The 56,070-nt window shown below is 68.1% G+C and carries 50 protein-coding genes, 1 tRNA gene and 1 pseudogene (2 of these 52 running past the window's edge); 31 read left to right on the forward strand and 21 right to left on the reverse strand.

What is annotated here, in order from left to right:
* The 7 genes from BMX96_RS11030 to BMX96_RS11060 form a co-directional block, all read left to right on the forward strand.
* Window positions 1–35, forward strand: the end of a protein-coding gene (locus BMX96_RS11030) for an HNH endonuclease (protein ID WP_091845536.1). It extends 898 nt beyond the left edge of the window; only the last 35 of its 933 coding nucleotides appear in the window; the start codon falls outside the window, past its left edge; the stop codon is at window positions 33–35.
* 58 nt (window positions 36–93) lie between these two features.
* On the forward strand, window positions 94–1,557 hold the full coding sequence (gene pdxR / locus BMX96_RS11035; protein WP_091845537.1) for a MocR-like pyridoxine biosynthesis transcription factor PdxR: 1,464 nt from the start codon (window positions 94–96) through the stop codon (window positions 1,555–1,557).
* 183 nt (window positions 1,558–1,740) lie between these two features.
* Window positions 1,741–3,504, forward strand: a complete 1,764-nt coding sequence (gene xsc / locus BMX96_RS11040; RefSeq protein WP_091845538.1) for a sulfoacetaldehyde acetyltransferase — start codon at window positions 1,741–1,743, stop codon at window positions 3,502–3,504.
* Window positions 3,505–3,578: 74 nt separating this feature from the next.
* Window positions 3,579–4,631, forward strand: a complete 1,053-nt coding sequence (locus tag BMX96_RS11045) for an acetate/propionate family kinase (protein ID WP_091845539.1) — start codon at window positions 3,579–3,581, stop codon at window positions 4,629–4,631.
* Between the two features lie 9 nt (window positions 4,632–4,640).
* Window positions 4,641–7,478 (forward strand): molybdopterin oxidoreductase family protein, encoded by a 2,838-nt coding sequence (locus BMX96_RS11050; RefSeq protein WP_091845540.1) that lies wholly within the window; start codon window positions 4,641–4,643, stop codon window positions 7,476–7,478.
* Window positions 7,475–8,212, forward strand: coding sequence for a 4Fe-4S dicluster domain-containing protein (locus BMX96_RS11055; RefSeq protein ID WP_091845541.1), 738 nt, complete (start codon window positions 7,475–7,477; stop codon window positions 8,210–8,212). Before BMX96_RS11050 ends, BMX96_RS11055 begins: the two co-directional genes overlap by 4 nt.
* A gap of 1 nt (window position 8,213) precedes the next feature.
* On the forward strand, window positions 8,214–9,089 hold the full coding sequence (locus BMX96_RS11060; RefSeq protein ID WP_091845542.1) for a dimethyl sulfoxide reductase anchor subunit family protein: 876 nt from the start codon (window positions 8,214–8,216) through the stop codon (window positions 9,087–9,089).
* Between the two features lie 72 nt (window positions 9,090–9,161).
* Here BMX96_RS11060 and BMX96_RS11065 read toward each other — a convergent pair whose 3' ends face one another.
* Both BMX96_RS11065 and BMX96_RS11070 read right to left on the reverse strand, forming a co-directional pair.
* On the reverse strand, window positions 9,162–10,217 hold the full coding sequence (locus BMX96_RS11065; protein WP_073129609.1) for an ABC transporter ATP-binding protein: 1,056 nt from the start codon (window positions 10,215–10,217) through the stop codon (window positions 9,162–9,164).
* A gap of 22 nt (window positions 10,218–10,239) precedes the next feature.
* The gene (locus tag BMX96_RS11070) at window positions 10,240–11,043 is read right to left on the reverse strand and encodes an IclR family transcriptional regulator (protein ID WP_214606842.1); all 804 of its coding nucleotides are present in this window, start codon (window positions 11,041–11,043) and stop codon (window positions 10,240–10,242) included.
* Between the two features lie 134 nt (window positions 11,044–11,177).
* Between BMX96_RS11070 and BMX96_RS11075 the strand changes: the two genes are divergently transcribed.
* The 11 genes from BMX96_RS11075 (at window position 11,178) to BMX96_RS11125 (ending at window position 23,532) form a co-directional block, all read left to right on the forward strand.
* Window positions 11,178–12,440 (forward strand): ABC transporter substrate-binding protein, encoded by a 1,263-nt coding sequence (locus tag BMX96_RS11075; RefSeq protein ID WP_175481717.1) that lies wholly within the window; start codon window positions 11,178–11,180, stop codon window positions 12,438–12,440.
* Window positions 12,441–12,574: 134 nt separating this feature from the next.
* Window positions 12,575–13,492, forward strand: coding sequence for a carbohydrate ABC transporter permease (locus BMX96_RS11080; protein ID WP_091845544.1), 918 nt, complete (start codon window positions 12,575–12,577; stop codon window positions 13,490–13,492).
* A complete protein-coding gene (locus BMX96_RS11085) occupies window positions 13,492–13,860 on the forward strand; it encodes an MmcQ/YjbR family DNA-binding protein (RefSeq protein ID WP_091845545.1) in 369 nt (122 codons plus the stop codon). Before BMX96_RS11080 ends, BMX96_RS11085 begins: the two co-directional genes overlap by 1 nt.
* A complete protein-coding gene (locus BMX96_RS11090) occupies window positions 13,860–14,708 on the forward strand; it encodes a carbohydrate ABC transporter permease (RefSeq protein ID WP_073129605.1) in 849 nt (282 codons plus the stop codon). Before BMX96_RS11085 ends, BMX96_RS11090 begins: the two co-directional genes overlap by 1 nt.
* A complete protein-coding gene (locus BMX96_RS11095; RefSeq protein ID WP_175481718.1) occupies window positions 14,708–16,786 on the forward strand; it encodes an alpha-galactosidase in 2,079 nt (692 codons plus the stop codon). Before BMX96_RS11090 ends, BMX96_RS11095 begins: the two co-directional genes overlap by 1 nt.
* Window positions 16,783–17,685 (forward strand): 2-dehydro-3-deoxygalactonokinase, encoded by a 903-nt coding sequence (locus BMX96_RS11100; protein WP_091845546.1) that lies wholly within the window; start codon window positions 16,783–16,785, stop codon window positions 17,683–17,685. The genes BMX96_RS11095 and BMX96_RS11100 overlap by 4 nt, the downstream gene beginning before the upstream one ends.
* On the forward strand, window positions 17,682–18,287 hold the full coding sequence (locus BMX96_RS11105; RefSeq protein ID WP_091845547.1) for a 2-dehydro-3-deoxy-6-phosphogalactonate aldolase: 606 nt from the start codon (window positions 17,682–17,684) through the stop codon (window positions 18,285–18,287). Before BMX96_RS11100 ends, BMX96_RS11105 begins: the two co-directional genes overlap by 4 nt.
* A 4-nt stretch (window positions 18,288–18,291) precedes the next feature.
* Entirely contained in the window at window positions 18,292–19,164 is an 873-nt protein-coding gene (locus BMX96_RS11110) for an SMP-30/gluconolactonase/LRE family protein (RefSeq protein WP_073129602.1), read from the forward strand.
* Window positions 19,165–19,218: 54 nt separating this feature from the next.
* Window positions 19,219–21,114, forward strand: a complete 1,896-nt coding sequence (locus BMX96_RS11115; RefSeq protein ID WP_091845548.1) for a beta-galactosidase — start codon at window positions 19,219–19,221, stop codon at window positions 21,112–21,114.
* A complete protein-coding gene (locus tag BMX96_RS11120) occupies window positions 21,111–22,109 on the forward strand; it encodes an aldose epimerase family protein (protein ID WP_091845549.1) in 999 nt (332 codons plus the stop codon). Before BMX96_RS11115 ends, BMX96_RS11120 begins: the two co-directional genes overlap by 4 nt.
* 10 nt (window positions 22,110–22,119) lie before the next feature.
* Window positions 22,120–23,532 (forward strand): alpha/beta fold hydrolase, encoded by a 1,413-nt coding sequence (locus BMX96_RS11125; protein ID WP_091845550.1) that lies wholly within the window; start codon window positions 22,120–22,122, stop codon window positions 23,530–23,532.
* Here BMX96_RS11125 and BMX96_RS11130 read toward each other — a convergent pair.
* From BMX96_RS11130 to BMX96_RS11160, 7 genes are all read right to left on the reverse strand, one after another.
* Complete coding sequence (locus tag BMX96_RS11130) at window positions 23,529–24,674, reverse strand: iron-containing alcohol dehydrogenase (RefSeq protein WP_091845551.1); 1,146 nt, start codon at window positions 24,672–24,674, stop codon at window positions 23,529–23,531. The genes BMX96_RS11125 and BMX96_RS11130 overlap by 4 nt on opposite strands.
* A gap of 5 nt (window positions 24,675–24,679) precedes the next feature.
* Window positions 24,680–26,056, reverse strand: a complete 1,377-nt coding sequence (locus tag BMX96_RS11135) for an aldehyde dehydrogenase family protein (protein WP_091845552.1) — start codon at window positions 26,054–26,056, stop codon at window positions 24,680–24,682.
* 10 nt (window positions 26,057–26,066) lie between these two features.
* Window positions 26,067–27,431: a glutamine synthetase family protein gene (locus BMX96_RS11140; protein WP_091845553.1), complete on the reverse strand. Its 1,365-nt coding sequence runs from the start codon at window positions 27,429–27,431 to the stop codon at window positions 26,067–26,069.
* Between the two features lie 68 nt (window positions 27,432–27,499).
* On the reverse strand, window positions 27,500–28,537 hold the full coding sequence (locus BMX96_RS11145; RefSeq protein WP_091845622.1) for a TRAP transporter substrate-binding protein: 1,038 nt from the start codon (window positions 28,535–28,537) through the stop codon (window positions 27,500–27,502).
* A 70-nt stretch (window positions 28,538–28,607) separates the two neighbouring features.
* Entirely contained in the window at window positions 28,608–29,936 is a 1,329-nt protein-coding gene (locus BMX96_RS11150) for a TRAP transporter large permease (RefSeq protein WP_091845554.1), read from the reverse strand.
* Window positions 29,926–30,474, reverse strand: a complete 549-nt coding sequence (locus BMX96_RS11155; protein ID WP_073129594.1) for a TRAP transporter small permease subunit — start codon at window positions 30,472–30,474, stop codon at window positions 29,926–29,928. Before BMX96_RS11155 ends, BMX96_RS11150 begins: the two co-directional genes overlap by 11 nt.
* Entirely contained in the window at window positions 30,471–31,238 is a 768-nt protein-coding gene (locus BMX96_RS11160; protein ID WP_091845555.1) for an N-formylglutamate amidohydrolase, read from the reverse strand. The genes BMX96_RS11155 and BMX96_RS11160 overlap by 4 nt, the downstream gene beginning before the upstream one ends.
* A 115-nt stretch (window positions 31,239–31,353) precedes the next feature.
* Between BMX96_RS11160 and BMX96_RS11165 the strand changes: the two genes are divergently transcribed.
* Window positions 31,354–32,235, forward strand: a complete 882-nt coding sequence (locus tag BMX96_RS11165; protein ID WP_073129592.1) for a MurR/RpiR family transcriptional regulator — start codon at window positions 31,354–31,356, stop codon at window positions 32,233–32,235.
* Here the strand turns inward: BMX96_RS11165 and BMX96_RS11170 are convergent.
* Window positions 32,232–34,766 (reverse strand): ATP-binding protein, encoded by a 2,535-nt coding sequence (locus tag BMX96_RS11170; protein WP_175481719.1) that lies wholly within the window; start codon window positions 34,764–34,766, stop codon window positions 32,232–32,234. The two genes, BMX96_RS11165 and BMX96_RS11170, sit on opposite strands and share 4 nt — an antisense overlap.
* A 64-nt stretch (window positions 34,767–34,830) precedes the next feature.
* Complete coding sequence (locus tag BMX96_RS11175) at window positions 34,831–35,343, reverse strand: putative pterin-binding protein (RefSeq protein WP_091845557.1); 513 nt, start codon at window positions 35,341–35,343, stop codon at window positions 34,831–34,833.
* 237 nt (window positions 35,344–35,580) lie between these two features.
* On the opposite strand from BMX96_RS11175, the gene BMX96_RS11180 reads away from it, so the two are divergent.
* The gene (locus BMX96_RS11180) at window positions 35,581–36,195 is read left to right on the forward strand and encodes a response regulator transcription factor (protein ID WP_091845558.1); all 615 of its coding nucleotides are present in this window, start codon (window positions 35,581–35,583) and stop codon (window positions 36,193–36,195) included.
* On the opposite strand, the gene xylB is transcribed toward BMX96_RS11180, so the two are convergent.
* The 7 genes and pseudogenes from xylB to BMX96_RS11210 form a co-directional block, all read right to left on the reverse strand.
* Window positions 36,189–37,631, reverse strand: a complete 1,443-nt coding sequence (gene xylB, locus BMX96_RS11185; RefSeq protein WP_091845559.1) for a xylulokinase — start codon at window positions 37,629–37,631, stop codon at window positions 36,189–36,191. The two genes, BMX96_RS11180 and xylB, sit on opposite strands and share 7 nt — an antisense overlap.
* 67 nt (window positions 37,632–37,698) lie before the next feature.
* On the reverse strand, window positions 37,699–38,385 hold the full coding sequence (locus BMX96_RS11190) for an ABC transporter ATP-binding protein (protein ID WP_091845560.1): 687 nt from the start codon (window positions 38,383–38,385) through the stop codon (window positions 37,699–37,701).
* A complete protein-coding gene (locus tag BMX96_RS20190; protein WP_407944666.1) occupies window positions 38,382–38,615 on the reverse strand; it encodes an ABC transporter ATP-binding protein C-terminal domain-containing protein in 234 nt (77 codons plus the stop codon). The genes BMX96_RS11190 and BMX96_RS20190 overlap by 4 nt, the downstream gene beginning before the upstream one ends.
* A pseudogene (locus BMX96_RS20195) lies at window positions 38,610–39,074 on the reverse strand (ATP-binding cassette domain-containing protein); the annotation flags it as partial. The pseudogene BMX96_RS20195 and the gene BMX96_RS20190, both read right to left, overlap by 6 nt.
* Window positions 39,075–39,120: 46 nt before the next feature.
* Window positions 39,121–40,104, reverse strand: a complete 984-nt coding sequence (locus tag BMX96_RS11200) for a branched-chain amino acid ABC transporter permease (protein WP_091845562.1) — start codon at window positions 40,102–40,104, stop codon at window positions 39,121–39,123.
* Window positions 40,101–41,027: a branched-chain amino acid ABC transporter permease gene (locus BMX96_RS11205; protein WP_091845563.1), complete on the reverse strand. Its 927-nt coding sequence runs from the start codon at window positions 41,025–41,027 to the stop codon at window positions 40,101–40,103. The genes BMX96_RS11200 and BMX96_RS11205 overlap by 4 nt, the downstream gene beginning before the upstream one ends.
* Before the next feature lie 48 nt (window positions 41,028–41,075).
* Window positions 41,076–42,206 carry an ABC transporter substrate-binding protein gene (locus BMX96_RS11210; RefSeq protein WP_073129583.1) on the reverse strand — a complete coding sequence of 377 codons (1,131 nt, stop codon included), beginning with the start codon at window positions 42,204–42,206 and terminating at the stop codon, window positions 41,076–41,078.
* 232 nt (window positions 42,207–42,438) lie between these two features.
* Here BMX96_RS11210 and BMX96_RS11215 point away from each other — a divergent pair, with 232 nt between their 5' ends.
* From BMX96_RS11215 to BMX96_RS11240, 6 genes are all read left to right on the forward strand, one after another.
* On the forward strand, window positions 42,439–44,022 hold the full coding sequence (locus tag BMX96_RS11215; RefSeq protein WP_073129582.1) for an ABC transporter substrate-binding protein: 1,584 nt from the start codon (window positions 42,439–42,441) through the stop codon (window positions 44,020–44,022).
* A 185-nt stretch (window positions 44,023–44,207) separates the two neighbouring features.
* Window positions 44,208–45,764, forward strand: coding sequence for an ABC transporter substrate-binding protein (locus tag BMX96_RS11220; protein ID WP_091845564.1), 1,557 nt, complete (start codon window positions 44,208–44,210; stop codon window positions 45,762–45,764).
* Window positions 45,765–45,866: 102 nt separating this feature from the next.
* Window positions 45,867–46,847, forward strand: coding sequence for an ABC transporter permease (locus BMX96_RS11225; protein WP_073129580.1), 981 nt, complete (start codon window positions 45,867–45,869; stop codon window positions 46,845–46,847).
* A gap of 1 nt (window position 46,848) precedes the next feature.
* A complete protein-coding gene (locus BMX96_RS11230) occupies window positions 46,849–47,826 on the forward strand; it encodes an ABC transporter permease (RefSeq protein ID WP_091845565.1) in 978 nt (325 codons plus the stop codon).
* Window positions 47,823–48,812: an ABC transporter ATP-binding protein gene (locus tag BMX96_RS11235; RefSeq protein ID WP_091845566.1), complete on the forward strand. Its 990-nt coding sequence runs from the start codon at window positions 47,823–47,825 to the stop codon at window positions 48,810–48,812. The genes BMX96_RS11230 and BMX96_RS11235 overlap by 4 nt, the downstream gene beginning before the upstream one ends.
* On the forward strand, window positions 48,809–49,804 hold the full coding sequence (locus BMX96_RS11240) for an ABC transporter ATP-binding protein (RefSeq protein WP_091845567.1): 996 nt from the start codon (window positions 48,809–48,811) through the stop codon (window positions 49,802–49,804). Before BMX96_RS11235 ends, BMX96_RS11240 begins: the two co-directional genes overlap by 4 nt.
* A gap of 72 nt (window positions 49,805–49,876) precedes the next feature.
* Here BMX96_RS11240 and BMX96_RS11245 read toward each other — a convergent pair whose 3' ends face one another.
* The 3 genes from BMX96_RS11245 to BMX96_RS11255 all read right to left on the reverse strand — a co-directional run bounded on the left by BMX96_RS11245 (window position 49,877) and on the right by BMX96_RS11255 (window position 52,561).
* Complete coding sequence (locus BMX96_RS11245; protein ID WP_091845568.1) at window positions 49,877–50,992, reverse strand: Hint domain-containing protein; 1,116 nt, start codon at window positions 50,990–50,992, stop codon at window positions 49,877–49,879.
* Window positions 50,993–51,108: 116 nt separating this feature from the next.
* Window positions 51,109–52,338 carry a calcium-binding protein gene (locus tag BMX96_RS11250; protein ID WP_091845569.1) on the reverse strand — a complete coding sequence of 410 codons (1,230 nt, stop codon included), beginning with the start codon at window positions 52,336–52,338 and terminating at the stop codon, window positions 51,109–51,111.
* 148 nt (window positions 52,339–52,486) lie between these two features.
* Window positions 52,487–52,561, reverse strand: a tRNA-Thr gene (locus tag BMX96_RS11255).
* Between the two features lie 136 nt (window positions 52,562–52,697).
* Between BMX96_RS11255 and BMX96_RS19630 the strand changes: the two genes are divergently transcribed.
* The 5 genes from BMX96_RS19630 to BMX96_RS11275 all read left to right on the forward strand — a co-directional run.
* Window positions 52,698–52,856 carry a hypothetical protein gene (locus BMX96_RS19630; protein WP_175481720.1) on the forward strand — a complete coding sequence of 53 codons (159 nt, stop codon included), beginning with the start codon at window positions 52,698–52,700 and terminating at the stop codon, window positions 52,854–52,856.
* A gap of 9 nt (window positions 52,857–52,865) precedes the next feature.
* On the forward strand, window positions 52,866–54,137 hold the full coding sequence (gene murA / locus BMX96_RS11260) for a UDP-N-acetylglucosamine 1-carboxyvinyltransferase (protein WP_091845570.1): 1,272 nt from the start codon (window positions 52,866–52,868) through the stop codon (window positions 54,135–54,137).
* Entirely contained in the window at window positions 54,134–54,598 is a 465-nt protein-coding gene (locus BMX96_RS11265; RefSeq protein ID WP_091845571.1) for a DUF2948 family protein, read from the forward strand. Before murA ends, BMX96_RS11265 begins: the two co-directional genes overlap by 4 nt.
* Window positions 54,599–54,702: 104 nt before the next feature.
* A complete protein-coding gene (gene hisD / locus BMX96_RS11270) occupies window positions 54,703–56,004 on the forward strand; it encodes a histidinol dehydrogenase (RefSeq protein ID WP_091845572.1) in 1,302 nt (433 codons plus the stop codon).
* Window positions 56,001–56,070, forward strand: partial view of a UPF0262 family protein gene (locus tag BMX96_RS11275; protein WP_091845573.1) — the beginning only. Its footprint extends 395 nt past the window's final position; only the first 70 of its 465 coding nucleotides appear in the window; the start codon lies at window positions 56,001–56,003; its stop codon lies beyond the right edge, outside the window. Before hisD ends, BMX96_RS11275 begins: the two co-directional genes overlap by 4 nt.

Below are 56,070 nucleotides of genomic sequence, written 5' to 3' on the forward strand. Positions count from 1 at the left end.
CCGGCGATCCGGCGCCTTGGGAGACGCCCGGCTAGCTCCGTTCGGGGCATCTCGGCTATTGGTCCAGTGGACGGGGCGCGATATGTCCAGATCATGGGCCTGGCCACCGAAACCTTCTTCCTCGACCCCGATGCCGCGGGAACGCTTCAGGCGCGGATCCAGGCGATGGTCGCGCAGGGGATCCTGTCGGGGCGCTTCCGCCCGGGCGAGCGGATGCCGTCCTCGCGCGCGCTGGCCCGTCACCTGGGCGTCAGCCGCATGACGGTGACGCTGGCCTATACCGACCTGGTGGCCGACGATTACCTGATCGCGCGCGGTCGGTCGGGGTATTTCGTCTCCGACACGGCGCCGCAGCCATCGGGTCACGTCCCGGCCCCGCGCGAGGACCGCGTGGACTGGCAGCGCGCCCTGCAGCCGGTCCCGGCGCCCGCCCCGCGGGTCGAGCGTCCGGCTGACTGGCGCCGCTACCGGTTCCCGTTCATCTACGGCCAGACGGACCCGACCCTGTTCGATCACGCCAACTGGCGGCTCTGCGCGCTGCGGGCGCTGGGGCAGCGTGATTTCGACGCGATGACGGCGGATCACTACGAACGGGACGACCCGAGGCTGGTGGATTTCATCGCGCGCCATTCGCTGCCCCGGCGCGGTATTCTGGCGGGTCCGGACGAGATCCTGGTGACCATGGGCGCGCAGAACGCCCTGTGGTTGACCGCGCAGGTGCTGCTGGGGCCGGACCGCCACGCGCTGATCGAAGACCCGGCCTACCCGCCCCTGCGCGAGATCCTGCACCAGTCGGGCGCGCGGGTCCGCCCCGTGCCGGTGGACGCGCAGGGTCTTCCCGTCGAGGGACTACCGGTCGCCGACGTGGCCTTCGTCACGCCCAGCCACCACTGCCCGACCTCGGCCACCCTGCCGCTGGAGCGTCGGCGGGCCCTGCTCGATCACGCCGCGCGCCACGACATGCTGGTGGTCGAGGACGATTACGAGTTCGAGATGTCGTTCCTCGGCCCCCCGGCCCCCGCGCTCAAGTCGCTCGACCGGGACGGGCGCGTGATCCACGTGGGCAGCTTCTCCAAGTCGCTCTTTCCGGGGCTGCGGCTGGGCTACCTCGTGGGCAGCAAGCCCTTCATCGACGCCGCGCGCGCGCTCAGGTCGACCACGCTGCGCCACCCGCCCGGGCAGATCCAGCGGACCGCGGCCTATTTTCTCGAACTCGGGCATTACGACGCGCTCATCAAGCGGATGAGTCGCGCCTACCGTCGCCGGCGCGAGGTGATGGATGCCGCCGTCGCGCATCACGGGCTGGATGTCGCCGGGCGGGGCAGCTTCGGCGGGTCGTCGCTGTGGATGCGCGCGCCGGGCCTCGACGCCGCGGCGCTCGCGGCCGACCTGCGCGTCAAGTCGGTGATGATCGAACCAGGCGCGCCCTTCTTCGCGGATCCCGCGCAGGGGCGCGAGACCTACCGATTGGCCTATTCCTCGATCCCCGAGGACCGCATCGCCGAGGGCGTCGCGCGCATCGCCGCCGCCATCGACGCGCGGCGGCCTGGACCCTGATCCCCGACGCGCTTCATCTTTCCACAAATACCTCCGGGGGTGTCGCGCAGCGACGGGGGCAGCGCCCCCATCACCGCCGTCAAGCCGAACCGCCGTCTGGCCCTATCCTGCCGAACCAACTGGCCCTACAGAAGCGGCGCCACCGCGCCCAAGAAGGCCGGGACCAGCGGAGGGAGACACGCCATGAAGATGACCACCGAAGAAGCCTTCGTGAAGGTGTTGCAGCGTCACGGGATCCGCCATGCCTTCGGGATCATCGGATCGGCCATGATGCCGATTTCGGACCTTTTCCCTACCGCCGGCATCACTTTCTGGGACTGCGCGCATGAAGGCAGCGCGGGCATGATGGCCGATGGCTACACCCGCGCCACCGGCGAGATGTCCATGATGATCGCCCAGAACGGCCCGGGCATCACCAATTTCGTGACCGCCGTGAAGACCGCCTACTGGAACCACACACCGCTTCTGCTGGTCACGCCGCAGGCGGCCAACAAGACCATCGGCCAGGGCGGCTTCCAGGAAGTCGAGCAGATGAAGCTGTTCGAGGACATGGTCGCCTACCAGGAAGAGGTGCGCGACCCCTCGCGCATCGCCGAGGTGCTGGCCCGGGTCATCGCCAAGGCCCACCGCATGAGCGCGCCCGCGCAGATCAACGTGCCGCGGGACATGTGGACCCAGGTGGTGGACATCGCCCTGCCGGACCCGGTGGAGTTCGAGGCGCCGACACCCGGGGCCGCGTCCCTGGATCGGGCCGCCGCGCTTCTGAAAAGCGCCGACTTCCCGGTGATCCTGAACGGCGCCGGCGTGGTTCTGGCCGGGGCGATCGGCGACACGGTCGACCTCGCCGAGCGTCTGGATGCGCCGGTCTGCTGCGGCTACCAGCACAACGACGCCTTCCCCGGCTCGCACCCGCTGCACGCGGGGCCGCTGGGCTACAACGGGTCCAAGGCGGGGATGGAGCTGATCGCGCGGGCCGACGTGGTTCTGTGCCTCGGCACGCGGTTGAACCCGTTCTCGACCCTGCCGGGATACGGGATCGATTACTGGCCCAAGGACGCCAAGGTGATCCAGGTGGACATCAACCCTGACCGGATCGGTCTGACCAAGCCCGTCACCGTTGGGATCGTGGGCGACGCGAAAAAGGTCGCCCAGGGCCTCCTGGAGCGGCTTGGCGACAAGGACGCGCCCGCCAAGGAGCGGCTGAACCTGATCGCCGAGACGAAATCCCGCTGGGCGCAGGAGCTGTCGTCCATGGACCACGAGGAGGACGACCCCGGCACCAGCTGGAACGAGCGCGCCCGCGCCGCCCATCCCGACCGGATGAGCCCGCGCATGGCGTGGCGCGCGATCCAGTCCGCGCTGCCCAAGGACGCCATCAGCAGCAGCGACATCGGCAACAACTGCGCCATCGGCAACGCCTACCCGTCCTTCGAGGCGGGCCGGAAATACCTGGCGCCCGGCCTGTTCGGACCCTGCGGATACGGCCTGCCGTCCATCGTGGGCGCGAAGATCGGGCAACCGTCCGTGCCGGTGGTGGGGTTCGCGGGCGACGGCGCCTTCGGCATCGCGGTGACCGAGCTGACCGCCATCGGCCGGGACGAGTGGCCCGCCATCACCATGGTCGTCTTCCGCAACTACCAGTGGGGCGCGGAGAAGCGGAACTCGACCCTGTGGTTCGACGACAATTTCGTGGGCACCGAGCTGGACCTGAAGGTGAGTTATGCCGGCATCGCCCAGGCCTGCGGTCTGAAGGGCGTGCAGGCGCGCGGCATGGACGAGCTGACCGACATGCTGGCCGAGGCCGTGCGCGCGCAGATGGAAGACAACGAGACCACGCTGATCGAAGTGATCCTGAACCAGGAACTGGGCGAGCCGTTCCGCCGCGACGCCATGAAGAAGCCGGTGCGCGTGGCGGGCGTCAGCGCGTCGGACATGGCTGCGGAATAGATGGCGAGGCCGGGGGCGCTGCCCCCGGACCCCCGGAGGTATTTCCGGACCAGTGATGTGAAGGGGCGCGGCGCATGATCCTGGTGGTGAATGCTGGGTCCTCCTCGTTGAAATGCGCGGTGTTCGCGCGCGATCTTGCCCGCGTGGCCGACGCGCAGGTCGTCGAGATCGGGGGGGCCTCGGCCGTTATCGTGAATGGCACGCGGCGCGCGGCCGCGTTGGCCGATCACGGCACGGCGCTGGTCGCCGTGCTGGAGGCGCTGGACCTGGCGCCCGACACGCTGGCCGGCATCGCGCACCGGGTCGTGCATGGCGGGGCGGAGATGGACGGCCCCCGGCGCATAGACGCCACGGTGCGCGCCCGGATCGACGCGCTGGGGGCGCTGGCACCTTTGCACAACCCGGTCGCCCTGGCCTGCATCGACGCGCTGGCGGAAATGGCCCCGGGGGTCCCGCAGGTCGCGAGTTTCGACACCGCCTTCCACGCCGGACAGGAGGACGTCGCCCTGCGCTATGCCCTGCCCGACCGCTGGCACGCGGCGGGCGTGCGGCGCTATGGCTTCCACGGTCTGAGCTATGCCGGGCTGGTGAGCGCGCTCGATCCGCTACCGCGCCGCCTGCTGGCCTGTCACCTTGGAAACGGCGCGTCGATCTGCGCCATTCGCGATGGCCGGTCGGTGGCGACCTCCATGGGCTATTCGCCGGTTTCGGGCCTGACCATGGGCAGCCGCGTGGGCGAGATTGATGCCAACGCCGTCCTGCGGATCGCCGGCGAGATCGGTCTCGACGCCGCGCGCCGCCTTCTGAACAACGACAGCGGCCTGCGCGCGCTGGGGGGCACCAGCGACATGAGGTCCCTGCCCGCAGGCGGTCTTGCCCGGCGACACTTCGTGCATTGGGCCGTGCGGCAGGCCGGGGGGCTCGTCGCCACCATGGGCGGCATCGACGCCATCGCCTTCACCGGCGGCATCGGCGAGAACGATGCCGCCATCCGCGAGGGTATCGTCGCCGGGCTGGCCTTTGCCGGAGACGTGCCCGTCCACGTGGTGCCCGCCGACGAGGAAGGCACGATCGCGCGCGAGGCGGCCGGGATTTTGGGGATGACGCCCGGCGGGGCGGCACACTAGGGTGACGCCATGACAACGCCCAAGATCGACCTGCACCCGAAGCCCGGCGACCGGGTCGCCAAGACCACCTGCTACATGTGCGCCTGCCGCTGCGGCATCGACGTGCACCTGAAAAAGGACGCCGGGGGCACCGAGCGGGTCGCCTATATCGAGGGCAACCGCGACCACCCGGTGAACCGCGGCGTGCTGTGCGCCAAGGGCAGCGCGGGAATCATGCAGCACCTGTCGCCCGCCCGGCTCCGTGCGCCGCTGAAGCGCACGGGCCCGCGCGGTTCGGGCCAGTTCGAGGAAATCGGCTGGGACGAGGCGCTGCAGATGGTGACCGACCGGCTCGGGCCACTACGCAAGACGGCACCGGAGAAGCTGGCCTTCTTCACCGGGCGCGACCAGTCGCAGAGCTTCACCAGCTTCTGGGCGCAGGCCTACGGCACGCCCAACTACGCCGCACATGGGGGATTCTGCAGCGTCAACATGGCGGCCGCCGGCATCTACACCATGGGCGGGGCGTTCTGGGAATTCGGCCAGCCCGACTGGGAGCGGACCGAGCTGTTCATGATCTTCGGCGTGGCCGAGGATCACGACAGCAACCCGATCAAGATGGGCCTTGGCCGGCTGAAGGCCCGCGGCGTGAAGGTCATCGGCGTGAACCCGGTGCGCACGGGCTACAATGCCGTGGCCGACGAGTGGGTGGGCATCACGCCGGGCACCGACGGGCTGTTCATCCTGTCGCTGATCCACTGCCTGTTGCGCGCGGGCAAGATCGACCTCGACTACCTCGCGCGGTTCACCAACGCGCCGGTGCTGGTGAACGAGGATCCGAAATCGCCCGAGCACGGTCTCTTGCTGACCGACGACAACGGGCGCGCGCTGGTCATGGATCGCGCCACCGGCAAACCCGCTGCGTTCGACGCCAAGGGAGTACGCCCGGACCTTGCCGGCAAGCTGCGCCGGGCGGGGCTGACCCATCGCAGCGTGTTCCATCATATCGCGGACCGCTATCTCGACCGTGCCTACGCGCCCGAGGTGGTGGGACCGTCCTGCGGCATCGCGCCCGAACGGATCGAGGCCATCGCCGCCGAGCTGGCCCATGCCGCCTTCGACAAGTCGTTCGAACTGGATCGCGCGTGGACGGACTTCCGCGGCGAAACCCACCAGAGCATGCGCGCGCGGCCCGTGAGTTTTCACGCCATGCGTGGCATCAGCGCCCATTCCAACGGGTTCCAGACCGCCCGCGCGCTGCATCTTCTCCAGATCCTGCTGGGCAGCGTCGAGGCGCCCGGCGGCTTCCGGTTCAAGCCGCCCTACCCCAAGCCCGCGACCGCGCACCCGAAACCGCACAGCGGGGTAACACCGGGTCAGCCGCTGGACGGACCGCACCTGGGCTTCGTGCAGGGGCCCGACGACCTGTGCCTCAAGGAAGACGGCAGCCCGGCGCGCATCGACAAGGCCTTCACCTGGGAAAATCCCATGAGCGCGCATGGCATGATGCACATGGTCATCTCGAACGCGCATGCGGGCGACCCCTACCCCATCGACACGCTGTTTCTCTACATGGCGAACATGGCGTGGAACTCGTCCATGAGCACCGGGCGCGTCATGGAGATGCTGACCGACACCGACGAGAACGGTGATTACGTCATCCCCAACATCATCTATTCGGACGCCTATTCGTCCGAGATGGTGGCCTATGCCGACCTGGTGCTGCCGGACACCACTTACCTGGAACGGCACGACTGCATCTCGCTGCTGGACCGGCCGATCTGCGAGGCCGACGCCGCCGCCGACGCGATCCGCTGGCCCGTGGTCGAGCCCGACCGCGACGTGCGCGGCTTCCAGTCGGTCCTGGTGGACCTGGGCGCGCGTTTGGGCCTGCCGGGGTTCGTGAACGACGACGGCAGCGCGAAATACCAGGACTACGCCGATTACATGGTGAACCACGAACGGCGACCCGGGGTGGGGCCGCTGGCCGGGTGGCGCGTGGGCGAGAAGGGCCTGACGCACGGGCGCGGCACGCCCAACGCGGGACAGATCGACGCCTATGTCGCCAATGGCGGCTTCTGGATGGAGCACGTCCCCGAAAACGCGCAGTATTTCAAACCGTGGAACATGGCCTACCAGGAATGGGCGGTCGATATCGGGCTGTTCGACAAGGCGACGCCCTACCTCTTCTCGCTCTGGTCCGAGCCGTTGCGCCGGTTCCAGCTGGCGGCCGAGGGACACGGCCATCGCCAGCCCCCCGATCACCTGCGGGCGCGCATCAAGACCACGCTCGATCCGTTGCCGATCTGGTATCCGCCGCTGGAGGATGGCCACGCCGACCCGGTGGAATACCCGATCCATGCCCTGACCCAGCGCCCGGCCGCCATGTATCACAGCTGGGGCAGCCAGAATGCATGGTTAAGACAAATACATGGCCATAATCCCATGTATCTGCCCACGGAATTGTGGGAAAAACACAATTTCCAGGAAGGCGATTGGGCACGCGTCACCTCGCAGCATGGCGAGATCACCGTGCCCGTGGCGCAGCAGGCGGCGCTGAACCGCCACACGATCTGGACCTGGAACGCCATCGGCAAGCGGCGCGGGGCATGGGCGCTGGACGACGACGCGCCCGAGGCGAAGAAGGGCTTCCTGCTGAACCACCTGATCCACGAGTTGCTGCCGCCGAAGGGCGACGGGCTGCGCTGGTCGAACAGCGATCCGGTGACGGGCCAGGCGGCCTGGTTCGACCTGCGCGTGAAGGTCGAGAAGGTGCCGGCGCCGAAGCAGTCCTATCCCGACACGGGCCGGCAGGGCAGCCCGGTGGGCCGCGGCCCACACCGCGTGGCACAGCAGGTGAAGCCATGACAGCGCTGCCCGAGACGACCGAGCGCAAGCTGGGCCTGGTGATCGACCTCGACACCTGTGTCGGCTGCCATGCCTGCGTCACGGCCTGCAAGGGCTGGAACACCCAGAACTACGGCGCGCCCCTGGGCGATGACGACGCCTACGGCGCGGCGCCGTCGGGCGCGTTCCTGAACCGCATCCACAGCTTCGAAGTGCAGCCGGACGAGGGCGCGGCCCAGACCGTGCATTTTCCCAAGTCCTGCCTGCATTGCGACGACGCGCCCTGCGTCACCGTCTGTCCCACGGGTGCGTCCTACAAGCGGGTCGAGGACGGCATCGTCCTGGTGAACGAGACCGACTGCATCGGTTGCGGCCTCTGCGCCTGGGCCTGCCCCTATGGCGCGCGCGAAATGGACCCGATCGAGGGCGTGATGAAGAAATGCACGCTCTGCGTCGACCGGATCTACAACGAGGCGCTTCCGGAAGAGGATCGCGTGCCCGCCTGCGTGCGCACCTGTCCCGCCGGAGCGCGCCATTTCGGCGACCTCGCCGATCCGGACAGCGACGTGAGCCAGCTGGTCGCGGCGCGCGGCGGCATGGACCTGATGCCCGAGCAGGAGACGAAGCCGGTGAACAAGTACCTGCCCCCCCGCCCGCGGGACGAGATCGACGTGCTGGCACCCTTCCTCGAGCGTGTGGACGAGGGGCCGAAAGGATTCCTCGGCTGGCTCGACCGGGCCCTGGAGCGGCTCTGACATGCATCCCGCACCGTCGCTGATCTTCTTCTCGACCCTGTCGGGGCTTGGACTGGGCTTGCTGGCTTTTTTGGGCCTCGGGCTTGCGCCGACGGAAGGGCTGACCGGGCTGATCTTCTTCGCCCTGGCCTTCGCGCTGACCGGCGCGGGCCTGCTGTCGTCGACCCTGCACCTGGGCCACCCGGAACGCGCGCTGAAGGCGTTCACCCAGTGGCGCACATCGTGGCTGAGCCGCGAGGCATGGGTGGCCGTGGCCGCCCTGTCGGTCATGGGGCTCTACGCGCTGCTGGCGATGCCGGGCCTCAGGCTCGCGCCGCTGGGCTGGCTGGGCGCGTTACTGTGCCTGGGCACCGTCGGATCGACCGCGATGATCTACGCGCAGCTGAAGACCGTGCCGCGCTGGCACCAGCCGACGACCCCGCTGCTGTTTCTTGGCTATGCCATCACGGCCGGGGCGTTGCTGTCGGGTCGCGTCAGCTGGACCGTGGTGCTGCTGATCGTCATGGCCGCGCTGCAGGTGCTGGCGTGGAGGCGGGGCGACGCGGCGCTGGCCAAGTCGGGCACGACCACGGGTACCGCGACCGGGCTGGGCGGCCGTGGCCGGGTCCGTCTGTTCGAGCCGCCCCATACCGGGGGCAACTACCTGACGCGCGAAATGGTGTTCCGCGTCGGGCGCAAGCACCGGGTGACCTTGCGGACGCTGGTCCTGATCCTCGCCTTCGCTCTGCCCGCCCTGTTGCTTCTGCTGCCGTTCAGCCACTGGCTCGCCGCGATCGCGGTAGTCAGCCATGTGGTCGGGATGCTGGCGCAACGCTGGCTGTTCTTCGCCGAGGCCGAACACGCGGTGGGCCTGTACTACGGTCAATCCGCCGCCTGACGCGCCGGACGCCCGCCGCCCGTCAAGGTGGCCCGCGAAACGGCCGGCCCGGGACCGGGCGTCGTCGCGCCTTCAGCGGATGCGCAGCTCGGTCTCCGCGTCGAACAGCATCGTCTTCGCCGGATCGACCCCCAGCGCCACCCGGTCGCCGATCTTCGCACGGGTATCGCCGCGTTCCTCGACGATCAGTCGCGTGCCGTCGGCGGCCTTGAGATAGGCATAGGACACGCCGCCCAGCGCCTCGGTCAGGTCCACGGTGAAGGTGTCGCCGTCCTCCAGCCACAGGTGCTCGGGCCGCAGGCCCAGCGACAGGGCGCGGCCGTCCCCGGGCAGGGTCTGCGGGACGTCCAGCGTGCCGCCCAGAGCCGGGACATGCAGCGCGCCGTCGCGGGCGGTCGCATCGAGGAAGTTCATCGACGGGCTGCCGATGAAGCCCGCCACGAAGCGGTTGTCGGGATCGCGGTAAAGGTCCAGCGGTGCGCCCACCTGCTCGATCCGGCCCTTTCGCAGCACCACGATCTTGTCGGCCAGCGTCATGGCCTCGACCTGGTCGTGGGTGACGTAGATCATCGTGGCGCCGATTTCCTTGTGCAGCCGCGCGATCTCGACCCGCATCTCGACCCGAAGCTCGGCGTCGAGGTTCGACAGCGGCTCGTCGAACAGGAACACCTCGGGGCCGCGGGTGATGGCGCGGCCGATGGCCACGCGCTGACGCTGGCCGCCGGACAGGGCCGCCGGTTTGCGATCCAGCAGCTCGTCCAGTTGCAGGATGCGCGCGGCCTCGTCCACCTTGCTGTCGATCTCGGGCTTGGGATGGCCGGTCATGCGCAGGCCGAAGCCCATGTTCTCGCGCACGGTCATGTGCGGGTAGAGCGCGTACGTCTGGAACACCATCGCCACGCCGCGATCGGCCGGGTCCGCGCGGGTCACGTCGGCGCCGCCGATATCGATCCGGCCTGACGTGGTCTCCTCGAGCCCCGCGATCATCCGCAGGAGCGTGGACTTGCCGCAGCCCGACGGTCCGACGAACACGGCGAACTCGCCGTCGCCGATGGCCAGGTCGATCCCGTGGATGACCTGGGTCTCACCGTATTTCTTGATGACGTTGCTCAGCTCGACGCCGGACATGGCGACCCCTCTCGTTGGTGGTTCAGGTTGGCACGGTCCGCAGCCGCGGGCCGTCCTCGGGAAAACGCCAGGCGTGGATGTCGCTTTCGATCTTGGCGCGGGTGTCCAGCAGCAGCGGCGCTAGCTGCGACAGGTCGTCGAGGCTGCGGCGTGCGGTGGTCGACGTGATCGACAGGCCGCCCAGGATGCGCCCCCCGCGGCTGAGGATCGGCGTCGCGATGCAGATGATCCCGGGCTCGTGCTCCTCGCGATCGTAGGCGACACCAGCCTCGCGGATGTGGGCCAGCTCGGCCCTCAGCGCTTCGGGCGTGGTCAGTGTTGCGTCGGTGAAGCGGTGATAGCTCTGCTGGCCCAGCGCCTGGTCCAGTTCAGCGTCGGGCAGGAAGGCCAGCATCGCCTTGCCCAACCCCGTGCAATAGGACGGCCCCACCCGGCCCGTGGCCGAGAACATGTCGACCCGCAGCGCGGTGTTGACCTTGTCGACGTAAAGCACCTGCGCGCCGTCCAGCTGCGCCAGGTGCACCGCTTCACCGGTTTCGCGCGACAACCGGTCGAGCCACTCATGCGCCACCGGTGCCAGCGAGGCCTGCGACCACGCCTTGTGGGCCAGGCGCACCAGCCGCACGCCCAGCGTGTAGGTCCCCAGCTCGGCATCGTGGCTCAGCATCCCCTGCGAGGTCAGCGTCTGCAGAAGCCGATAGAGCGTCGCCTTGGGATAGGGCCCATCCTCGAGCAGGTCCGAAAACCGCACCGGGCCGCCCGCGGCCGCCACCCGGTCGAGCACGTCCAGCGCCTTGCCTACCGTTCCGTCGCGCGCTTCGGCCATGTTCCTCCCCGTCATCGGCACCGCCCCGCTGAGGCGGATCGGGCTGTTGACAACGTAATCCGGCTGCCGCACAGTTTTCAATATGCAAAACAAGGTTTCAAATAATGGAACCGTTTTCGGGAGGAATTCTTAACATGCTGAAGACACTGAAGGCCTCGGTCGCGGTGGCGGGACTCGTCGCCGGCGGCCATGCGTTCGCCGCCGAACACGAATCGCTCTCGGGCGATCTGGTCATCTTTTCCGACATGTCGAACCCGGCGCCGCGCGCGGTCATGGAAGGCCTCGTGGCCGAGTTCGGCGAGATGCATCCGGACCTGAACATCGAGCTCACGGTCATCGACCGCGAGGCCTACAAGACGCAGATCCGCAACTTCCTGACCGCGAACGCCCCCGACGTGGCCAACTGGTACGCCGGCAACCGCATGGCGCCCTACGTGGACGCGGGCCTGTTCATGGACGTCAGCGACATCTGGGAAGGCGAGATGAGCGAGAACCTCGCCTCGACCAAGTCGGCCATGACCATGGACGACAAGCAGTGGGGCGTGCCCTACACCTACTACCAGTGGGGCGTCTATTACCGCGCGGACCTGTATGACGAGTACGGGCTGGAAGAGCCGCAGGACTGGGAAACGCTGAAGTCCAACTGCCAGACGCTGCTGGATAACGGCATCAAGTGCTTCACCATCGGCACCAAGTTCCTGTGGACCGCCGGCGGCTGGTTCGACTACCTCAACATGCGCACCAACGGCTACGACTACCACATGCAGCTGACCGCGGGCGAGATCCCGTGGACCGATGACGGCGTGCGCCAGACCTTCGCCAACTGGCGCGAGCTCATCGACATGGGCGCCTTCGTGGACAACCACACCGCCTATTCCTGGCAGGAGGCGCTGCCCTTCATGGTCAACGGCGACGCGGCCGCCTACCTGATGGGCAACTTCGCCGTGGCGCCGCTGCGCGAGGCCGGGCTGTCGGACGACCAGCTGGACTACTACCAGTTCCCGGCCATCAACCCGGACGTGGAGCTGGCCGAGGACGCGCCGACCGACACGTTCCACGTGCCCGCGCAGGCCAGCAACCCCGAGGCGGGCAAGGCCTTCCTGAAATACGTGACCTCGCCCGAGGTGCAGACCTGGATCAACGCCAGCGACGCGCTGGGCCAGCTGCCGGTGAACAGCCAGGCATCTGTGGGCGACGACAAGTTCCTGCAACAGGGCTTCGAGGTGCTGTCGTCCAACGCGCCGGGCGGCGTGGCGCAGTTCTTCGACCGCGACGCCCCGGCCGAGATGGCCAAGGTCGCCATGGAAGGCTTCCAGCAGTTCATGGTGCAGCCGGACCAGCTGGACAATATCCTCCAGCGGCTCGAGCAGGCCGCCGGCCGGATCTACGACAAGTGACGCGTTGCGGGGCGGGGGTCACGGCCCCCGCCCCGCGCCATTTTCATCCGGGATGAAAATCCGGAGATTATCGCGGATAATCTCATTCAGGGTGTCCCCGACGCCCTGCCGGCCGTCCGACCGAGGTGCCCCCGATGACCCAAGCCGCCCTGCCGCAATCGACCGTCCGGAAGTCCTGGTGGCGTCGCAACCAGATCGCCATCACGCCCTACCTGTTCCTGGCGCCGGGCGTCCTGTTCTTCGCGGTCTACGTCATCATCCCGATCTTCCAGAGCTTCGGCATCTCGCTGCAGGACTGGGACGGACTGGGCCAGCCGACCTATGTCGGCCTCGAGAACTACCGCGAGCTGGGCAATGACCCGGCCTTCTACACCTCGCTGAAGAACAATGTCTGGTGGCTGCTGCTCTACCTGCTGGCCATCCCCGCGGGGCTGGGAATCGCGCTGTTCCTGAACCAGACGGTGACGGGCATCCGCATCTACAAGTCGCTGTTCTTCTTTCCCTTCGTCATCAGCCAGGTCGTCGTCGGCCTGGTCTTCACCTGGTTCTACGATCCCGCCTTCGGGCTGCTGAACGTGATGCTGGGATGGTTCGGCGCGGGGCCCATCAACGTGCTGGGCGACCCCCGCTACGTGACCTTCGGGATCATTCTCGCCGGTCTCTGGCCGCAGACGGCCTATTGCATGATCCTGTATCTCACCGGTCTGAATGCCGTGAACCCCGAGCAGATCGAGGCCGGGCGGCTGGACAACGCCAAGGGGTGGCGCATGCTGTGGCACATCGTTCTGCCGCAGCTGAAGCCCGCGACCTTCATCGCCTTCGTCGTGACCATCATCGGGGCGCTGCGCAGTTTCGACCTGATCTCGATCATGACGCAGGGCGGGCCTTTCGGATCGAGCCGCGTGCTGAGCTTCTACATGTTCGAGGTCGCGCTGTCGGAATACGGATTCCGCATGGGCTATGGCGCAGCGATCGCGGTGGTGCTGTTCCTCATCATGCTGTGCTTCATCGCCTATTTCCTGTTCTCCATGTACCGCGAGGAGCGGCGTTGATGACCCGGGGCGAGATCGACACCATCGCCGCCCGCCTGCCCGGCGCCGTGCTGTCCGGCCCCGGCGAGCTCGACGCGTGGAAGATCGGCGGCAAGATGTTCGCCTGTTTCGGTCACACCGAGACCCGCGATCGGAACACAGGGCACGTCGTCCTGCGCTGTGCCGACAGTGACAGCGCCCGGATGCTCATCGACGCGGGCGTGGGGCGCAAACCCGCCTATTTCCGCGGCGCGTGGCTGCACCTGGACCTGCCCGACCTGGACCCCGGCGAGGCGCGGCACCGGATCGCGGTTTCCTACGACACGGTGCGCGCCGGCCTGACGAAAAAGGCGCAGGCCGCCCTGCCCCCGCGCGAGGAGGATCGCTGATGTTTCCCACCCCGATCGAGAAACAGCCCCGCGCGGCGCAGCTGACCTACCAGGCGTTCCTGCCGCTAGCGCTGCTCCTGTGGCTATTGCCGCTCATTGCCGTGATGATCTTCTCGATCAAGCCCGGCGCGGATTTCGGCAACGCGAATTACTGGGGCTGGCCGTCCAGCTTCGAAGGATTCACGAACTACGGCAAGGTGTTCCTGGAATCCCAGATGCCGCGCTACCTGCTGAACTCGGTCCTGATCACGGTGCCCACCGTCATCGGCTGCATCGCCCTATCGGCCATGACCGGCTTCGCGCTGGGGATCTATCGTTTCCGCGCGAACCTGTGGATCTTCTTCATGTTCGTGGCGGGCAATTTCGTGCCGTTCCAGATTCTGATGGTGCCGGTGCGGGACCTCACGCTGGACCTGGGGCTTTATAATACCAAGACCGGGCTCGTCCTGTTCCACATCGCCTTCCAGACGGGGTTTTGCACGCTGTTCATGCGCAACTTCATCCGCCAACTGCCCTTCGAGCTGATCGAGGCCGCCCGGGTCGAGGGCGTGGCCGAATGGCGTATCTTCTGGTTCGTGGTGCTGCCGCTGATGAAGCCCGCGCTGGCGGCGCTGTCGGTGCTGGTCTTCACCTTCATCTGGAACGACTACTTCTGGGCCGTGGTGCTGACCCAGGGCGCCGAAAGCCAGCCGGTTACGGCGGGCATCACCAGCTTCAACGCGCAGTACCGTGCGGCCTATCACCTGATGAGCGCGGGCAGCATCGTCGCCGCCCTGCCGCCGGTCGCGATGTTCTTCCTGATGCAGAAGCACTTCATCGCCGGACTGACCCTAGGCGCGGTGAAATAATGCCGCAGTGGCGCCTCGATGACGGACGACAGACGCTGGTGATGGCGGCCGAGGGCGACGCCCTTCCGGCGGTGATCTATTTCGGCACGGCCCTGCCACGGGACGAGGACCTAGAAGAACTCGCCCGCGCGCAGGCGATGGACCTGGGCGGCGGCACGCTGGACGTGGTCGCCCCCATCAGCCTCTGCCCCGAGCCGGGGCGCGGTTTCGGCGGCCATCCCGGCGCCATGCTGCGCGACAGCGACGGGCTGCCCCTGACGCTGGCGTTCGAGGGGGCCCGGGTCGAGGCGACCGACACGGCCTTCCGCGTCACGGCGCGCAATCGCGGCGTCGGCCTGCGCTACAACGCGGTGATCGAGATCCTGCCGACCGGGCTCGTCGCGCTGCGCGCCGATCTCGACGCCGATGCGCCCGTGATCTGCGACTGGCTGGCTGCCCCGGTGCTGCCCGGCCCGCAGGACGCGGCCCCGATGATCGACATTCACGGCGGCTGGATCAGCGAATGGCGCGCGGTCGAGACGCCCTGGCAGCCGGGGCAGCGGGTGCGCGACGGGCGGCAAGGCCGGTCCGGCCACGAACACCCGCCCCACGCGGTCTTCCCGGCGCGCGGCACGACCAAGACCCGCGGACAGGCGCTGGCCCTGCATTACGCCTGGTCCGGCGGCCACCGCATGGTTGCCGAGGAACTGCCCGATGGCCGCCGCCAGCTGCAGATGGGCCACAGCCCGGGCGCCTGGCAGGGCGCGGCGACACGGTTCAGCACCGGCACGCTGCTGGCCGGGTTCAGCACCGAGGGCATGGGTGGCACGGGCGTGCTGTTCCAGCGGCACATCCGCGACATGGGGATCAACTGGCCCGACAAGTCCCGCCCGCGCCCCGTTCACTACAATTGCTGGGAAGCGATCTATTTCGACCACAGCCTCGACGCGCTGAAGGACATCGCCAGCGCCGCCGCCGACCTGGGCGCCGAGCGCTTCGTCCTCGACGATGGCTGGTTCGGGCAGCGCGACGACGACACCACGTCGCTGGGCGACTGGTGGATCGACACGCGCAAGTATCCCGACGGGCTGATGCCCCTGATCGAGCATGTGCATGCCTGCGGCATGGCCTTCGGGCTGTGGGTCGAGCCCGAAATGGTGAACGAGAACAGCGACCTCTACCGGCTGCACCCGGGCTGGGTCCTGGGCCCGCCCGACCAACCGCGTGGGCGGCAGCAGCTGGTGCTGGACCTGGGCCGCGCCGACGTGCGCGACCACCTGTTCGATGCGCTGCACGCGATCCTGAAGGACCACCCGGTCGACTACCTGAAATGGGACCATAACCGGCTGCTGCCCATCGGCGACGCAGCGCAGACCGACGGGATCTACGCGCTGCTCGACCGGCTGCGCGCGGCGCATCCCGGGGTCGAGATCGAAAGCTGCGCGTCGGGCGGCGGGCGGATCGACGCGGGCATCCTGTCGCGCACCCACCGCGTCTGGTTGTCGGACAGCAACGACGCGCTGGAACGGGTGCGCATCCAGCATGCCGCGTCCCTGCTTTTGCCCTCGGCGGTGACGGGCAGCCACGTGGGCCCCGACCCGTCGCACACCTCGGGGCGGCGGTTGCCCATGGCTTTCCGCGCCTGGGTCGCCGCCCAGCGCCACATGGGGTTCGAGATGGATCCGCGTAGCCTGCCGGCCGAGGATGCCGAAACGCTGCGCGGGATCACGAAATGGTACAAGGACAACCGGGTCTGGATGCACGCGGGCGACATCCTGCCCCTGGACTGCGCCGATCCGGCCGTGCGGGCCGAACTGCAGCGCGCGGCCGACGGCCACCGCTTCGTCGCCTTCGTCGCCCAGACCGAGACCTCTCCACAGGCCCTGCCCCGCCCGCTGCGGCTGGCCGGGCTCGACCCGGAGGCGCGGTACCGCGTGCGGCTGGTGAACCCTTCGGACATTCCGCCGCAAAGCCGCGGCCCGGTCGCATTGAAGGACGGCCCCGTGACGCTCAGCGGTACGGCGCTGATGGGGATGGGGCTTTCGCTGCCCTGGGCGTGGCCCGCCACGATGTGGGTGATCGAGGGGGAGCGCCTGTGACCCGTCCCGACTGGATCGCCGTCGACTGGGGTACCACCAACGCCCGCGCCTGGGCCATGGCGGGGGCCGAGGTGCTCGACACCGCACCGGGCGGCCCCGGCATGGGGGGCCTCGCGTCGGACGGGTTCGAGCCGGCGCTGCTGCGCATGATCGACGGATGGGACATCGCGCCGGGCACCCCCGTGATCGCCTGCGGCATGGCGGGCGCCGCGCAGGGCTGGCGCGACGCGGGCTATCGCAAGGTGCCGGCCACGCCGCTATCCGACACGCTGGTGCCCGTGCCCACGAACGACGCGCGGCTGGCGGTCCATATCGTGCCTGGCCTGAAACAGACCAACCCCGCCGACGTCATGCGCGGCGAGGAGACGCAGATCGCCGGTTTCCTTGCGCTGAACCCGGATTTCGACGGCGCCATCTGCCTGCCCGGCAGCCATTCCAAGTGGGTGCAGATCAGCGCGGGCGAGGTCGTGTCGTTCCGCACCATGATGACGGGCGAGCTGTTCGCGGCGCTGGCCCACCACTCGGTGTTGCGCCACTCGGTCGCGCCCGAGGGCTGGGACGATGACACCTTCGCCGACGCGCTGTCGCAAAGCCTCAGCCGCCCCGAGCAACTGGCCGCGCGCCTGTTCTCGATCCGGGCCGAGGCGCTTTTGAACAATCGCGGCACCGCCGAATCCACCGCCGCGCTGTCGGGTCTGCTGATCGGTGCGGAACTTGCCGCCGCCAAACCCTATTGGCTTGGACTGCCCGTGGCGCTGATCGGCGCGGCGGGGCTAACGCAACATTACGCCACGGCGCTGGCCATGCAGGGCGTGCAGGTGATCCGCACGCGCGGCGACACGCTGACGCTGCAGGGCCTGACGGCGGCGTGGCGCGGATTGAGCAAGGAGCCTTCATGACCAGACCCCTCATCGCCATCCTGCGCGGCATCGACCCGTCCGAGGCGGTGGACGTGGCGGCAGCGCTGATCGAGGCGGGGATCACCCGCATCGAGGTGCCGCTGAACTCGCCCTCGCCGTTCGACAGCATCGCGGCCATGGTGAAGGCCCACGGTCAGAACGCGCAGATCGGTGCCGGCACCGTGCTGACGCCCGCGCAGGTGTCTCAGGTGCACGACGCGGGCGGGCAACTGATCGTCTCGCCCTGCTTCGACCCCGCGGTCGTTGCGGCCACGCGCGCGGCCGGGATGGACAGCTTCCCGGGCGTGCTCAGCCCCACCGAATGCTTCGCCGCGCTGCACGCGGGCGCCACGGGGCTGAAGGTGTTCCCGGCCTTCCAGATGGGGACCGAGGGGCTGAAGGCCCTGCGCGCCGTGCTGCCCACCGAGACGCAGGTCTACATGGTCGGCGGCGTGGGCCCCGAGAATTTCGGCGACTGGCTGCGCGCCGGCGCGTCGGGCTTCGGCATTGGGTCGGCCCTCTACCGTCCCGGCGACGCGGTTGACGACATTTCTTCCCGTGCCCGCGACATGGTCGCCGCCTACGACGCGGCAGAAGGGTGAAACGATGATCGAGACCGGAGAACCGCAGACCTATGACACGACGCGCTGCCTGTTGGGCGAAGGCGCGTTCTTCCACCCCCAGCGCGGGCAGCTTTTCTGGTGCGATATCCTGTCGAAAAGGGTGCTCAGCCGGATCGACGGGGCGCTTCGTGACTGGACCTTCGATCGGCACGTGTCCTGCATGGGCTGGGTCGACCACGACACGCTGCTGGTGGCGACCGACACCGACCTGATGCTGCTGAATATCGAAACCGGCAGCCACACCCACCTGTGCGATCTCGAGGCCGACAAGCCTGCCAACCGCCCCAATGACGGGCGCGCCGACCCGCAGGGGGGGTTCTGGATCTCGACCATGGGGCTGGAAAAGGGCGTGGGCGACGGCGCACTTTACCGATTCTACAAGGGCGAGCTGCGCAAGTTGAAGGGCGGCATGTCCATCGCCAACGCGATCTGTTTCACCCCCGACGGCACCACCGCCTTTTTCGCCGACACGCCGGCGCAGATGATCATGCAGTGGCGGCTGGACGGTGACGGGTGGCCGGTGGGGCAGGCCGAAACATGGCTCGACCTGCGCGGCACGCCCTACCATCCCGACGGCGCGGTCTGCGACGCCGACGGCAACCTGTGGTCGGCGCAGTGGGGCAACAGCCGCGTCGCGGTCTACGGCCCGGACGCGACCCAACTGCACGTCGTGAACCTGCCCGCGCTGCAGACGACCTGCCCGGCCTTCGGCGGGCCCGACCTGTCGACGCTGTTCGTCACCTCGGCCGCCGTCGGCATCGACGAGCCGATCATCGCGACCGAGGATGGCCACGGCCGCACCTTCCGGGTCGAGACCAACGCCACTGGGCAGGCAGAGCACCGCATCCTTCTCTAGCCCTGCCCCCGGATTCACCTGTCCGCAAAAATTCACTCCAAGTCAGGCCCCGTCATGCCCGCCAGAACCCTCGGCACCTGCTACTACCCCGAACACTGGCCCGAGGAGACCTGGGACGAGGACGCGCGGCGCATGGTCGAGGCCGGGCTGACCTGGGTCCGGATCGGCGAATTCGCCTGGTCCCGGATCGAGCCTCAGCCGGGACAGTTCGACTGGGGCTGGCTCGACCGGGCCATCGAAACGCTGGGCGATGCGGGGCTGAAGGTCGTGCTGGGCACGCCCACCGCCACGCCGCCGGCCTGGGTCGTGGACAAGCATCCCGACATGTTTGCGCTGGACGCGCAGGGCCGCCCGCGCGGGTTCGGGTCGCGGCGGCATTACTGCTTCTCGCACGAGGGCTATCTCGAAGAATGCCGCCGCATCGTCACGGAGGTCGCCAACCGCTATGGCCGCAACCCGCATATCCGCGCTTGGCAGACCGATAACGAGTACGGCTGCCACGACACGGTCGTCAGCTATTCCGACGCCGCGCGGCGGGCCTTCCAGGACTGGTGCGCGCAGCGCTACCAATCGCCGGACGCGCTGAACCGGGCTTGGGGCAACGTCTTCTGGTCGATGGAGTATGACACCTTCGGGCAGATCGGCCTGCCCAACCTGACCGTGACCGAACCCAACCCGGCCCACGCCCTGGCATTCCGGCGCTTCTGTTCGGACCAGGTGGTGCGGTTCAACCGGGTGCAGGTCGAGATCCTGCGCGCCCGCACCGACGCGCCGATCCTGCACAACTACATGGGCCGCGAGGTCGCCTTCGACCATTTCGCCGTGGGCGCCGACCTGGATATCGCCACCTGGGACAGCTACCCGATCGGCTTTCTCGAGGATCGCACGCCCGCGACCGAGGCCGAGCGCGCGCGCTTCCTGCGACAGGGGCACCCGGACATGCAGGCGTTTCACCATGACCTCTACCGGGCGGTCGGGCGCGGCCGCTGGTGGATCATCGAACAGCAGCCCGGCCCGGTGAACTGGGCCGCGCACAACCCCGCGCCGCTTCCGGGCATGGCGCGGCTCTGGGCGTGGGAAGCATTCGCCCACGGGGCCGAGGCGGTCTGCTATTTCCGCTGGCGGCAGTTGCCCTTCGCGCAGGAACAGCACCACGCGGGCCTGCTGCGCCCCGACAGCGCTCCCGCGCCGGGGCTGGAGGAATGTGCGCAGGTGGCAGGCGAACTGGCCGAGGCCCCCGAGGCCGGAACCGCGCGCGGCGACGTGGCGCTGGTCTTCGACTATGCCTCGGCTTGGGCGTGGGACGTGCAGCCGCAGGGTGTCGAATTCGACCATTTCACGATCTGCTTCGCCTTCTACTCCGGCCTTCGGCGACTGGGCCTGAACGTCGACATCCTGCCCGCCGACGCCGACCTGTCCGGCCATGCGCTGGTTCTGGCGCCCGGGCTCGCCACCCTGCCGCAGGGGTTTTGCGACGGGCTGACCGGCACGGCGATCCTCGGGCCGCGCACGAACGCGAAGACGACCGAGATGGCGATCCCCGTCCCGCTACCCCCGGCGCTGCCCGGCCTCGATACCGCCGTCGCGCGGGTCGAGACGGTTCCAGCCTCGGGCGCGGTGCCATTGGCACAAGGCGGCACACTGCAGCACTGGATCGAGACGCTGGATGGGGATGCCGAGGTGATCGAGACCACGGCAGACGGCGCGCCGACATTGGTGGCTGCGGGCAAACTTCACTACCTGGGCGGCTGGCCGGATGCCGAGGCGCTCGACCGGATCCTGCGGCGGGCCTGCGCGGCGGAGGGGATCGAAACGCTCGACCTTCCGGACGGGCTGCGGCTGCGCGATACCGACACGCACCGTTTCTGGTTCAACTACGCGCCCGAGCCGGTCCGCTTCGCGGGCCGCGAGATCCCGGCGGCGGGCGTCCTTTGGGAGGATCGACCATGATCGAACGCTTCGGAACCCTGCCCGACGGCCGCACGGTCGAGCGCATCACCCTTCGCAACGACGCGCTGACCGTGCGGATCCTGACATTGGGCGCGCTGATCCAGGACGTGCGGCTGGCGGGCGTCGATTTCTCCCTGACCCTGGGCAGCCCAGACCTGTCCGCATACACCCGCATCTGCACCCATTTCGGGGCAGTGATGGGGCCGGTCGCCAACCGGATCGGCGGGGCCAAAGCCACGCTGGACGGCACGGAATACCGGCTCGACGCCAACCAGGACGACCGGCACACGCTGCACGGCGGCGCGGCGGCGACCCACACGCAGGTCTGGGAAGTCGTTGACCAGGACGACACCGAAGCGACCCTTGCGCTCAGCCTGCCCGACGGCGCGGGCGGCTTTCCCGGCAACCGGCGGATCGAGGTGGAATACGCGTTGGATGGCGCAACCCTGCGCGTCACCTTCCGCGGCGCAACGGATGCGCCCACCTGGATGAACCTCGCCAGCCACGGTTACTGGACCATGCAGCCGCCCGAAGGCTGGAGCGGCCAGCGGTTACAGGTACTGGCCGACCGCTATCTGCCGACCGATGGCGACGACCTGCCCACGGGCGAGATCGCCGAGGTCGCGGGCACGCCCTACGACTTCCGCGAGGGTGTGACGCTGGACCTCGACACGACGCCGCGGCTGGATCACAACTTCTGCCTCGCCGATGCGCCGCGCGGGCTGATCCCGGCGCTGCGACTGTCGGCGCCGGACAGTCCCTCGCTGGAAATCGCGACCACCGCGCCGGGGATGCAGGTCTTCGACATGCACAAGTTCGCGGTGGAGGAAGAGACGAACCACGGACAGCCCTACCCCCGCCGCGCCGCCATGGCGTTCGAGCCGCAGCACTGGCCGGACGCGCCGAACAACCCGGGCTTCCCCTCGGTCGAGCTGCGCCCGGGCGCCGTCTATTCCCAGACCACCGAGTATCGCTTCGACCGCGCCGCGCGCTAAATTGCCGCACATGGTGCGTGTGCTGTCCCTCCTGCTGGCCGTGGGCTTGCTCCTGCTGTCGGCGTGGCAGTTGGAACGGGCCAAGGACGGGCTGGACATCCGTCACGACCGTATCGGCGACACGCCCGCCACGTTCCTCACCCGCGCCGGTCGCACGCCCGAAGGCTGGGTCATCGTCTCGCACGGTTTCGCCGGATCGCGGCAGATGATGCACGCGCTGTCGCTGAGCCTGGCGCGCACGGGGCTGGGCGTGATCAGTATCGACAGCATCGGCCACGGGCGGCATCCGGGGTTGCTGTCGCCTGACGTGACGCGGATCGAAGGCACCACGGCGCAACTGGTCGACCAGATGGGCCAAGTAATCGCGGCGGCGCCCGGCCCGGTCGTGGCGCTGCTGGGGCATTCTATGGCGACCGACATCATCCTGCGCGCTGGGCGCGCGGCCGGGATCGGGCAGCTGGTCGCCATCTCGATGTATTCCGAGACCCTGTCGCCCGATTGGCCGCCCGCGCTGCTGGTGGTCTCGGGCCAGTGGGAATCGCGGCTGAGGGACGTGGCGCTGGACGCCGCGCGGATGGTCGAGGCCGACGTGCTCGAGGGCGAGACGGCGGAAGAAGGCGAGGTCCGACGCCGCACCGCCGTCGCGCCCTGGGTGGGCCACGTGGGTGTCCTGTGGTCGCCGACCACCGCGCGGGCCGCCCGCAATTGGCTGACCGGCGCCGCCACGCCGCCCGCGCTGACCGGGCCGTGGATCGTCCTTCTGCTGGGATCGATGCTGGCGGCGGGCCGGGTCGCCACCGGCTGGGCCGCCAGGGGCGACCTGGCACCGGCCCTGCCCGCCCGCAGCTTCTGGCTTGCCGGGCTTCTGCCGCTGCCGCTGGCCGGCCTCGGCGCGCTGGCGGTATCGGACGCGGCGCTGTTCGGCATGGCGGGCTTCGCGCCGCTGGGCCTTGCGCTGGCCGTGCCCGGCATGGCGTGGCTGGCGGTGGGATGGTCGCGACTGGGGAGGCCCGGCGCGGGGCTGGCGCTGTTCGCTCTCTGGTCGCTCGCCTTCGCCCTGCTGCTGGACCGCTACGGCGCGTCGTTCCTGCCCACCGGGCCGCGCGTCGCGCTGGCACTGGCGCTGCTGCCGGCGACGCTGGCCTATGCCCTGGGCGAGGCCGTCCTGCTGGCGGGCAGCGGGATCGTCCGGCGGGTCGCCCTGCGCCTGGCGGTGCTGGCGCTGCTGGGCGGGCTCATGTTCGCAGCCCCCGCCCGGATCGGCCTGACCTTCACAGTGCTGCCGGTGCTGGTGCTGTTCTGGCTGGTTTTCGGCACGGTCGCGCGCCCCATCGCCCGTCGCCGTCCGGGCGCGGCGGGGCTGGGACTGGGCGCGGCGCTGGCATGGTCCATCGCCGCGTCAACGCCGCTGTTCTCGGCCTAGATCAGGGCGTCGAACAGCCCGCGCACGTTGTCCTTCGTCAGCTCCACCGGGTTGCCACCGCAGCTGGGGTCTTTCAGCGCCATCTCGACCAGCTCGTCCACGCGGTCGTCGCCCACGCCCATGGCGCCGAGCTTGCGGGGGATGTCGAAGCGGTCGTTGAAGTCCTGCACGAAGGTGCGGAACCCGTCGAAGCCGCCATCGACGCCCAGGTAGGACGCCGCGCGGTCGAACCGGTCGCGGATCACGCTTTCGTTCAGGTCCAGCACGGCGGGCATGCAGACGGCGTTCGTCGTGCCGTGATGGGTGCCGTAGACCGCGCCCACCGGGTGGCTCAGCGCGTGGATCGCACCCAGCCCCTTCTGGAAGGCTACGGCGCCCATTGCCCCCGCGCTCATCATGTTGGCGCGCGCTTCGATATCGCTGCCGTCGTCGTAGGCGCGCGGCAGGTTGTCGATCACCAGCCGCATGCCTTCCAGCGCGATGCCCTGGCTCATGGGGTGATAATGGGGCGACGAGAACGCCTCAACGCAATGGGCGAAGGCGTCGAGTCCGGTGCCGGCGGTGATCGATTTCGGCATGCCCACCGTCAGCTCGGGATCGCAGATCACCACGCTCGGCAGCACCTTGGGGTGGAAGATGATCTTCTTCACGTGGGTCTCGGAATCGGTGATGACCGACGCCCGCCCCACCTCGGACCCCGTCCCGGCGGTGGTCGGCACCGCCACGATGGGCGCGATGGCGTCGGCGTCGGCGCGGGTCCACCAGTCGCCGATATCCTCGAAATCCCAGACCGGGCGCACCTGTCCCGCCATGAAGGCGACCATCTTGCCCAGGTCCAGCCCCGAGCCGCCGCCGAAGGCGATCACCCCGTCATGGTCGTTCTCGCGGTAGACCTTCAGCCCGGCCTCGAGATTGCGCTCGTTCGGGTTGGGGTCCACGTCGGAAAAGATCGCGCGGCCGAGGCCCGCGGTCTCGATCAGGTCCAGCGTGCGGCGGGTGATGTCCATGGCCGCGAGGCCGCGGTCGGTGACCAGCAGCGGCTTGCTGATGCCCGCGGCGATGCAGGCGGCGCCGATCTCGTCGATGCGGCCCGCGCCGAAGCGGATGGCGGTGGGATAGGACCAGTTGGCGGTCATCGACATGGGCGTCAGGCTTTCTTGAGGTGGTAGGATTTCGGGCGGGTCAGCGCGTGGTAGCCCAGCACCGACAGCCCCGCGCCAAGGCCGGTATCCTTGCAGCCGGTCCAGCACAGCGCGGGGTCGAGATAGTCGCAGCGGTTCATGAAGACGGTGCCGGTCTCCAGCCGCGCGGCGATGGCCTGCGCCGCGTCGATATCGCGGGTGAAGATCGCGGCGGTCAGGCCGAACTGGCTGTCGTTCATCTTGGCGATGGCGTCCTCGTCGTCCTTCACTGGCATGATGCAGACCAGCGGGCCGAAGGTCTCGTCCCGCATCACGCGCATGTCGTGGGTCACGTCCACCAGGATCTGCGGCGTCAGGTAAGCGCCCCCGTCGTCGGCCGGGTCGGTTTCGATCAGCGCGCGGGCGCCCTGCGTTACAGCCTCGCGGGTCTGGGCGCGCACCTCGTCGGCGAAGCGCACGTTCGCCATGGGGCCTAGCGTGGTTTCGGGGTCCAGCGGGTTGCCGAGCTTCAGCGCCTCGACCCACGCCACGGCCCGTTCGACGAACGCGTCGTAGAGGCTTTCGTGCACGTAGATCCGCTCGATCCCGCAGCAGCACTGGCCCGCGTTGAAGATCGCGCCGTCCATCAGCCCGTCGACGGCGGCGTCGACATCGGCATCGGCGCGGACATAGCCCGGATCCTTGCCGCCCAGCTCGGTCGCCACGGGGGTGAAGGTGCCCGCCGCCGCGATCTCCATCGCCTTGCCGCCACCGACCGAGCCGGTGAAGTTCACGAAGCCGAAGCGGCGCTCGGCGATCAGCGTGGCGGTCGTGTCGTGGTCGAGGAAGACGTTCTGGAACACGTCCTCGGGCACGCCCGCCGCGTGGAACGCCTCGACCAGCCGTTCGCCCACCTGCAGGGTCTGGGTGGCGTGCTTCAGCATCACGGTGTTCCCGGCGATGAGCGCCGGGGCCACGGTGTTGATCGCGGTCATGTAGGGATAGTTCCACGGCGCCACGACCAGCACGACGCCGCGCGGCTCGCGCGTGATCTGGCGCAGCGCCTTGTCGCTGTCTTCGACCACCATGGGGGCCAGAGCGTCCTTGGCGATGTCGGCCATGTGGCTGGCGCGCTCGTCGAAGCCGCCGAACTCGCCGCCATAGCGCACCGGGCGGCCCATCTGGTGGGCGAGCTCCACCGCCATGCGGTCGGTGGTCCTGCCCACCTCGGCCACGCCGGCGCGGACCAGCGCGATGCGGTCCTCCAGCGGGCGCGCGGCCCAGTCGGCCTGTGCGGCGCGGGCGCGGTCGCAGGCGGCACGTGCGGCATCGAGATCCAGGGTCTCGCGTTCCAGGTACACCGAGCCATCGATGGGCGAGATGCATTTCAGGGTCTTGGTCATGGTTGTTCCTTCAGGCCTGCTCGAACCCGCGGGCGATTTCCCAGTCGGTCACGGCGCGGTCATATTCTTCCTGCTCCCACTCGGCGGCGCGGGTGTAGTGGTCGACCACATCGTCCCCCATGGCGGCGCGGAGCATGTCGCTCTCGCGCAGGGTCTCGGTCGCCTCGCGCAGGGTGCGGGGGATCTCGGGCGTATCCGCGGATTCATAGACATCGCCGCTGGTCGGGGCCTGAAGCTCCATCTCGTCGGCAATGCCGCGCAGCCCGGCGGCCAGCAGGGCCGCCTGAGCCAGGTAGGGGTTCAGGTCCGATCCGCCGATCCGGCACTCGACCCGCACGCCCTTTGTGCCCGCGCCGCACAGGCGGAACCCGGCGGTTCGGTTGTCCACCGACCACACGGTGCGCGTGGGCGCGAAGGTGCCCTTGGCGAAGCGCTTGTAGCTGTTGACGTAGGGCGCGAGGAAGAAGGTGATGTCGCGGGCGTAGTGGATCAGCCCGGCGAGGAAGTTCTGCATCAGCTCGGACATGCCCAGCTCGTTGCTGTCGTCGAAGAAGGCCGGATCGCCGTTCTGCCACAGCGACATGTGGACATGGCTGGACGACCCGACCTTGTCGGCGCGCCACTTGGGCAGGAACGAGGCCGACACGCCGTGCTGCCACGCGATCTCCTTCACCGCGTGCTTGCCGATGGTGTGGTGATCGGCGCAGTCCAGCGCACCGGCGTAGCGGATGTTCAGCTCCTGCTGGCCGGTCTCGGCCTCGCCCTTGGTGCATTCCACGGGGATGCCCGCAGCGTAGAGGTGGTTGCGCAGGGGCCGCAGCAAGCCTTCCTCCTTGGTCGTCTGGAACAGCGCGTAATCCTCGTTGAAGCCGTTCAGCGGCACGAGGTCGCGATAGCCGGATTTCTGCAGGTCGCGCAGCGCGCCCTCGAACAGGAAGAATTCCAGCTCGGTCGCCATGGCCGCGTCTAGGCCAAGGTCGGCCAGCCGCGCGACCTGCCGCTTCAGCATCTGGCGGGGGCTGTGGGCCACGGGTTCGTGGCTGTGGTGATCCAGCACGTCGCCCAGCACCAGCGCGGTCTTTTCCAGCCACGGCACGTGGCGCAACGTGGTCAGGTCGGGGCGCAGGGTATAATCGCCATAGCCGCCCTCCCAGCTGGTGGCGCGGTAGCCGTCGGGCGTCGCCATCATCAGGTCGGTTGCCAGCAGGTAGTTGCAGCAGTGGGTTTCCTCGATCGCGTTGTCGAGGAAGTCGCGGACATGGAACCGCTTGCCCTGGAGCCGGCCCTGCATGTCGACAAGCGCCACCAGGACGGTGTCAATCTCACCCGTGGCGGCCAGTTCGGTGAGCGTGTCGAGCGAGAGATTGCCAGCCATGGGTGCGGTCCTCGTTGCGTTCGTGAAAACGGGGCGGCACCGGACAGGCGCCGCCCCGCGCGTTGGTCTCAGCCGAAGGTGTAGGGTGCGCCTGCGGTGTTGATGACCTGGTTGTACTCGCGGAAGATGTCGACGACGCGCTGGTGCGTCTCGGATTCCTGCGCGATCTCGTCCCAGAAGGCCACGGCGGCCTGCTCGACCTCGGCCCATTCGGAGGCAGGCACCTCGCGCAGGGCCAGCTTGTCACCGCGGGCGCGCAGCCGCGCCTCGCCGCCCCAGTACCACTGATTGCGGTAGAAGTGTCCGGCCTCGATCCCCGCCATGACGACGGATTTCAGGTGATCCGGCAGATCCGCCCAGCGTTCCTGGTTTACGAAGAACGACCCGATCCACGCGCCCGAGATGTTATTGGTCAGGAAATAGTCGGTCACGTCCGCCCAGCCCACGGTATAGTCCTCGGTGATGCCGGACCACGCCATGCCGTCCAGCTCGCCGGTCTGCACCGCGACCTCGGCATCCTCGTAGGGGATGTTCACCGGCACCACGCCGAATTGGGTGAGGAAGCGCCCGGCCGTGGGGAAGGTATAGAGCTTCAGGCCGTCGAGGTCGGCGACCGACGTGATTTCCTTCGTGGTGTTGAAGTTGCACGGGTCCTGCCCCGCCGCCGACAGCCACTGCACGCCGACCTTCTGGTATTCCTCGCGCCAGATGTCGGCCAGGCCGTACTGGTTGAACAGCACCGGCACGTCGAGGATCGACTTGGTGGCAAAGGGGAAATACCCGCCGAAGACGCGCATGGGCGTGGGCGACGCCATGGAGTCGTCGTCCGAGTGGACGCCGTCGATGGTGCCCCGCTGCAGCGCCTGGAACAGCTCGCCCGTGGGGACGATCTGGTCGGCGTAGAACAGCTCGATCTCGAGCTCGCCGTTCGCGTTGGTGTTGATGTAGTCGATGATGGGCTTGGTCACCTGCTCGCCCAGCGCGGCGCCGGCATAGGTCTGGAACCGCCAGCGGATGGGCTCCTGCGCGTGCAGGACGGCGGGCGCGGCGAGCGTGGCGGGCGCGGCGACGGCGGCACCCTGCAAGAACTTGCGTCTCGTGGTCATGGTCATGAACTCCTTGTTGGTTTGAAAGGGCGGGGCGGTTCGGGCCGCCCGCTTTGGTTATGCGCGAATGTCAGTAATCGTAGATCAGCCCCGGCAGCCAAAGCGCGATCTGCGGGAACACCATGACGAGGATCAGCGCCACGATCATCACGCCCACGAAGGGAATGATCGAGCGATAGATGTCGGTGATGGTGATCTCGGGCGGCGCCATGGCCCGCATCAGGAACAGGTTATAGCCGAAGGGCGGCGTCATGTAGGCGATCTGGCAGGTGATCGTGTAAAGCACGCCGTACCAGATCAAGTCGAACCCCAGCGCGCCAACCAGCGGCACGTAAAGCGGCGCGACGATCACCAGCATGGCGGTGTCGTCCAGGAACGTGCCCATCAGCAGGAACGACAGCTGCATCAGGATCAGGATCACCCAGGGGTTCAACCCCCATTGCGTGGTGAACAGGTTCTCGATCGCCTTCACCGCGCCCAGCCCGTCGAACACCGCGCCGAAGGCCAGCGCGGCCAGGATGATCCACATGAACATGCAGGTGATGGCCAGGGTCTGGCGGATCGATGTCTCGAACACCTGCCGGGTCATCCGGCCCTTGGCGACGGCGGCGAAGAAGGCCGCGAGCGCGCCGATGGCCGAGCTTTCCACCAGCGACGTCCAGCCGTTCACGAAGGGCACCATCATCACCGCGAAGATGCCCACGGGCAGAAGCCCCGCCAGCAGCAGGCGGTATTTCTCACCCCGTGTGATCTGGTCCAGCTCGCTGCGGTCGATGGTGGGGCCCAGGTTCGGCGAGACCCGGCAGCGGATGGCGATGTAGATGATGAAAAGCGCCGCCATCATCAGCCCCGGCACGGCCCCCGCGAGCCAGAGCTGGCCCACCGGCTGCCGCGCGATCATCGCGTAGAGCACCAGCACCACCGAGGGCGGAACGAGGATGCCCAGGGACGAGCCGGCCTGGATCACCCCCGTGACCATCAGCTTGTCGTAGTTGCGTTTCAGAAGCTCGGGCAGCGCGATGGTCGCGCCGATCGCCATGCCCGCCACCGACAACCCGTTCATGGCCGAGATCAGCACCATCAGCCCGATGGTTCCGATGGCCAGCCCGCCGCGCAGGCCGCCCATCCAGACGTGGAACATGCGATAGAGGTCGTCGGCGATTTTGCTTTCGGACAGGACGTAGCCCATGAAGATGAACATCGGCAGCGTCAGCAGCGGGTACCAGCGCATGAGCTTGATCGCCGCCGCGAACCCGATGTCGTAGCCGCCCCTGTCGCCCCAGAGCAGGACGGCCGCCACCACCGCGACGAAGCCGATGGCGCCGAAGACCCGCTGCCCGGTGAGAAGCAGCAGCATCATCGACGAGAACATGAGAAGGGCGATCATCTCATAAGGCATCGCCCTGCCTTTCGCCGTGATGGAAGCGCCCGACCTTTTCGCCGGTGCGCAGGAAGATGATGTCCTTCGCCAGCTCGCTGAGCGCCTGCAGCAGCATCAGCGCGATGCCGACGCACATGGTCACCTTGATCGGCCACATGTAGGGCCGCCACGGGCTGGAACTGCGCTCGCCCCCGTACTTGAAGCTGTAGGACGTGCTTTCGATCCCGCCCCAGAGCAGGATCACGAGGTAGACGATCAGGAAGAAGACCGTGAAGCAGTCGATCCACGATTTCTTGCGCATGGACCATTCGCCGTAGAACAGGTCCATCCGCACGTTGGCCCCCATCTGCATCGCGTAGGGGCCGCCGAGGATGTAGTAGCCGACCATGACGAACTGCGCCATTTCCAGCGTCCAGAGCCGGGGGGTGAAGAACGCCTTGTTCATGCTGGAATAGAGCAGGATGCCCATCAGCACGAAGATGCCGAACATCATCACCCGGCCGAGGCCGTAGTTGAAGCCGTCCACCAGCCTGACATAGCGGCGCAAGACGTTCATTCGGCGGCCTTCGCGTCAGGTCCCGCCAGCCCTTGCCGCAGCATCGGCAGAAGGTGGTCGGCCATGGCGGCCGCGCGGTCGGGCGTGTCGATCAGGTCGTTGCGGATCTCCAGCATCAGGGCGGGCCGTCCGTGGTCGTCGCCATGGATCTTCAGCATGTGGCCCACCCCGTCGGCCGGGCCGTAGGGTTCGTTTACCCGCGCGTCGTAGGTGCCGCGCGCGGCCTCGATGTCGCAGGCGCGCCGGGCGAGGTTGCCGTCTGCGTTGTGCAGGAAGCCCAGTTCGACCGTGCGGGGCTGGCCGTCGAAGACCGGCGTGAAGCTGTGGATGGTCAGCAGGGTGACGGGGGTCCCGGCCTGCCGCTCCTGCGCCGCCATGACCTCGGCCAGGCGGTCGTGGAAGGGCTGCGCGACGCGGTCGTGGCGCTCCTGCCGGGCGGAGGCGTCCAGCCCGCGGTTTCCGGGCACGTCGAACACCTCTGACCGATCGGGGATGGCGCTTGCGGCCTCCAGCGGGCGGTTCAGGTCATAGACCAGGCGCGAGATCCGGGCGGCGACCAGTGGCGCGTCCAATGCCCGGGCCAGGGGCGCCGCCACGTCCAGCGCGCCGATATCCCAGGCCGCGTGCGATGCGCGCGCGGCGGCGTCCAGACCCAGGCCGTCCAGCGAGGCGGGAATGTGATTGGCGGCATGTTCGCAGACCACGACCAGCGGCGCGCCGCGCCCTGCCCCGATCACCTCGACCGTTTGCCAATCATCGTCCAAGCCGGACTTCCCCTTGCCAGATGGGATCGAGTGACGCTGGATTCCGATGGCAAGTCAAGGATTTTTCTGTAATCTTTGTTTCAGCCCGATGGGCGCTGTAGGAAAAGGAACGATCATGGGCAGACGCAAGCTGGTCCGCGATCTCCTGCGGGAAAAGCAGGCCGACCTGACCGCGTCCGAGCGCAAGCTGGCCGCCGTGCTGCAGGACGGGCAATTAGTTCCGGGGCTGCAATCCATCACCAAGCTGGCCGAAAGCGCCGAGGTCTCGACCCCCACCATCGTGCGGCTGGCCCGCAAGCTGGGCTTCGACGGGTTCAACGACCTGCAGGACGCGATCCGCAGCGACGTGGCCGACGCCATGAAGCAGCCGCTGGCCAAGCTCGACCCCGGCGGGCCGATGCCGGGGGGCGACCACATGCTGTCGCGCTTCGTGACGGCGGTGTCGGACAACATCAACCGCACGCTGGAACGGCTGGATACCGCCGCCTTCGACCGCGTGGCCGGGGTTCTGGCCGACCCGTCGCGGCGGCTCCACTTGCTGGGCGGGCGCATCACCCGGTCGAACGCGGCATATTTCTTCAACCACCTGCAGATCATCCGCCCCGGCGTCACGCTTCTGGACAGCGCGCCCAGCGTGTGGCCGCAGGCGCTGCTGGACATCGATGGCGGCGCGGTGCTGATCGTCTTCGACATCCGCCGCTACGAAAAGGGGCTGGAAAAACTCGCCACGCTCGCGCGCGGCCAGGGGGCCGAGATCGTGCTGTTCACCGACATTTGGGGATCGCCCATCGAACGCCATGCCGACCACACCTTCCGCGCCATGGTCGAGGTGCCATCGGCTTGGGACAGCACGCTGGCGTTGAACCTGCTGATCGAGGCGCTGATCGCCGAGGTGCAGGCCCGCCGCTCCGACAGCAGCGCCCAGCGCATCGCCGCGCTCGAAGACATGATCGGCGAAAGCCGGATTTTCCGGTCGGGACAGGGCGCCGCCGACTAAAGCCCCAGCGCCACACGGCTGCGTGACCACTCGGCCCGCGCGGCGTTGTGAGCGGCGGCGAGGAACTCTCCGTCCTGCGCCTCGTTCCGGGCTGCCTGTTCCAGCGCGCCCAGCGCCCCCTGCAACGCGGTTGCCCCGAACATCGCCGCGCTGCCGGCCGAGCGGTGCGCCTCGTCGGCGATGACCGCGGGGTCGGCGTCGGGGCCGTTCGAGATCAGCGTATCCACCTCGCGCGCAAAGCGGCCCAGAAGGTCGTCGACCCGGTCGGGACCCAGTGCCTGGCGCAGGTCGGCCAGCGGCTCGGCGTCCACGGGATCGGGCGCGGATGCGCCGTCGCCCGATGTCCAGCGATCGACGACACACAGCAGGGCGTCCCCCAGGACGGGCTTGACCATCACGTCGTTCATACCGTCGGCCAGGAAAGCCGCCTGCTCCTCTGCCTGGGCGTTCGCCGTCAGCGCGATGATTGGCACGTCCTTCGAGGCACCGTCGCCCCCGCGGATCAGGCGTGTGGCCTTGCGACCATCCATCTTCGGCATGCGGACGTCCATGAGGATCACGTCGAACCGGCTGCGCGCGGCCAGGCGCACCGCCTCGGTTCCGTCCTTCGCCTCGGTGACCTCGTGCGCCGCCCGGCTGAGCGTTTCCCGGGCGATGGTGCGGTTGATGACGTTGTCTTCCACCAACAGGACCCGCGACGGGCGCGCCGGCGCCGCTGGTCGGTCGGCAGGCAGCGGCGTCGGGTGATGCGGCGGGTCGACAGGGTCCACAGGCAGGCGCAGGCAAAAGGTGCTGCCGCGTCCCGGCGCACTATCCAGCGTGATGGCGCCGCCCATCGCCTCGGCAAAGCGGCGGGCGAGCCCGAGGCCGAGCCCCGTGCCACCGGCCTGCCGATCGTAGGTCGTGTCGCCCGTGGTAAAATCCTCGAAGATCCGCGCCTGCATGTCCTCCGCGATGCCCATGCCCGTGTCGCGCACGGCGACGTGCAACACAGGCCGATCATCACCGGGCGGCTCCGTCCCCGGCTCGACCTTCGCGGTGATGTCGATCTGGCCGCCATGGGTGAACTTCACCGCGTTGCCGACGATGTTCAGCAGGACACCCTCGATCCGGTCGCGGTCGGCGAGGATCCAGTCGATCCGGTCGCCCTCCCACGCCCAGGACAGCCGCGTGTCGTTGGCACGGGCCGCCCCGCTCTGGTTGTCGACGATGTCCTGGATCATCCGGCCGACATGCATCGGGCGTTGCCGCAGTCTCAGTTTGCCCGCGTCGTAGCGCGTTATGTCGAGGACGTCCGTCACGTGCCGCAGGAGCATACGGCCGGAGGTCTCCATGTTGCGCACGTATTCCTGCTGGCGTTCGGACAGGATCGTGTCGCCCAGCAGTCCCAGATTGCCAAGGAGACCGTTCAGTGGCGTCCGGATCTCGTGGCTCATGGTGGCAAGGAAATCGCCCTTGGCGCGTTCGCTGGCCAGCGCTTGATCGCGGGCGGCGACCAGGTCCCGCTCGGCCTGAACGCGGTGCGAGATGTCGCGCAGGACCACCACGTAGATGTCGCCCTCAAGGGTCGTGGCGCGTTGGACCGACAGTTCCACCGGGAAGACGGTGCCGTCCGCCCGGCTGGCAACGCCCTTGACGCGGCCCTTTCCAAGGATGGCGTGCTTGCCGGTCCGTTCGAAGGTCCGCATCTCCTCCTGGTGCCAGTCCTGCAGGTGTTCCGGCACGATCACTTCCGAAAGGTTCTTGCCGATAGCCTGGGCGGCGAAGACACCGAACGTGCGTTCCGCCGCGGCGTTGAAGCTGAGGACCTTCCCGGTCTCGTCACTCAGGATCACGGCGTCGAGGGAGGTTTCGGACACTACGCGCACCCTTTCGTAGGCGGCGGCGACTTCGGCCCGGCGGCGTATGCTCTGCGCATTCAACCATCCAAGACGCAGGGCCAGCAGCAAGAGGGCCAACAGAAGGCCGCCCGCCACCGCGGCGAGTTGGACCAGAGTTCGCACCACTTCGTTGCGTCGATCATCGCTCAGGCGCGCGAAATACCCCACCCCAGAGCGGGAGACCTGTCGCACCGCGGGCCGAAGCGTCTCGATGCGGGTCAATAGCGCGGGCGCGGCCCCAACGAGATCTTGTGAGGGGCCGTCGATCAGCGGAACGGTGTCGTCCAGGAAGGTTTCGACCCGAGACATCGCCTGGTCGAACTCCGCCAGGTCACGTAGCGCGGCGTAGGCCGACCCGTTTCGCAAGAGATCCACCCGGCTGTAGAAGATGTCGAAGGCCCGTGTCACCTGATCCAGGTCCTCGGTGCCGGGCTGATCGGTCGGCAAGGTGCTGACCGCCAACTGCAGCCGCAGGAAGTCGATCTCGACCTGCGACAGCGACCACTGGACGATATCCTCCTGGGCGCTCCTCTGATCCCGCAGGTCGCGCAGGACGTTCATCGTCAACGCGCCAAGCGTCAGCACCAATATCGCGAAGGTCAGCAACCCGAAAGCGATCCGGGCTATCTGGAAAGGTTGAATGGGCTGCACGTTGCACCGCCCCTCTCGAAGATCAAGCATCCGCGCCGGGTGACCCGAGCCCGCGCCTGATCGCTTAGCGAATGATCTCGATTCGGTCGAGTTGCCAGATCGACCGCGAATAGATCAAATCAGAGCGGTACTGACTATCCGAGTCGTATGGATAGATAAGCCAGAGCGGCCCCTTCTCACGCAATGACATGGGCGCCCCATCCAGATGCCAGGCCAGGATCGGGCCACCTTCGACCGCGTCACTGACCGGGATATCGACGGCGTAGTCGTTGATCGCCCGCGCGCGCAGCTTTCCTTCACTGATGTTCAGCGCATCGACGAACGCCGCAAGTGACGTACCGTGGAAGACATGGGTGCCATTGGTCCAGATCGTCGAGGTCTCGACCCGCGTCTCGTCCAGAGCGCGCAGTCGCTCCAGGTCGAATTGCACGATATCCTCGCCATCCTCATGATCCAGGGATCCGGTAACGGTGAGGATGACCGAGGTGTCGTCCTTCGGACTCTCCCCAGCCCAACTCAACGTGGAGAACAGGATCAAGAGACCGGCGAGGCCGAGTTTTCTGAAGGGATGTACCATGCCAAACGCCCTAACGTCAGATCCTTGCTAAATCGGAAATCCGCATGCCGTCACCTCGGTCAAAGGGATAGTGCTCGGCCCGATTGGATAGTCGCCTGTTATGCTTGACCAAACATGCCCGACCGGCCGCGCTTGGCGAAGCGTATTATTCCCGCATAACAGAATCTTTTTATCATTTTCTGGGTTCAGCACACGTTTGCGGTGTGTAAAATGATGTGCGGGCCAAGGACGATACTTATGAGAGTCTTGATCGCAGACGATCACGATCTGCTTCGCGACACACTGGTCGAATACCTGCAAACACAGGGCAGTTTCGAGGTGGCCTGTGCGGGCGATCTCGACACCGCCCTGACAATGGTCGAGAACGGCGCGACTTTCGACTTGATCCTTCTGGACTTGAAGATGCCCGGCATGGACGGTCTGAACGGCCTGACCCGGGCCTTGGCCGCGGGCGGCGGTCAGCGCGTCGCGCTGATGTCCGGCAATTGCACTCGCCAAACTGCCGAGCGCGCGATCGAACTTGGCGCGGCGGGTATCCTGCCCAAGACCATGTCCGCGAAATCGATGGTCAACGCCATGAAGTTCATGGCCCTGGGCGAGGTTTACGCCCCCGCCGACTTCCTGAACGCCATGGACAGCGCCGAGACGCATCCGCTGACACGGAACCTGACAAAGCGCGAGCAGCAGGTCCTGCGCGGCTTGACCGAAGGCAAGGCGAACAAGGAAATCGCCCGCGATCTCGACGTGCAGGAACCGACGGTCAAGCTTCACATGAAAACGCTCTATCGCAAGCTCGGCGTGGCGAACCGCACCCAGGCGGCGCTGATCGCGCGAGAGGCGGGGCTTTATTGATCCAGCCGCGCCGCCTCGCGTAGACCGGCAAAGCGTTCTGCCCGCTCACGCAGCGCGTTGGCCAGTTCGGAATCGGGCGAAACGGTGCTGGCGACAGTCGGCTGGCTGCGGAACGCGCCCGAGCCCTCTCCGGCGGCCATGGCGCCCAGCCGCGCCGCCCCCAGCGCCGCACCGTGATCGCCCGCCTCCGGCAGGTCGATTTCGACCTCCAGCGCCGATGCGATGATCTTCAGCCAGTGCTGCGAACGGGCGCCGCCCCCGGTGGCCGCGATCCGGTCCAGCTTCGTGCCCGCCGCCGCGATCGCGTCCGCCGACTGGCCCAGCCCCAGCGCCACGCCCTCGAGCACCGCACGGGTCAGGTCCGCCCGGCCCGTTGCGTGCCCCAGCCCGTGGAACATGCCGCGCAGGCTCGCGTCGTTGTGCGGCGTCCGCTCGCCCGACAGGTAGGGCAGGAAAGTGACGGGGCCGGGCGTGGCGGGCGTGTCGCCCAGCTCGGCCACCAGCTCGCCGGGCGTCGCGCCGAGAATTCCGGCCAGCCAGTCGAGCGCCGAGGCCGCCGACAGCATGACGCCCATCTGGTGCCAGGTCTCGGGCAGCGCGTGGCAGAACGTGTGCACCGCGCTTTCGGCGTTGGGGCGATACCCCTCGGTCGCGGCGAACAGCACGCCCGAGGTGCCCAGCGACACGAAGCCCTGCCCCTCGCCCAGAACGCCCATGCCCACTGCGGTGGCGGCGTTGTCCCCGGCCCCGCCCGCGACTGGAATGCCCGCACGCAGTCCGAAGCGGCTTGCCAGGTCGGCGCGCAGGTCGCCTGCCCGCGCGGCGCCTTCGACCAAGCGCGGCATGTGCTCGCGCGTCAGCCCGGTCGCCTTGAGACAGGCGTCGGACCAGTCGCGCGCGGCCATGTCGAGCCAGCTGGTCCCGGCGGCGTCCGACATCTCGGATACCCGCTCGCCCGTCAGCCACAGGCGCAGGTAGTCCTTGGGCAGCAGCACGCAGTCAGTGCGGTCGAACAGCTCGGTCTCGTGGCTGCGCATCCAGGCCAGCTTGGGCGCGGTGAAGCCCGGGAAGACGATGTTGCCGGTCACCGCGCGGAACGGCCCCTCGGCATCCATGCGCGCGGCCTCGGCGTGGGCGCGCGTGTCGTTCCAGAGAATCGCGGGACGCAGGACGGCATCGGCGGCGTCCAGGCACACCGCACCGTGCATCTGGCCCGAGAGCCCGATCCCCGCCACCTGCGACAGGTCGTGGGTCTCGGCCAACTGCGACAGGCAATCCTCGGTCGCGCCGATCCACTGGGCGGGGTCCTGCTCGGACCAGCCGTCATGGGGACGCTCCACCGTGAGGGCGGAGTCGGCCTGGCCGACCGGCGCGCCGGCCTCGTCGATGAGCAGGGTCTTAACTCCCGAGGTTCCAAGGTCGATGCCCAGATACATGTGCCGTCCTTCCCATTTCATGTTAGCGCCAAGATCAGGGGAAACCGCGAGGCATGCAAGCGGTCGCCTAGACCCCCAGAAGCCTGTGCGCCGTGTCGTCGTCGAGCCCGCGCATGGGCCCGGACCAGACGCTGCGGCCCCGTTCGAGGATCACCGCGCTGTCGGCCAGCTTGCGCAGGTCGCGCAGGGATTTGTCGACGATCAGGATCGACTGGCCCGCCTCCTTCAGCTCGGCGATGGCGTCCCAGATCTCGGCCCGAACCAGCGGGGCCAGACCCTCGGTCGCCTCGTCGAGGACCAGAAGCCGCGGGTTGGTCATCAGCGCGCGGCCGATCGCCAGCATCTGCTGCTCGCCCCCCGACAGCGAAGCGGCCAACTGGGTGCCACGCTCGGCCAGGCGTGGGAACAGGCGGCCCACGGCGGCGCGGCTCCACGGTCCCGGCCGCGCGGCGGCGGCGAGGTTTTCCAGCACCGTGAGGCTGGCGAAGCAGCGCCGCCCCTCGGGCACCAGGCCCAGCCCCAGCCGCGCCGCGCGGTGGCTGGGCAGCGCGTGCAGGTCGCGGCCGTCGAAGCGCAGCGTGCCCTGCGACGGGATCATCCGGCAGATCGACTTGATCGTGGTCGACTTGCCCATGCCGTTGCGGCCCATCAGCGCCAGCACCTGCCCCGGCGCGAGGTCAAGCGACACGTCGAACAGCACCGGAACCGCGCCATAGCCCGCCTGCAGGCCCTCGATATGCAGAAGCGCGCTCACAGGTCCCCCAGGTAGGCGCGGCGCACCTGGCGGTCGGCGCGCACCTCGTCCACGCGGCCCGACGCGATGACCCGGCCCGCCACGAGCACGCTGATCCTATCGGCCAGGGCAAAGACAGCATCCATGTCGTGCTCCACCAGCAGGATCGGCGCCTCGGTCCGCAAGGCATCGAGCAGAAGGGTCAGGTCGGCCGAGCCTTCGCCGCCGAGCCCCGCCATGGGTTCATCCATGACGAAGGCCCGGGGCGCGAGGCTGAGCGCGATGGCGACCTCGAGCAGGCGGCGCTGGCCATGGGACAGCGCCGCGGCCGGCATGTCGGCGACGCCGCCCAGCCCGACGCGGTCGATGGCCGCCAGCGCGCGGTCGTGCCGGTCGCCCCGCCCCAGCGCGCGGCGAAGCAGGCCATACCCGCCGCCGGCGCGCCCGGTGGCGCCAAGCGTTACGTTCTCCAGCACAGAATCTTCCATCGCCAAGGCCGAAACCTGGAAAGTCCGCGCCAGCCCCCGGCGCGCCCGCTGGGCCGGCGACGCGGCGGTCACGTCGATCCCGTCCAGCCGCACCTGCCCCGCATCGGGGACGAGGCTGCCGCAGATCTGGGCGATCAGGGTGGACTTCCCGGCGCCGTTCGGCCCGATCACGGCGTGGATTTCGCCCGGCCGGAGATCCAGCGACACGCCGTCGGTGGCCAGCAGCGCGCCAAAGGACTTTCGCAGCCCATGGGTGCTGAGCACCGCGTCAGACATGGGGCCCTGCCTTGCCGGTCAGCAGTCCGACGATACCCCCGCGCGCGAACAGCACGACGCCCAGCAGGATCGCGCCCAGCCAGACGTGCCAGAAATCGGTCAGCCCCCCCAGCCAATGCTCCAGCGTCACGAACAGGCACGCGCCGATCACCGGCCCCGCCAGCCGCCCGACGCCGCCGAGGATCACCAGCACGATCAGCTCGCCCGACAGCTGCCAGCTGAACATCGCGGGAGACACGAAGCGGTTCAGATCGGCGTACAGCGCGCCGGCCAGCCCGGTGATCGCGCCCGAGATGACGAATGCCACCAGCTTGACCCGCGTGGGCGAGATCCCCACGGCCGCCACCCGCGCCGGGCTTTGCCGTGCGGCGTTCAGCGCCAGACCCAGCGGCGCCGATCGCAGCCGCGCCGACAACAGAAGCGCCAGTACCAGCGCCGCGAAGCACAGGCCGAAGAACTGCACCGGCACCAGCGTGTCGACGCCGGGAAAGCTGTTGCGCAGGTAGATCGGCAGGCCGTCCTCGCCCCCGTAGGCCGACCAAGAGATCGCGAAGTAGTAGAACATCTGCCCGAAGGCGAGCGTGATCATGATGAAGTAGACCCCGCCCGTGCGCAGTGACAGAAGCCCGATCACCCAGGCCGCAAGGGCCGAGACGCAGATGGCCACCAGCCAGATGACCGGCATGGACTTGGTGCCTTCGATGGTCAGCGCCCCCAGTTCCAGCGGCGTGTAGCTCTGCGCGTGGAAGGCGAGGATCCCCATGGCGTAGCCGCCAAGGCCGAAGAACGCCGCGTGGCCCAGGCTGACCAGCCCGCCGTAACCCAGCGCGATATTCAGCCCCGTGGCGGCCAGTGCAAGGATCGCCGCGCGCGTCGCCAGCGTGATGGTGAATATCTCGCCCAGGGCCCACGCGCCCAGGGCGACGGCCAAAAGCCCGGCGACAGCGCCGATGGTGACGAGACGCTCGGGGATCATGCGGGCCGCGCGCCGCCGAAGAGGCCCGTGGGCTTCCAGACCAGCACGGCCCCCATGAGGATATAGATCAGCATCGACGCCAGCGCCGCGCCGGTCTGGGCGGCGGCCTCGGGCGCCATGGCGACCGACAGAACCAGCGGCAGGAAGATGCCACCCAGCGTATCCGTCAGCCCCACCAGCAGCGCGCCGATGAAGGCGCCCTTGATGGACCCGATGCCGCCGATGACGATGGTGACGAAGGCCAGGATCAAGACCGGCTCACCCATGCCGACCTGCACCGACTGGATCGCGCCCACGAGCGCGCCGGCCAGACCGGCAAGGGCGGCCCCCAAGGCGAACACCAGCGTGTAGAGCTTCGAAATGTCGACGCCCAGCGCCGCGATCATCTCGCGGTCGTCCTTGCCCGCGCGGATCTGCATGCCCAGCCGCGTGCGCTGGGTCAGCCACCACAACCCCGCCGCCACCACCAGCCCCACGCCGATCAGCGCAAGGCGGTAGAGCGGATACTGTATCCCGCCCGGAAGCGTCACCGGCCCCGACAAAGCGTCGGGAATGTCGAGATACAGGGGGAACGAACCGAAGACCCAGCGCGTGCCCTCGGAAAACATCAGGATCAGCGCGAAGGTCGCCAGCACCTGGTCCAGATGCGGCGCGTCGTAGAGCCTGCGGATCACCGCGACCTCGATCAGCACCCCGGCCAGAGCTGCGGCCGACAGAGCGGCGACCAGCGCCAGCGCGAAGGACCCGGTCGCGGCCGCCGCAAAGGCCGCCGCGAAGGCCCCCACCATGTAAAGCGAGCCGTGGGCGAGGTTGATCAGGCCCATCACCCCGAAAATCAGCGTCAGCCCGGCCGCCATGAGAAACAGCATGACGCCGAATTGCAGCCCGTTCAGGACCTGCTCGATCAGTAGGATGGCGGACATGGGGTCTTTCGGGTGGGCACGCCCCGGCTCAGGGCCGGGGCGGTCGCATTACATGTTGCACTCGGCCGCGTAGACGTCGGCGTGGTCTTCCAGCGCGGTGCCGATGATGCGGTTGGTGTAGACACCGTCTTCCTCGATCACCTCGCGGGCATAGATCGTCTGGATCGGGTGGTGGTTCGAGCCGAAGCGGAAATCGCCCCGGACGCTATCGAAATCGGCCTCTTCCAGCGCGGCGCGGAACGCGTCCTGGTCGGACACGTCCGCCTTTTCCATGGCCGAGATCAGCAGGTTCGCGGTGTCGAAGCCTTGGCTCGCGTAAAGCGACGGCAGCCGGTCGTATTCCGCGACGAAGCTTTCGACGAAGGCCTGGTTGGCCGCGTTGTCCAGGTCCTTCGACCACTGCGACGTGTTGGTGACGCCCAGCGCGGCGTCGCCCACGGCTTGCAGGATACCCTGGTCGAAGCTGAACGCGGGGCCGATCACCGGCTTGTCCACGCCGCTGTCCGCATATTGCTTGAGGAACGAGATCCCCATGCCACCGGGCAGGAAGAAGTAGACCGAGTCCGCGTCCGAGGCGCGGATGGCCGCGATCTCGGCGGCATAGTCGGTCTGGCCCAGCTGGGTGAAGGTCTCCTGCGCGATGTCGCCCTCGAACAGGCGCTTGTAGCCGGTCAGCGCGTCCTGCCCGGCCGGGTAGTTCGGCGCGAGGATGAAGCTGTTGGAATAGCCGACCTCGGACGCATATGCGCCGGCGGCCTCATGCAGGTTGTCGTTCTGCCAGGCCACGTTGAAATAGTTTGGGTGGCAGCCCCGCCCGGCCAGCTGCGACGGGCCCGCGTTGGGCGACAGGTAGAACTTGCCCTGCGCGGTGGCCGACGGCACCACCGCCATGGCGAGGTTGGACCAGATGATGCCGGTCAGCACGTCGACCTCTTCGGACTGGATCATCCGGTCGGCCAATTGCACCGCGATGTCGGGCTTGCGCTGGTCGTCCTCGATCACGACCTCGATGTCGTCGCGGCCCGATTGCTCGATGGCCAGCATGAAGCCGTCGCGCACGTCGATGCCCAGGCCGGCGCCGCCGCCCGACAGCGTCGTGATCATGCCGACCTTCACGTCGGCCATCGCCGCCGTGGCGCCGATCGCGCAGGCCGCCGTCGCAAGCAGAAGGTGTTTCATCTTCGTCTCCCCGGTGTTTGTCCCGGGGCGGACTTTTCGACAGGCGCGCGGGATATGCAACGCCAAAGCCCGACACGGGACGCGCCTTGCCCGCGCAGGGCGCAGGGCGCGCGGGATTTCATCGACGCGGCGCGGCCCGACCTCCGGTTGCCGCAACGTGAAGCGTGGCAGGCTTGCCATTCGCGCCACGCGCCGATTACCTTCCCCGGAAAACAAACCAGGGAGACCTCAAGTGAAACTCACCAAAACCGCTTTGCTGGCCACGACTGCGCTGGGCATTCTTGCCGGCGCCGCCTCGGCCGAAACGCTGCGCTGGGCGCGCGCGGGCGACAGCCTGACGCTGGATCCGCACGCCCAGAACGAGGGCCCGACCCACACGCTGGCCCACCAGATCTACGAGCCGCTGCTGCTGCGCGACACCGCGGGCGAGCTGGAAGGCGCGCTGGCCACCGACTGGGCCGTCAGCGAAGACGACCCCAATGTCTGGATCTTCACCCTGCGCGAAGGCGTGACCTTCCACGGCGGCGAGACCTTCGACGCCGAGGACGTGATCTTCTCGATCGAGCGCGCCAAGTCGCCCGACAGCGACATGAAGGAGCTGCTGAACTCGATCGTCGAAGTGCGCGCCGGCGAAGGCAACACCGTGGAATTCGTGACCGACGGTCCGAACCCGATCCTGCCGTCCAACCTCACCAACCTGTTCATGATGGACAAGGGCTGGGCCGAGGCCAACGGCGCCGTGGACGTGCAGGACTACGAAGGCGGCGAGACCACCTTCGCCGCGGCGAATGCCAACGGCACCGGCCCGTACATGCTGGAAAGCCGCGAGGCCGACGTCCGCACCGTGCTGGTCCAGAACGAGGACTACTGGGGCATGGACGAATTCCCCATGGACGTGACCCGGATCGAGTTCACCCCGATCCAGAACGCCGCCACCCGCGTGGCCGCCCTGCTTTCGGGTGAGGTCGACTTCATCCAGGACGTGCCCGTCCAGGACCTCGAGCGCGTGGACAGCTCGGACGGCCTGCAGGTGAAGAACGCGCCGCAGAACCGGACGATCTTCTTCGGCATGAACGTGGGCGCCGATGACATTGAGAACGACGATGTCGAGGGCGCGAACCCGCTGTCGGACGTGCGCGTGCGTGAAGCCATGAACATGGCGATCAACCGCGACGCCATCCAGCAGGTCGTCATGCGCGGCCAGAGCCAGCCCACCGGCGTCATCATGCCGCCCTTCGTGAACGGCTGGACCGAAGAGCTCGACGCCGTGCCGGAAGGCGACATGGAAGCCGCCAAGCAACTGCTGGCCGACGCGGGCTATCCCGACGGGTTCTCGATCCAGCTGGACTGCCCCAACGACCGCTACATCAACGACGAAGCGATCTGCCAGGCGGTCGTGGGCATGATGGCCCAGGCCGGAATCACCGTGAACCTGGACAGCAAGCCCAAGGCGCAGCACTTCCCGCTGATCTCGAACGGGACCACGGATTTCTACATGCTGGGCTGGGGCGTTCCGACCTTCGATTCGGAATACGTCTTCAACTTCCTCGTGCACACCCGTGGCGACGAGCTGGGATCCTGGAACGCCACCGGCTATTCCAACCCCGAGCTTGACGAGAAGATCGTGAGCCTGGCCTCGACCACCGACCTGGACGCGCGCAACGCGACCATCGCCGAGATCTGGGACACCGTGCAGTCGGAAACGCTGTACCTGCCGGTCCACCACCAGGTGCTGAACTGGGGTCTGTCGGGTTCGGTCGACACCGAAGTCCAGCCGGAAGACCAGCCGAAGTTCAAGTACTTCAGCATGAACTGATCCCCTCGGGGACACAGGTTCCGGGGGCGGCCGCCACGATCGGCCGCCCCCGCGTTTTTCCATCGGGCGCGTTTCGCGCCGATGCGACGGCCGGGCCCCGACACGCGTAGACGCAAGATGCGTGACAGATTGGCCAAAGGCGTTACCCTCGACCGCGTCCGTGACCCATGCGAAAGGCTGCCGCCATGCGATTCCTGACGATGACCCTCACCGCCCTCGCGCTCGGCGCGCCCGCCGCGGCCGAGACCTTCCGCTGGGCGGGGCAGACCGACCCGCAGACGCTCGACCCGCACGCGGTCAGCTCGACGCCCGTGCTGGGCTTCCTGAACAATGCCTACGAGGGCCTCGTCCGGCGCGGACAGGACATGACGATCGAACCCGCGCTCGCCACCGGGTGGGAGCCCATCGGCGACGGCGAAGGCTGGCGGTTCACCCTGCGCGAGGGCGTCACGTTCCACGACGGCGCGACCTTCGACGCCGACGACGTGATCTTCAGCTACGAGCGTGCATCGTCCGAGCAATCCGACGTGTCGTCGTGGTTCGCCCCCGTCTCGCGCGTCGAGAAGGTGGACCAGTATACCGTCGACATCTTCACCTCGGCGCCCAACCCGATCTTTCCCGACAGCATCGCAAACTGGATGATGATGGACAGCGGCTGGGCCGAGGAGAACGACACCGCCCGCCCCGACAAGGAGCAGGGAAACCACGCGACGCTGAACGCCAACGGCACGGGCGCCTTCAGGGTGACCGGGCGCGAGCCGGGTCTGGAGACCACGCTGGCGCCTTTCGACGATTGGTGGGGCGAGGCCGAGCACAACATCACCGAGGCGATCTTCACCCCGATCCAGAACCCGGCAACGGCCGTGGCCGCTCTGATCTCGGGCGACGTGGACATGATCAACCCCGTGCCCATCCAGGACGCCGAGCGGCTGGACGCCCGCGAGGGTGTGAAGGTCATAAAGGGGATCGAGGCGCGCGTCATCATGCTGGGCGTGGGCCACGACCACTCGCAGCTGAAATTCGGCGCCGATGCCGGTGAGCCGAACCCGTTCCAGGACGTGCGCGTGCGCCGCGCGGTGGCGCAGGCGATCTCGGTCCCCGCGATCCTGCAGACGATCATGCGCGGCAACGCCGAACCGGCCAGCCAGCTGGTCAGCCCCGCCATGCGCGGCTTTTCCGAGCCGAACGCCGAGGGCGTTACGCAGGACATCGAGTCCGCCCGTGCCCTTCTGGACGAGGCCAACTACGGCGACGGGTTCTCGTTCGGCCTGAAATGCCCCAACGACCGCTACCTGAACGACGAAGCCGTCTGCCAGGCCATCGTGTCGATGCTGGCGCAGGTCGGGCTGGAGGCCGAGCTGGAAACCATGCCGGTGCGCAACTACTGGCCCGAGCTGCGCGAGGACGCGTTCGACATGTTCCTGCTGGGCTGGTCGCCCGGCACCTTCGACGCCGAGCACCCGATCCGGTTCCTGGTCGCCACGCCCGAGGGCAACCTGGGCACCTGGAACTTCGGCGGCTTCTCGAACGACCGGATCGACGAGATCCTGCCGATGATCCAGTCCGAGATCGACGACACCCGCCGCCAGGAGCTGCTGGACGAGGCCGCCGCGATCATCCAGGACGAAGTGGCCTACGTGCCGCTCTACGTGCAGCCGCTGGTCTGGGGCGCGCGCGAGAGCATCGAGCTGGTCCAGCGGCCCGACGATTTCTTCATCCTGCGCTGGGTGCGCGTGAACTGAAACGGCCGGGGGCCAGCCCCCGGACCCCCGGAGGTATTTCTGGAAAGATGAAGCCGATGCCGATTTTCCCGACGATCACGCCGATGGCGGGGGCCGCCTGAGATGCTGGCTTTCGTGCTGCGCCGGGTGTTCCAGTCGATCATCGTCCTGCTGGTGGTGGGGCTGGTGGCGTTTTCCATGTTCACCTTCGTGGGCGACCCCATCGACAACATGCTGGGGCAGGAACGCACCCAGGCCGATATCGAGCGGCTGCGCCAGCAGCTGGGGCTCGATCAGCCCTTCGTCGTGCAGTACTGGAATTTCCTGCAGAACGCCGCGCAGGGCAATTTCGGCGTGTCCTACCGGCAGGGCCGCCCGGTATCCGAGATCCTGCTGGAACGCGCACCGGCGACGCTGGAGCTGGCGGCGGTCTCGGCTCTTTTCGCCATGGCGCTGGGCATCGGCCTGGGGGTCTTCACCGCCATCCGGCGCGACGGCGTGGCCTCGAACCTGATCATGTCGATCTCGCTGATCGGGGTGTCGCTGCCGACCTTCCTGATCGGCATCCTGCTGATCTGGGTCTTCGCGGTCGAGCTGTCTTGGCTGCCGTCCTTCGGGCGGGGCGAGGTGGTGCAGGTGGGCGGCTGGTCCACGGGGTTCCTGACGTCTTCGGGGCTGAAGGCGCTGATCCTGCCGGCGATCACGCTGGGGCTGTACCAGATGACGCTGATCATGCGGCTGGTGCGGTCGGAAATGCTGGAGGTGCTGCGCCAGGACTATATCCGGTTCGCCCGGGCCCGCGGGCTGCGCGAGCGCGCCGTCAACTTCCGCCACGCGCTGAAGAACACGCTGGTGCCGGTCATCACCGTCACGGGCCTGCAGCTGGGCGCGATCATCGCCTTCGCGATCATCACCGAGACGGTGTTCCAGTGGCCGGGCGTGGGCCTTCTGTTCATCAACGCCATCCAGTTCGTCGATATCCCGGTCATGGCCGCCTACCTCATGCTGATCTCGGTCATGTTCGTGGGCATCAACCTGATCGTGGATCTTCTTTATTTCGCCATCGACCCGCGCCTGCGGGCGGGCCGCGGCAAGGGACACTGACATGAGCGACGCGAGCCAGGGCGCCAGCCGCCACACCGATGCCAGCGCCGAGAAGCCGACCCCCAGATCGCGCTTCGGCCGGGCGTGGGAGTCGGACTTCGCCTGGAAGTTCCGCCATTCGCCGGTGGCGATCATCGCCAGCGCCGTCGCGCTGCTGATCGTGCTGGCCGCGATCTTCGCGCCGCTCATCGCGCCGGTGGATCCGTTCGATCCCGGCGCGCTGAACCTGATGAACGGGTTCACCCCGCCCGGCACGCCCAACGCCTTCACCGGCGAGACATTCCTGCTGGGCACCGACGACCAGGGGCGCGACGTCTTCTCGACGATCCTCTACGGGCTGCGCATCTCGCTGTTCGTCGGCGTCTCGGCGGTGCTGTTCGCGATGGTGCTGGGTGTCACGCTTGGGCTTATCGCGGGATATGTCGGGGGCTGGGTCGACACGATCATCATGCGCATCGCCGACATCCAGCTGACCTTCCCGTCGATCCTGGTGGCCATGCTGATCTTCGGGATCGCCAAGGGCGTGACCCCGGTGGAATACCGTGACCAGATGGCGATCTGGGTGCTGATCCTTGCGATCGGCCTGTCGGACTGGGTGCAGTTCGCGCGGGTGGTGCGGGGCGCCACGCTGGTGCAGGCAGGGCGCGAATACGTCCAGGCGGCGCGGCTGATCGGGCGCAAGGGCCCCGCCATCATGCTGCGCCACATCCTGCCCAACGTGCTGAGCCCCGTGCTGGTGATCGCCACCATCAGCCTGGCGCTCGCCATCATCGCCGAGGCGACGCTGAGTTTCCTGGGCGTGGGCGCGCCGCCGACGCAGCCGTCGCTGGGCACGCTCATCCGCATCGGCCAGGGTTTCCTCTTCTCGGGCGAGTGGTGGATCCTGTTCTTCCCCGCCCTGACGCTGCTGGCCCTGGCACTGTCCGTGAACCTGCTCGGCGACTGGCTGCGCGACGCGCTGAACCCGAGGCTGAAATGACCGACGCCGTCCTGTCCGTCCGCGACCTGGTGGTCGAGATTCCCACCCGCCACGCGGTGCTTAAGCCCGTGGACGGCGTCAGCTTCGACATCGCGCCGGGCGAGATCCTGGGCGTGGTGGGCGAATCCGGCGCCGGCAAGTCCATGACCGGCAACGCCGTGATCGGCCTGCTGGACCGGCCCGCCCATATCTCGGGCGGAGAGATCCTGTTGAAGGGCCAGCGGATCGACAACCTGCCCTACGCCAGGATGCGCAAGCTGCGCGGGGCCGAGATCGGCATGGTGTTCCAGGATCCGCTGACGTCGCTGAACCCGCTTCTGACCATCGGCGACCAGCTTTCCGAGACGATGATCGAGCACCTGGGCATCTCGCAAGCCGAGGCGCGCAAACGCGCCATCGCCGCCCTGGACGAGGTTGGCATCCCCGGCGCGGCGGATCGCATCGACAGCTACCCGCACGAATTCTCGGGCGGCATGCGCCAGCGGGTGGTCATCGCCCTTGCGCTTTGTGCCGAGCCGTCGCTGGTCATCGCGGACGAGCCGACCACCGCGCTGGACGTGAGCGTGCAGGCGCAGATCATCGCGCTGCTGCGGCGGCTCTGCCGTGAGCGGGACACATCGGTGATGCTGATCACCCACGACATGGGCGTGATCGCCGAAACGGCCGACCGGGTCGCGGTGGTCTATGCCGGTCGCCTGGCCGAACTGGGTCCCGTGGCCGAGGTGCTGGGCCGCCCCCGCCATCCCTATACGGAAGGTCTGATGGGCTCGACCCCCGCGGCCAGCGCGGGGCGCGCACGGCTGCACCAAATCCCCGGCTCCATGCCGCGGCTGGGCCACCTTCCGGCCGGCTGCCCCTTCCATCCGCGCTGCCCCAAGGCGCAGGACGATTGCCGCACCGACCCGGCGCCGACCCTGGCCGCCTGCAACGGCCGGGCCGCCTGCTGGCACCCCGTGAACAGCCCCGAATCCGAGGCCGCCGAATGACCGCCATCGTCACCGTCAAGAACCTGACCCGTCGTTTCGACGTCTCGAAACCCTGGCTGAACCGGGTGATCGAACGCCTTCCCAAGCGCAAGCTGGTCGCCGTGTCCGACGTGTCCTTCGACATCGAGGAAGGCACGACCTACGCGCTGGTGGGTGAAAGCGGCTCGGGCAAATCGACCATCGGCAAGATGCTGGTGGGCCTGCTGGACCCGTCCGAGGGCGCCGTCGAGATCGAAGGCGTGAACCTGGATACCGAGACGGATCGCGCGCGGATCGACAAGGTTCGCAGCGACATCCAGATGATCTTCCAGGATCCCTATGCCAGCCTGAACCCCCGCTGGAAGGTGCGCGACATCATCGCCGAACCGGTAGCCGCGCGCGGCGGCAAGACACAAGGCCTGGCCGAGCGGCTTCTGGAACAGGTGGGCCTGTCGGCCGACGACGCCGGCAAGTTCCCGCACGAGTTCTCGGGTGGGCAGCGGCAGCGCATCTGCATCGCGCGCGCCCTGGCGTCCGAGCCGAAATTCATCGTCTGCGACGAGCCCACATCCGCGCTGGACGTGAGCGTGCAGGCGCAGGTGCTGAACCTGATGTCGGACCTCAAGGACGATTACGGGCTGACCTACCTTTTCATCAGCCACGACCTGACGGTGGTCAGCCACATGGCCGACACGGTGGGCGTGCTCTACCTGGGACGCCTCGTCGAGGAAGCCGCGCCCGGGGATCTGAACGCGCGGCCCGCGCATCCCTATACGCAGATGCTGCTCGATGCCGCACCGCAGCTGGACGGGTTCGGGCGCGAGGTCGATCCGCCCAAGGGCGAGATCCCCGACCCGATCAATCCGCCGCCCGGCTGTGCCTACAACCCGCGCTGCCCGTTCGTCGTGGATCGCTGCCGCGAGGAACGTCCGCAACTGCGCCCCTTCGGTGCGGGCCGTGTCGCCTGTCACCGCGCGGAAGAGGTCGTGGCGCGGATGGACAAGGCGTCCTGAACGGGAGCGGCGCGCCAGCCGGTTGATCCCGGCAGATTTGAACGAAAACCTCTGATCGCGTGGAGCGGCGACTCAGGCGGCCGTGGCCCGGTAGGCTTCATCGGGCCCGGTGTCGCAATTCAACATGGCCAAGCCAGGCTCGGGGCGCACAAGGTCCAGGCTCCGTGTGTGGCGCGGCAAATCGCGCGCTTTGGCGTAGGGAAACGCCGGCCCGCCGTAGGCCGCATTCGCCCCCCGGGCCGCCAGGTCTGGCACCACGACGCCAAGCGCCGCCCGCGACAACGGCGACAATCCGGCCACGCCGCGCGGGCCGGGATAGAAGCTTTCGGTGGCGATCCCTTCCGAGATCACCGCGGCATGTCGCGGCAACAGGATGTGATGATAGGCCACCGGACGCGACGGGATCACCTGCCGCGCGCCGCCGCCCTCCATCCTGGCCAGCTGGATCGCGCGCGCAAGGCGGACGGTCCCGCCCAAGCGCACGGCGATACCGTGCTGCGGCGAGACCAGCATGGACCGGCCGGTTCCGGTCAACCCCGCGGACAGGCGCACGGGCCGCAGCGCGGGAGCCCCCCGGATCGCATCGTGTGACAGCTTCCGGCGTCCGTGCCACAGGACAGGCTGCGCGATGCCGTCATGGGTCAGGGCAAGGTCACCTGGCCGCAGGTCCTCGACCGCGCGTTCCCCGCCGGGCGTCGCGATGCGCGTCCCGGTCACGAAGCAGGGCATCCCTGCCGAGCGCATCTGGGCGCTGCTGGACATCTGCGAGGGCGCCACGCCCTGCATGACCAGCGTTTCGCCATTCGGGAAGGTCAGCAGCGCATTGCCGAACCCGTCGTCGCTGACCACCACGTCCCAGGGCTGCACCGGGCCGCCATTGGCGTCGGTCAGGCCCGAAACATCCAGCTGGTCGTTGTAGAACCCGTCGCTATCGTCGTCGCCGATATCGAAGTCGGTGATCGTGTCGTTGCCGAAGCCGTCGTAGAAGGTGAACGTGTCGTTCCCCGCCCCGCCGGTCAGCGTATCGTCTCCATCACCCCCGATGAGCGTATCGTTGCCCGCCGCACCATCCAGCGAGTCGGCGCCGGTATTGCCATAAAGCAGGTCCGCGCCCGACCCGCCGGCGATGCTATCGTCCCCTCCCCCGGCATCCAGCAGAACCGACGATCCGTTGGCGCTGCCGATCACCGTATCGGCCTGATTGGAAAGTTAGAAGCCTTCGATCTCGGAGAAGGTGATCGTGTCGGTACCGGTGCGGACCTGCCCCTGCTCGTTGCCGAAATACTCGACCGTGACGCCCGAGGTCATTCCCCGAAGTCGATTCCGTCCAGATCGCTTCCGGTGGTCACACCCTCGCCGCCGATGACGGTGTCCGCACCGTCGCCGTCGTTGATGACGAACAGGTCGCCATCATCGCCGCCGTACATCAGGTCTTCGCGTTCGCCGCCGTCGATGGTGTCGGAACCGGCATCGCCATAGATCGTGTCGTCGCTCAGCCCATCGCTGCCGCTATCGATGATCAGGTCATCGCCGGCGCCGCCATAGATCGTGTCGGTATTGTTCCCGCCATCCAGCGTGTCGTTGCCGTCGCCGCCTTCCAGGATGTCGGTGCCGCCATCGCCTTGCAGGTTGTCGTTGCCGGACCCACCCGCCAGTGAGTCATTTCCTCCCTCGCCGTAGAGGGTGTCGGCTCCGTCCCCGCCCAGAATGGTATCGGCACCATCGCCAGCCCAGACCATATCGTTGCCTGCGCCGCCATCGATATAGTTGGCGCCGGAAAGCTGGACATCGGCCTGATCATCGATCAGGTCGTTGCCGTCTCCCCCGAAGACGGTATCGTCCCCCGTTCCGAAATAGATCGTGTCGTTGCCGCTGCCGCCGGTGACCGAGTCCGCACCGTCGCCGGCCGAGATGGAATCGGCGCCCGCGCCGCCGGAAATCGTATCGTTCCCCGTGCCGCCGACCAGCGTGTCATTCCCGTCCTCGCCATCAAGACGGTCGTTGTCGGCGCCGCCATCCAGGTAGTCGCCCACCGACGATCCATAAAGCGTGTCCGATCCGCCTTCGCCGTAGAAGGTATTGCTATCGGCGGCGGAATTGATGCCCCCGGCATCGTCGATAACGTCGTTGCCGTCGCCGCCGTAGACCGTGTCGTTCCCCGCGCCGGACAGGATCGAGTCGTTCCCGCCCCCTGCGTTGACGACATCGTTTCCGGTGCCGGTACTGAAGCTCTCGGCGCCGCTCGATCCCGTGATGGTGTCATCGCCCGGGGTGGACCGCAGGTCGTTGAAATAACCGAAAAGCGTGGTTCCGCCGAGCGTCGCATCGTAGGTGCCGCCGGCAGCGTTGTCGCCCACGCTGAAGGTCGTCGTCCCGTCCGAAATGAACAACTCGCCGGTCTGGTAGTCGATGTCGATCGAATACCCGGAACCGAGCGCGGTGAAGTCGAGGACATGGCCCGTCGCAGACTCGGAAATGCCTGACCAAAAGGCCGGGCTGTTCCAGTTGGACGTTGTGACTGAATATGTCGCCATGAAATGGACCTACTGCGCGCAAGTCCCTGTGTAAGCTCCGAAATCGCTCCCATTGGGAAGACAATACGGCGGGAAGCTGACGATTGGCTCGCAATTTTCGGTCGCGAGATTGCAACGCGGGCGACGGGACGTTCGGGGGAAGATCCGATGGTGCTGCCGGAGAGATTTGAACTCTCGACCTCTCCCTTACCAAGGGAGTGCTCTACCCCTGAGCTACGGCAGCGGACCCGTTCGGTGGCGGGTGCATAGACGCGATGCGAATGTGACGCAAGAGGGTTGGGCGGGCTTTTTGCGGGGCATTGCGTGGGGGCGCGCGCGGTCAACTGGACCCCTCTCCGGCCATGGGCTAGGACGGGCGTATGACAGACGCGCGGAAGCCCCAACAAAAGCCCAGCGACGCCGAGTTGCGCGCCCAGCGCTTGAAGGCCGCGCTCAAGGCAAATATGGCCAAGCGCAAGGCGCAGGCGCGCGCCCGGAAGGCCCCCGAAGGCCCCTCCGACGACACTTCCGAGCAGTAGGACGACCCGATGGACTCAATTCTCGTCAAAGGCGGCACCGAGCTTGCGGGCGAAATCCCCATCGCCGGCGCAAAGAACGCGTGCCTCACGCTCATGCCCGCCACGCTTCTGAGCGACGGGCCGCTGACCCTGACCAACGCGCCGCGGCTGTCGGACATCCGCACCATGACCGAACTCCTGCGCAGTCTCGGGACCGAGGTCACGACGCTGCAGGACGGCCAGGTTCTGGCGCTGTCGTCCCACGCGCTGAGCTCGACCCGCGCCGATTACGACATTGTTCGCAAGATGCGCGCCTCGATCCTGGTGCTGGGCCCGCTGCTCGCGCGCGAAGGCCACGCCGAGGTTTCGTTGCCCGGCGGCTGCGCCATCGGCGCGCGCCCCGTCGACCTGCATCTCAAGGCGCTCGAGGCGCTGGGGGCCGAGCTGGACCTGCGGGACGGCTACGTCCACGCCAAGGCGCCGGCCGGCGGGCTCCAGGGCGGCGTGGTCGACTTTCCGATCGTGTCGGTCGGCGCTACGGAAAACGTGCTGATGGCCGCGACGCTCGCCCGCGGCACGACCACCATCAAGAATGCCGCGCGTGAACCCGAGATCGTGGACCTGGCCCGCTGCCTGCGCGCCATGGGCGCCCGGATGGACGGCGAAGGGACCGACACGATCACGGTCGAGGGTGTCGACACGCTGGGCAGCGCGACCCACCGCGTGGTCACCGACCGGATCGAGCTGGGCACCTACATGCTGGCCCCCGCGATCTGCGGCGGCTGGGTCGAATGCCTCGGCGGATCCATCGAACTGGTGGGCGCCTTCTGCGAGAAGCTGGACGCCGCCGGCATCTCGGTCGAGGAAACGCCGAACGGCCTGAAGGTCAGCCGAAAGAACGGCCGCGTGCAGGCCGTGGACGTGACGACCGAGCCGTTCCCGGGCTTCCCGACAGACCTGCAGGCGCAGATGATGGCCCTGCTCTGCACCGCCGAAGGCACGAGCGTCCTGCACGAGACGATCTTCGAGAACCGTTTCATGCACGCGCCCGAGCTCATGCGGATGGGTGCGCGGATCGACGTGCAGGGTGGCACGGCGCGGGTCACGGGCGTCGAGCGGCTGAAGGGCGCGCCGGTCATGGCCACCGACCTGCGCGCCTCGGTTTCGCTGATCCTCGCCGGGCTGGCCGCCGAGGGCGAGACGACCGTCAACCGCGTCTATCACCTCGACCGCGGCTACGAGCGGGTGGAGCACAAGCTGGGGGCCGTCGGCGCCCACGTGGAAAGGATCGCAGGACAGTGACCGAAGACGCCCGTTTCGAAGACGCAAGCCCCGCCCCCCTGCGGCTGCGCGCCATGGATGCCGAGGACCTGCAGGTGATCTCGTCGCTGGTGCAGGACGCCGTTTTCCCCATCACCGAGATGACGTGGCAGCGCAGCCAGCGCCGGTTCGCCCTGCTGATCAACCGCTTCCGCTGGGAAGACGCGGCCGTGGGCCGGGCCGAGCGGGTGCAATCGGTGCTGGCGTTCGAGGACGTGCAGGCGGTCAAGACCAGCGGGATCGACCGCGGCGACCGTGACCTGGTGCTGTCGCTGCTGTCGATCACGCTGGAGCCCGGCGAGGACGGCACCGGCCGCGCGATCCTGTGGCTGGCGGGCGACGGGGCGATCGCCGTCGATGTCGAGGCGCTGGAAGTGTCGTTGCGCGACGTGACCCGGCCCTACCTTGCGCCGTCGGGCAAGGCCCCGCAGCACGGTGAGTGACCGCCTTCAAGCGCGGCGCGACCAAGGTCGATCGACCCGCGACACCGCCGGGCTTGAGGCGGGTGCGGCACGGCGCTAGACCGTCGCGCGAAAGGATTTCCGCCATGCCGCACCGTCTGAGCACGGACGCCCCCGATTTCGAGACGCGCTTCGCCCAGCTTCTCACCCTGAAGCGCGAGGACAGCGTGGACGTGGATGACGCGGTGGCCGCGATCATCGCGGACGTGCGCAAGCGCGGTGACGCGGCGCTGATCGAGCTGACGCAGAAATTCGACCGCGTGCGGCTGACCTCCGACACGCTGGCCTTCACCGAGGCCGAGATCGACGCCGCCATCGCCGAGATTCCGCCCGAGGAGCGCAGCGCGCTGGAACATGCGGCCGCACGCATCCGCGCCTATCACGAACGCCAGATGCCCGAGGACAGCCAGTGGACGGATGACGCCGGGGCGACGCTGGGCTGGCGCTGGGGCCCAGTGGATGCCGCCGGGCTCTACGTGCCGGGGGGGCTGGCCTCCTACCCGTCCTCGGTGCTGATGAACGCCATTCCGGCCAAGGTCGCAGGGGTCGAGCGCCTTGTCGTCACCGCACCCACGCCCGATGGAAAGGTGAACCCGCTGGTGCTGCTGGCCGCGCGACTGGCAGGCGTCGACCGGGTGCTTCGGATCGGCGGGGCGCAGGCCATCGCCGCGCTGGCCTACGGCACCGAAAGCGTGCCGCCGGTGGACAAGATCACGGGGCCGGGCAATGCCTATGTCGCCGCCGCCAAGCGCCGGGTCTTCGGCCGGGTGGGCATCGACATGATTGCCGGGCCATCCGAGATCCTCGTCATCGCGGACGAGGACAACGACCCCGACTGGATCGCGCTGGACCTGCTCAGCCAGGCCGAGCACGACGAGTCGGCGCAGTCGATCCTCATCACCACCTCGGCCCCGCTTGCCGACGCGGTGGCCGGCGCGGTGGCCGCACGGCTGGAAACGCTGGAGCGTCGCGCCATCGCCGGCACGAGCTGGGAGGCCAACGGCGCCATCATCGTGGCCCGCGACTTGGGCGAAGCCGCGGCACTGGCCGACCAGATCGCGGCCGAGCACCTTGAGCTCTGCGTGGCCGACCCGCAGGCGCTGGCCGCGAATATCCGCCACGCGGGCGCGATGTTCCTGGGCAAGTGGACGCCCGAGGCCATAGGCGACTATATCGGCGGCCCCAACCACGTGTTGCCAACCGCGCGGTCGGCGCGGTTCTCGTCCGGCCTGTCGGTGATGGATTTCCTCAAGCGCACCACGATGGCCCAGATGACCCCCGCCGCGCTCAGCGCCATCGGCCCCGACGCCGCGACGCTGGCCCGGTCGGAAAGCCTTGAGGCCCATGGCCTCAGCGTGCAGGCCCGGCTGGACCTGCTGAACCGATGAGCCGTCTCTACAAGGTCGAGATCGACGAGACCGGGCTGCCCGTCCCGTCGGCGGAAATGGACCAGG

This window comes from Palleronia pelagia (assembly GCF_900110115.1).
Classification (GTDB): domain Bacteria; phylum Pseudomonadota; class Alphaproteobacteria; order Rhodobacterales; family Rhodobacteraceae; genus Palleronia; species Palleronia pelagia.

What these genes read in the sequence shown, in the direction of transcription:
- pdxR (WP_091845537.1), top strand. Translation starts at nt 94, where the DNA reads ATGGGCCTGGCCACCGAAACCTTCTTCCTCGACCCCGATGCCGCGGGA.
- xsc (WP_091845538.1), top strand. Translation starts at nt 1,741, where the DNA reads ATGAAGATGACCACCGAAGAAGCCTTCGTGAAGGTGTTGCAGCGTCAC.
- BMX96_RS11045 (WP_091845539.1), top strand. Translation starts at nt 3,579, where the DNA reads ATGATCCTGGTGGTGAATGCTGGGTCCTCCTCGTTGAAATGCGCGGTG.
- BMX96_RS11050 (WP_091845540.1), top strand. Translation starts at nt 4,641, where the DNA reads ATGACAACGCCCAAGATCGACCTGCACCCGAAGCCCGGCGACCGGGTC.
- BMX96_RS11055 (WP_091845541.1), top strand. Translation starts at nt 7,475, where the DNA reads ATGACAGCGCTGCCCGAGACGACCGAGCGCAAGCTGGGCCTGGTGATC.
- BMX96_RS11060 (WP_091845542.1), top strand. Translation starts at nt 8,214, where the DNA reads ATGCATCCCGCACCGTCGCTGATCTTCTTCTCGACCCTGTCGGGGCTT.
- BMX96_RS11065 (WP_073129609.1), bottom strand. Translation starts at nt 10,217, where the DNA reads ATGTCCGGCGTCGAGCTGAGCAACGTCATCAAGAAATACGGTGAGACC.
- BMX96_RS11070 (WP_214606842.1), bottom strand. Translation starts at nt 11,043, where the DNA reads ATGGCCGAAGCGCGCGACGGAACGGTAGGCAAGGCGCTGGACGTGCTC.
- BMX96_RS11075 (WP_175481717.1), top strand. Translation starts at nt 11,178, where the DNA reads ATGCTGAAGACACTGAAGGCCTCGGTCGCGGTGGCGGGACTCGTCGCC.
- BMX96_RS11080 (WP_091845544.1), top strand. Translation starts at nt 12,575, where the DNA reads ATGACCCAAGCCGCCCTGCCGCAATCGACCGTCCGGAAGTCCTGGTGG.
- BMX96_RS11085 (WP_091845545.1), top strand. Translation starts at nt 13,492, where the DNA reads ATGACCCGGGGCGAGATCGACACCATCGCCGCCCGCCTGCCCGGCGCC.
- BMX96_RS11090 (WP_073129605.1), top strand. Translation starts at nt 13,860, where the DNA reads ATGTTTCCCACCCCGATCGAGAAACAGCCCCGCGCGGCGCAGCTGACC.
- BMX96_RS11095 (WP_175481718.1), top strand. Translation starts at nt 14,708, where the DNA reads ATGCCGCAGTGGCGCCTCGATGACGGACGACAGACGCTGGTGATGGCG.
- BMX96_RS11105 (WP_091845547.1), top strand. Translation starts at nt 17,682, where the DNA reads ATGACCAGACCCCTCATCGCCATCCTGCGCGGCATCGACCCGTCCGAG.
- BMX96_RS11110 (WP_073129602.1), top strand. Translation starts at nt 18,292, where the DNA reads ATGATCGAGACCGGAGAACCGCAGACCTATGACACGACGCGCTGCCTG.
- BMX96_RS11115 (WP_091845548.1), top strand. Translation starts at nt 19,219, where the DNA reads ATGCCCGCCAGAACCCTCGGCACCTGCTACTACCCCGAACACTGGCCC.
- BMX96_RS11120 (WP_091845549.1), top strand. Translation starts at nt 21,111, where the DNA reads ATGATCGAACGCTTCGGAACCCTGCCCGACGGCCGCACGGTCGAGCGC.
- BMX96_RS11125 (WP_091845550.1), top strand. Translation starts at nt 22,120, where the DNA reads ATGGTGCGTGTGCTGTCCCTCCTGCTGGCCGTGGGCTTGCTCCTGCTG.
- BMX96_RS11130 (WP_091845551.1), bottom strand. Translation starts at nt 24,674, where the DNA reads ATGTCGATGACCGCCAACTGGTCCTATCCCACCGCCATCCGCTTCGGC.
- BMX96_RS11135 (WP_091845552.1), bottom strand. Translation starts at nt 26,056, where the DNA reads ATGACCAAGACCCTGAAATGCATCTCGCCCATCGATGGCTCGGTGTAC.
- BMX96_RS11140 (WP_091845553.1), bottom strand. Translation starts at nt 27,431, where the DNA reads ATGGCTGGCAATCTCTCGCTCGACACGCTCACCGAACTGGCCGCCACG.
- BMX96_RS11145 (WP_091845622.1), bottom strand. Translation starts at nt 28,537, where the DNA reads ATGACCACGAGACGCAAGTTCTTGCAGGGTGCCGCCGTCGCCGCGCCC.
- BMX96_RS11150 (WP_091845554.1), bottom strand. Translation starts at nt 29,936, where the DNA reads ATGCCTTATGAGATGATCGCCCTTCTCATGTTCTCGTCGATGATGCTG.
- BMX96_RS11155 (WP_073129594.1), bottom strand. Translation starts at nt 30,474, where the DNA reads ATGAACGTCTTGCGCCGCTATGTCAGGCTGGTGGACGGCTTCAACTAC.
- BMX96_RS11165 (WP_073129592.1), top strand. Translation starts at nt 31,354, where the DNA reads ATGGGCAGACGCAAGCTGGTCCGCGATCTCCTGCGGGAAAAGCAGGCC.
- BMX96_RS11175 (WP_091845557.1), bottom strand. Translation starts at nt 35,343, where the DNA reads ATGGTACATCCCTTCAGAAAACTCGGCCTCGCCGGTCTCTTGATCCTG.
- BMX96_RS11180 (WP_091845558.1), top strand. Translation starts at nt 35,581, where the DNA reads ATGAGAGTCTTGATCGCAGACGATCACGATCTGCTTCGCGACACACTG.
- xylB (WP_091845559.1), bottom strand. Translation starts at nt 37,631, where the DNA reads ATGTATCTGGGCATCGACCTTGGAACCTCGGGAGTTAAGACCCTGCTC.
- BMX96_RS20190 (WP_407944666.1), bottom strand. Translation starts at nt 38,615, where the DNA reads ATGGATGAACCCATGGCGGGGCTCGGCGGCGAAGGCTCGGCCGACCTG.
- BMX96_RS11200 (WP_091845562.1), bottom strand. Translation starts at nt 40,104, where the DNA reads ATGATCCCCGAGCGTCTCGTCACCATCGGCGCTGTCGCCGGGCTTTTG.
- BMX96_RS11205 (WP_091845563.1), bottom strand. Translation starts at nt 41,027, where the DNA reads ATGTCCGCCATCCTACTGATCGAGCAGGTCCTGAACGGGCTGCAATTC.
- BMX96_RS11210 (WP_073129583.1), bottom strand. Translation starts at nt 42,206, where the DNA reads ATGAAACACCTTCTGCTTGCGACGGCGGCCTGCGCGATCGGCGCCACG.
- BMX96_RS11220 (WP_091845564.1), top strand. Translation starts at nt 44,208, where the DNA reads ATGCGATTCCTGACGATGACCCTCACCGCCCTCGCGCTCGGCGCGCCC.
- BMX96_RS11225 (WP_073129580.1), top strand. Translation starts at nt 45,867, where the DNA reads ATGCTGGCTTTCGTGCTGCGCCGGGTGTTCCAGTCGATCATCGTCCTG.
- BMX96_RS11230 (WP_091845565.1), top strand. Translation starts at nt 46,849, where the DNA reads ATGAGCGACGCGAGCCAGGGCGCCAGCCGCCACACCGATGCCAGCGCC.
- BMX96_RS11235 (WP_091845566.1), top strand. Translation starts at nt 47,823, where the DNA reads ATGACCGACGCCGTCCTGTCCGTCCGCGACCTGGTGGTCGAGATTCCC.
- BMX96_RS11240 (WP_091845567.1), top strand. Translation starts at nt 48,809, where the DNA reads ATGACCGCCATCGTCACCGTCAAGAACCTGACCCGTCGTTTCGACGTC.
- BMX96_RS11250 (WP_091845569.1), bottom strand. Translation starts at nt 52,338, where the DNA reads ATGGCGACATATTCAGTCACAACGTCCAACTGGAACAGCCCGGCCTTT.
- BMX96_RS19630 (WP_175481720.1), top strand. Translation starts at nt 52,698, where the DNA reads ATGACAGACGCGCGGAAGCCCCAACAAAAGCCCAGCGACGCCGAGTTG.
- murA (WP_091845570.1), top strand. Translation starts at nt 52,866, where the DNA reads ATGGACTCAATTCTCGTCAAAGGCGGCACCGAGCTTGCGGGCGAAATC.
- hisD (WP_091845572.1), top strand. Translation starts at nt 54,703, where the DNA reads ATGCCGCACCGTCTGAGCACGGACGCCCCCGATTTCGAGACGCGCTTC.